The sequence below is a fragment of the Anaerospora sp. genome (assembly GCF_032013335.1).
Classification (GTDB): Bacteria; Bacillota; Negativicutes; order Sporomusales; family DSM-15969; genus Anaerospora.
Genome location: NZ_DALZUO010000004.1, coordinates 66,774 through 124,444 on the forward strand (window position 1 = coordinate 66,774; position 57,671 = coordinate 124,444).

Genomic DNA, 57,671 nt, shown 5'->3' on the forward strand with positions numbered 1-57,671 from the left:
CCAGCTCTTCATTATTGGCTAAATCAATTTTATTAATGCAGATAATGATATCCAGCTGAGCATCCTCAGCCAGTATCAGTAATTTATCAACTAACGTCGTACTTATATCCGGATTGGCCGCCGCAAAAGTCAATACCACTTGGTCAACATTTGCTACAGCCGGGCGCTTCAGCATTCCACGACGCGGTAATATTTCCTCAATAATACCGCTGTCATGACCTACTAACGCATAATTGACCTCATCACCAACCAAGAGGCTAAATCGTCCTTTCTTAAAACGGCCCCGTAATTTACAGCTTATTACCTTATCTTTATCCTGCACATAGTAATAACTGTTATATGTCTTAACCACGATTCCATTTAGCATGGAAGCCTCCTATCAAATTGTCTGTTCCTGAAGTAATACTCCATTAATATAAACTTGAACACGAACGGTTCCTGTACCTTCTACAGTTTTTTCAACCTTGTCACCAGGTTTATGATTATTATCATAAACCACTCTGCGCCCATTCGTATCAGTTACAACAATTTGTACCGGCTGGCGTTGCGGTCCATCTGGGACAGTCACTTGAACGACAGCGCGCTTCAATGCTCCAGACGTACCTTTTGCAACAGTAAAATCAATTGTAGCCCCTTCGGATACTTCTGTAAAAGGCTGAGGATTTTGATCGATGATCGTTCCTGCAGGATACTTATCGCTAGCCGCTTCTGTTACCTTCCCCTGTTTCAGCTTGAGGCTGTCTAACTGACTTCCGACCGTACTCAGCGGAGATCCCCGGAAGTCCGGCAAAGCTAATTTTTTAGGCTCTGGCCCTTTGCTGATCACAATATCAATCGTCGTCGCTTTTACCACCTGCGCCGGTGGACGGGGATTCTGATTGATTACCGTATCAGCTACCGTATTAGCCGCGAATTGTTCATCAATCCGCCCTATTGTTAAGCCGGCGTTTTTAATCTGCAGTTCCGCATCACGGCGGCTAAGGCCCCGTACATCCGGCACTACCGTTATTTCTCCGCCTTTACTAACAATAAGATTAATTGTTCGCTGTTCTTTTACAGTTGATCCTGCTTCCGGATTTTGTGAAATGACCTGTCCAACAGGTATTTTATCATGAAAGGTTTCTACTACCGATACGCGTAAATTTTTATCAGCTAACACATTGCGAGCCGATTCAACTTGTTTGCCGACTACACTGGGCACAATCACTTCATTCAGGCTCCAGAACTTCCCATACGCCAGAAAGGCCCCTGTAACAAATGCCACGATCAATAACCCCGTCAAGGCCCAGACCCAGGTTTTAGAGCGTGTTTTTACCGCTGCAGGCTGCGGGGATTTTTCTACTCCCTCACCGGCAGGCGGGGTGATCCTCGGTAATACCTGTGTTGGATAATCTTCACGGGATAAGCGGCGTGTATGATCATCGCGCAAGTAGTTTTGCGATAAGCGCAGATCGGTAATCATTTCACTGATATCCTCAAAACGCTGGTCCGGCTCTTTTGCCATTGCCTTCAATACAATAGCCTCGACAAGCGGTGGCACCTCAGGATTACTTTCCCTTAGGGGGCGAGGCTCTTCTTGCAAGTGCTTCAGCGCAATACTAATAGGAGTTTCTCCATTAAAAGGCACTGTACCAGTAAGCATTTCATACATTACCACACCAAGGGAATAAATGTCCGACTTAGCGCCTACGGCAGCACCTTTCGCTTGTTCCGGAGAGAAATAATGGACTGAACCAATAATAGTCCCTGTATGAGTCATAGTAGCCGATGTTACTGCCCTGGCAATACCAAAATCAGTTACTTTTATACGTCCTGACTTAGTAGTAAGGATATTATGAGGCTTGATGTCGCAATGCACCAACCCATTCTGATGTGCATGCTCAAGCGCTTCTGCTATCTCTAAGGCAATTCGAACAGATGACTCTATCGGCAGTTGTCCCGCTCTCTCTATTCTTTCTTTGAGCGTTTCGCCTGAGATATACTCCATTACTATGTAATAAATATCTTCATCACAACCAACGTCATAAATATTAACAATATTCGGATGTGATAAACGGGCGGCAGCTTGCGCTTCGCGGCGAAAACGGGTAACAAATTCGTCGTCACTGGTAAATTGCGATCGTAATACTTTAACAGCAACAGAACGATCAAGCAACTTATCATGTGCGCGATAGACATCAGCCATTCCGCCTCCACCAATTCTCTCTAAAATTGTGTACCGGTTATCCAATGTCCGATTGATGAGCATACTATCACCCCCTTAACGTAATGCTTGGGATATTACCTGACGAGCCACGGGAGCGGCTATGCCTCCCCCGGAACCACCATTTTCTACAACAACCGCAATAGCCACTTCAGGATTAGAGGCCGGAGCAAAACCGATAAACCATGCATGCGGAGCTCCATGCGGATTTTCTGCCGTTCCTGTCTTTCCGGCTACACTAACGCCGGAAATTGCTGCGGCACTGCCTGTTCCTTCTTCCACTACAGCAACCATCATTTTACTAACTTGCGCCGCTAGCGCCCCGGAAACGGGAGATAACCATGATGCAGGAGAAAACTCTTCCATCGTTGTGCCATCCTTAGCAAGAACTTTTTGAACAATATAAGGTTGCATGGTTGTTCCCCCATTGGCAAAGGTTGCTGCAAGCATTGCCATTTTGATAGGTGTCACCAATAAGCTTCCTTGTCCAATTCCTGTCTGTGCCAAATCACCATCACCTAGACGATTAAAATCAGGTAAAACAACAGGTTGTTCATTTAAGTCAGGCATTGCAATTTTATTAAAACCGTAACGAGTATATGTCTTGGCCATATTATTGCGTCCTAAATCTAATGCCAATTGGCCAAACGTAACATTACACGATACGACTAGGGCCTGTTCTAAGTCTATCTTGCCATGAGCCTGATTATTCGCTTCATGAAGTACATAATCACTACCGATTTTCAGGAGCCCTTCACAGCGATATGTTTTTGTATTCGTAGTAATTTTTTCTTGCAGTGAGGCTTCTGCCATCAGGACCTTGATAATGGACCCCGGCGGATACAAACCTTGCACCGCTCTATTCAGTAAAGGACTGCTGACCGCACTGGAGAGTGTTCCCCATTCCGTGTCGACTGTTCCTGGATCAAAGCTGGGTTTGCTAACCATCGCCAGGATTGCTCCGGTCTTGGGGTTTAGAACCACCACAGCACCACGCCGCGAGCCAAGTGCTTTATAGGCTGCTTTTTGTAATTCACTGTCGATTGTCAGAACAACATTTGCTCCTTTTTTTGAAGGCCATAGCTGTCCAATTGCTCCCAGACGGCGTTCGGGATTAGCTAAGCCCGACAAATAGCGATTATAGGTTCCCTCCAGCCCAGCTAAACCGTAGGTTGCGCTAGTATATCCGGTAATGTTAGCAGCTATTGCTCCAAGCGGATATTCGCGCCGGTAAATACCATTCTCATCCTGTTCACTGTAGGCTAGCTTCTCTCCATTGCGGTCAATAAGCTGCCCCCGCTCTATTTGGCGTAATAATTCTGCTGACCGGCGGTTTAACGGATGAGACGCTAATGTGTCACTGGCAATGATCTGGATATACGAAATATAAACAAGCAGAACAGCCATCATTACTAAGAAAAAAGCAGCTGTCTTGCGAAGTGCTGTCGAAATATCTTTATGCATCATAAGCTCCTGGTTCAGAGGCGGCAAATAAAATTCCTAATAAAATAAAATTAGAAATCAGCGAACTGCCTCCATAGCTGATAAACGGCAGAGTAACTCCTGTAAGCGGCAAAAATTTAGTAACACCGCCAATAATAAGCAAAGTTTGTAACCCCAAAAATATTGCTAATCCACCAACAGTAAGTTGTTGGAAGGCACTTTGTGCGCATATGGCAATCCGGAATGCCCGGTACAATAAGAGCATATAGGTTAATAATACTGCTGCCGCTCCTAAGAAGCCCAGTTCTTCACCGATAGCAGCAAAAACAAAGTCAGTATGCACCTCTGGTATAAACCCGGGGAATCCATAAGTTAACCCACTGCCAAGTACGCCTCCTGAGCCCATAGCGAATAAGGATTGTACAATTTGATAAGCCTTTCCACTGGGATCAGACCAGGGATTCAGCCAGATATCCACTCGTACTTTTACGTGGGGAAACAGAAAATAACAAACAGATGCTCCGGCAATAAACAGCAGCATCCCTTGTAATACATAGCGAATACGGCCGCTTGCCAGGTATATCATTGCTAAGGTTGTCCCAAAGTACAGGAGTGCCGAGCCCAAGTCTCGTTGTAAGACCAGCATTACCATAGTAATGCCCCATATAGCGAAAAGTGGTGCAGTAAACCGAAGGTGAGGAAACATAAATAATCCATATTTGCGCGTAGCATAGGTCAGCACTTCGCGACGCTCAGTTAAATAAGCAGCTAAAAATAGGATAATAAAGAGCTTAGCAAACTCTGCAGGCTGAAAGCGTACCGGACCTAAAATGATCCAGTTCTTATTGCCGCCAATTTCAACTCCGAATATTGCTGCTGCCAACAACAAACCAACGCCTAAAACTCCTGCTAGATACTTATAGTCTGCCAGCTTCTCCAGCTTCCGGCAAAAGTGTACGGTTGCCATAAATGCAATTAACCCCAGCAGGTTCCAGGTTAGTTGTGTAAAAAACAAATTCGGTTTAAGCCGCAATATCATGATTAGGCCGATAGCAGATAACAAAAGAGCCAACGGCACTAAAAGTACATCACCTTGCATCGTGCGGCGAATGTTGTAATGTACGGCAAACCACAAGACAATTAAGACACCTACGGCAGCTAGAAGCCAATAGTCAATTTGTGCTTTTGCCAAATTAACAACTAAAATTCCATTGATTAAAATGAGACTGCATAAAAGCAGCAAGAAACGCTCTTGTTGGACAATACTCTTTTTTGTGTTATCCATCATCATTTTTACTATAAGGCAATTAAAATTGCCGTTATATTATCACTTCCACCAGCATGATTCGCTTTTTCAATCAGTCCGTCCAGAATAAGCTGCCCGTCCTGTTCGCTGCTTAATAATGCCTGCGCCAATTCATCTTCACCTACCATATTGGTAAGTCCATCTGTACAAAGCAGCACTTTACCACCTGCCGCATATTGATATGCACCTGTTTCTACCCGTAAATGCTCACTTGTACCGACCGCCCTGGTAAGAAGATTCCGCTGCGGATGCGTAAGTGCTTCGTCTTTGGAGATCGTACCTGCTTTAATCAGCTCCCATACTAAGGAGTGATCACTGCTTAGCTGTTCTAACTTGTCATGATATCCATAATAAAGGCGGCTATCACCAACATGGCCCCAAAAAACAGTAGTTTCATCAAGAATCGCCGCTGTAACAGTTGTTCCCATGCCTGCATATTCTGCGTGAGTCTGTGATTTTTCAAAAATCTCCTGATTAGCCTGCAAAATAGCCTGTTCCAATAGTTGCCTTGGATGAACGTCACCTAAGTTACGCAGCACATACTCCTTTATTGTAGATGCAGCGATACTGCTGGCTACCTCTCCTGCAACATGACCTCCCATTCCATCAGCAACAACGAATAAATGAGGCGGTTCAAAAGCAAAACTATCTTCATTTGCTTTACGAACCATACCAATATCTGATTTCACATAGGCGAGCATCATGATCACCTCTCAAATTTGAAACTTGCCGGCCCGACCCTAATAATATCGCCCGGCTGTAACACTACATCTTCTGCAATTTTACCATTGTTTAAGTAAGTACCGTTGGTACTATGCAAATCAGTCAAGACAAAATCCTGCTTAACAGCGGTAATACATGCATGCTCAGCTGAAACAAAGGAATCATCAACAATAATATCGTTATGATCACTGCGTCCGATTGCAATTGACTCATCAATACTATACTGTGTTGCACTCAGTGGGCTTTTGCCTGTCGCTACAACAGTCAGCCTTGCTATCGCAGGAGTATCATCACTGGCCTTGCTATGACAAGGTGCATTAAATTCCGCATAAGCCAATTTTAGAACTCTAAACAAAAAAAAGTACACGAATAGCAACAAGCTATACTGTAGTAAGATGCTAGTAATTGTAAGGAGTGTTGCAGTTCCAGTCAATTTATTTCACCTCGTACAGAAGAACCGTACTACCTAATTTAATCCTGTCTTTATTTTTAAGACGCTTACGTGTGACCCGGTGGTCATTGACATATGTTCCGTTTAAGCTCTTAGCATCATAGAGCACATGAGCGCCCTCTTCGTATATTACGTATGCATGAAGCCGCGAAGTATTCATATCGCTTAATGGCATTTCATTGCTCTCTCTGCGGCCAATGTTAATCCGGTTTACGGCAGCCTCTACTCTTTGCCCCGTATCCAGACCTTCCACTACTGTCAACCTGCCATTCAATCGAACAGCTGGCTTAAATATGGGCACATCCAGCTTATCAAAAACACGGGTATGAGAAATCTCGTCCTGCTCGACATCCTTAGAATCAGGTAATGGCTGCTCGATAAAACTACTGGCAATGCGCAGCTTTCCCAGTTTTAGTGATTCATCAGAATCGAGTTTCACTTCTAATAAGCCCATGATCGTATATTGATAATGATCGGCCTGCTGCTGCAAATAGCCTGTCAGTTCTTTTTCGATATTCTGCTGATAGGTCTGCAGCCGGTTAAAATCTTCACTTCCGAGATAAACAACATAACGATTGGGCACATAAACATGGGACACACCCACGGAGCGTTCATTTTCCATATATTTGACCAGACTCTTGGCCAATTCAACCGGTTGTATGCCGCTGCCAAAGGTTTTGTCAAAAAAACCTTCAATATGCTTTTGGAAAAAGCTTTCTATATTGCGAAATAATTTCAAGTATAATCAACCCCGTATCGGTAGTTATCATCATTATAAGCTAAATTTCCAACAGAGTCAAAATAAGGCAACCGGCAAGGCATTAAGTACCTTTTCAGCTCTAATCCAGTGAATACAGGCGGTCTATTTTCCGCACCCCTTTGTTGTCGTCAGTCAGCATACAATCGGTATGCCTCTTTCCTCCGCCTCGGTTTACAAAAAATAGCCTCACCACAATCCTACTGTTTTAGAGCTGACAAGATACTATAGCCTTGCCGGTTCATTTTTCTCTAGCACTTGCTGGCGTAATTGCCCACAGGCAGCCTGTATATCAGCTCCCATTTCGCGCCTGACAGTTACATTAATGCCCATACTTAATAATGCTTTTTCAAAGCTGTTTACCCTCTCTTTTGCAGGGCGCAGCAAGCCCCGCTCAGGCACAGCATTGACAGGAATAAGATTTACGTTAGCCAACTTCCCTTTTAACAGCATCCCTAATTGTCTAGCCTGCTCTACGCTGTCATTGACTCTGTCAATCAACGTATATTCGTAAGTAACTCTGCGTCCGCTGTGTGAAGCATAACGATCAGCAGCACGCATAACCTCATCCAAAGAATATTTGTTATTGATCGGCATTAGCTTAGAACGCAAAGTGTTATCAGGGGCATGCAGGGAAATGGCCAGCGTAAGCGGCAAGTCTTCCTTGCACAAACGATCAATTCCAGGGACGATTCCTGACGTAGACAGCGTAAAATTACGATAGCTTAAATTTAAGATATATTTTTCATGACACAGTCTGATAAAGCGAAGTACGTTATCATAGTTCAAAAGCGGCTCACCCGCTCCCATCAGGACAATCGAATTCACTTTCTGCCCCTGTTGTGCTAATTGATGTTGAATATAGAGCACCTGTGCCAGGATTTCACCACCCGTCAAATCACGAACAATCCCGCCAAGCGTAGAAGCACAAAACAAGCACCCCATCGCACAACCAACCTGAGTAGAAACACAAATGCTATTGCCATAGGCTTGTCGCATGAGTACCGTTTCAACTGCTGCACCATCGGCAAAAGCTAATAAATACTTCGTAGTTTTCCCATCAGCCGACTCTTGCTGACCTTGCACGGTAACTCCGGTACTGTTAAAATGTGCAGCTAACTGCTGCCTGTGTTGGAGCGGCAAATTAGTCATTGTGGAAAAGTCTGCAACACCACGCTGATACATCCATTCGGCAATTTGACGCGCTCTATACGATTCTATTCCATACTCAGCAATCGCTACAGCAATTTCCGGAATAAACAAGCCATATAAATCCCTTTTCATCATCATTTAAGCCTTCGCATCCGGGCAATAAAGAATCCGTCAACTCCATCAACATGCGGCCAAAGCTGAAGTGTAACAGCATCACGTTGAACTGGCAAATGAGAGCCCACCGGCTCAAGAGTGTACTCAGAATGGCTGCGCAAAAAAGCCTCAACTACCTGTTCATTCTCTTGCGGCTCGGTAGTACAAGTGCTATATACGAGTACACCGCCAGTTTTTACACACTCTGCTGCGCTTTCCAGAATAGCCAGCTGCAGTACCGGCAGGTCACGCAGCATCGCCTGATTTTTACGCCATCTTGAATCAGGCTTACGCCGCAGCACTCCAAGGCCCGAGCAGGGAGCATCCACCAGGACACGGTCAGCCTGACCGGCATAACGCAGGTGCAATGTAGTAGCATCAAGTGCCTGTGTCTCTAATATCGTAATCCCCAGCCGTTTCGCATTTTCTTCGGTCAGCTTAAGTTTATGGTCATGCAAATCAGTTGATAGCAGCCGGCCTTTATTATTCATCAGAGCGGCAATGTGTGTGCTTTTCCCTCCGGGAGCGCCGCAGGCATCAATAATAAATTCACCCGGCTGAGGAGCAAGAACGTGGCTTACCAGCATGGAGCTTTCATCCTGAACCTGAATCAAGCCTTCCTGAAGCGAAGGAAGATTATTAAGTGCAGGGTGTTCAAGACAGACAATGCCTTCCGGTGTCCAGACAGATGCCTCACAGCTAGCGCCTTCAATCTGTAATCGCTTGAGCAGATTTTCGCGATTAATCTTTAGCGTGTTGGTGCGCAAGCAGAGCGGAGGCGTTTCATTATTGATTTTAAGTAACTTTTCACATTCATCAAAGCCCCAGCAGCTTAGCCATAACGTCACAAGCCACTCGGGATGAAAATACTTTAAAGACAAATAACGTACAGGCTCGGACTTAGGATCGGGATATGCCGCTTTTTCCGGACTCCGGGCCGCATTTCTCAGCACCGCATTTACAAATTTAACCGTACCGGCATGTCCATATTTTTTAGCTAAATTAACAGCCTCATTGCAAGCTGCCGAGGGGGGGACTTTTGTCAGAAAAAACAACTGATAAATACCCATACGAAGGATATTGCGGATTACAGGAACAACTTTACTCATTGGGCGGTTACTATAATGGGAAAGCAGCCAGTCCAGCGTCTCCCCTGCCTTAGTAGTGCCATAAACCAATTCGGTAGTAAAGCGGCGATCCTGATCCGTTAATCGATGTCGATTAATCTCGCGCGATAGGGCAATATTGGCATATGCACCATTACCCTCGATATCATTAATAATTTTAAGAGCTAACTCTCTTGCCTCCACGTTATTCCTCACAATCCAAAAAGTTATGTAGTGCTGCTTCTACTTGAGCTAAATCTACTCGTGTATTGCAGCAAGGGCCAAAAGGACGTTCATTTAGTATTCCAATGACCGGTAAGGGAAAAGCATCTTGTATGCCGCTGGTCAAGTCTCTTTCGCAAGCGATCGCCAAAACGGCTTTGGGACGAATTGTTTTAATAATCTTACGAGCCAGCGTACCACCGGTTGCCACGGCAAAGTGAACTCCGTAGCGGCGGGATATTTCTAATAATTCACCAACCTGGCAAGCTCCGCAGGAACGGCAATTATTCACATCGCGGGTAATTTTATAAGGACAGGCCTCTTGTTGAATACAATGGGGAGTGAGAATCAACAGCCGGTCAGGTGATACTTTAATACATTTTTGTCTCACTAAATGATTACTAACCTCAATGAACGAATGCTCTACCCGTTCTTTATCAATATCCAGCAGCTTGCCAAGCCTCATCGCTATTGGATAGAGCATATTAATAGTAGACCATGCAGTGCGATGGAAAAAACTTGGAGTAGAAAATCCCAGGATCGCCAGCACTATGCCACCTAAGCCAAAAGCGATTGATAAAATGACACCTACTAAAAATATTCCTAGTAGATAAGGCAAATACAAACTAATAGTAGCCAGGCCCGGTGAACTTACCTTCCACAAGCCATAGGTTGATAAAGCGGTTAAACAAAGACTTACTAAGATGAGCGCTAAAAAAACGCGTTTTTTAGGACGAGATACTGCTCCAATCATGCTTCACCTCAAATAATGACATCACCCGGTTTGAGTCCATACCCGCGAGCATATTCCCCCCCGGTCATGCGGCGTTTATTAGCTGGCTGCACTTCCAGCAACAGCACATTCTGATTGCTGGTTTGAACGACTATTGCATCATTCGTCACTGCCTCAATTCTGCCAGGCAGCACATCTTCGCCCATAGTGTTCCCTATTTCTGTCTTCCATACTTTAAGAATATTATTGTTGTGAAGACAGTACGCTCCCGGCCAGGGATTCAGGCCTCTGACCAAATTGTGAATCGCTGTTGCTGATTGACACCAGCTTATTTTTTCATGTTCCCGCTTTAACAACGATGCATAGGTAGCAATCGTGTTATCCTGCGGTGTGCGAGGTGCTCGCTTCTGCGCGATAAGCTCAAGTGTTTCCGATAATACTTGAGCGCCTAACAGCATTAACCGGTCATGCACTTCACCAGTTGTATCATTAACACCGATTGGTATTTGGGCCTTAAGAATACTGTCGCCTGTGTCCATCCCAACATCCATATACATGGTGGTTATGCCAGTGGTTACCTCGCCATTAATAATTGCCCAGTGAATAGGCGCCGCACCCCGATAGTACGGCAAGAGCGAAGCATGCACATTAATACAGCCTAATGAGGGTAACTCAAGCAGTTGTTTCGGTAGAAACTGACCAAAAGCAACGACGACAATAACGTCAGGCGCCAGCGCAGCCATTTTCTCCATAAAATCAGCTTCTTTAATCTTTACAGGCTGCAACACCGGAAGGTTATACGCCAGAGCAGCAACCTTAACAGGAGAGACCGCCAGCTTTTGCCCACGACCTTTAGGCCGGTCAGGCTGCGTAACAACCGCCAGGATCTCATGCCCGTCTTCAACTAGTCTGTCTAAGCAGGGAACAGCAAAATCAGGCGTGCCCATGTATACGATGCGAAGCTTTGTCATTCTCCCTGCCCCTTATAAATCGTAGTAGCCTTTTCAATAAACAATACGCCTTCCAAATGGTCAATTTCGTGCTGCAAGGCACGAGCCAGCAGCCCTGATCCGGAAACGCGGATTTTTCTTCCCGACCGGTCAAGACCTTCTACAGTCACCTTTGCAAAGCGTTCTACTTCGCCATAGACCCCAGGAACACTCAGGCATCCTTCACGTCCGTTTTCACAGCCCTCTGACTCGGTAATAGCCGGGTTAATCAGTTCAATTAGACCATCGCCAACATCAATTACGATTACACGTAATGAAACACCAACCTGCGGTGCAGCTAAGCCAACGCCATCTGCTGCGTGCATTGTCTGAACCATATCATCTAATAATTGTCTGATACGCTTATCTATTCTGGTAACCGGAGTAGCAGTTGCTTTTAATACTTTATCTCCAGCCTTTACAATTTCACGGACTGCCATTATGGCCCCCCTTTATTTTTCTCATTTAGTCATCATTCTAGCATATATTAGGTAAAATATAAATCCTCTTGTCTTTTATATTAGTACTAACTAATCATATTTTATCATGCCCATGTTATAAGAGACTAACCGGGTCAACATCGATTAGCAAATCGGGACGGTAATGCAATCGTGCCTGACTTATTTTTTCTTTGACATGTTCCAGACTTTTTCCCTTTACCAATATATTCATGCGATACACATCTTTGACTCTAGCTACAGCTGCAGGAGCCGGCCCCAGTATTTTTACATCACTGCACGGCTCTGTCAACTCTTTGAGGCTAGCAACAATCTCATTACTTTGCATTAGTGCCTGCTGCTCGTTAGCTGCTAAAACAGTTAACTTCATGAGCTCCGCAAAAGGCGGATATTGCAATTGTGAGCGATAAATAATCTCTTGCTCGTAAAAAGAACAGTAGTCCTGAGCAGCTGCCGTAGTTACAGCGTAATGGTCCGGGTTATACGTCTGGACCACAACATGACCGGGTAAATTTCCCCGCCCTGCCCGGCCAGCCGCCTGCGTGAGTAATGCAAAGGTCCGCTCTGCGGAGCGAAAATCCGGTAAGTTTAAGGCGCTATCTGCTGCCAGAATCCCCACTGCAGTAACATTTTTTACATCATGGCCTTTCGCTACCATTTGTGTTCCCAGTAATATATCATATTTGCCAGCGGCAAATTCGTGCATAATACGGTCACTATCAAGCTTTCCACCGGTTGTATCCTGATCCATACGGACAATCCTCGCCTGAGGAAAATTCTTGTTTAATTCTTCCTCCACTTTTTGCGTGCCTGTTCCAAAATACCGTATATAGCGGCTCTGGCAAACCGGGCATACATCGGGTATTGCCTCTAACGCCTGGCAGTAGTGGCACCGCAGCGTTTTTTCCGAAGCATGATAAACAAGTGACACCGAACAATGGCGGCATTTGAGTACCAACCCACATTCCCGGCATAATACGAAAGTGGCATATCCACGGCGATTGAGTACAATGACTGCCTGTTCCCCTCGCTTGAGCGTGTCGGTCAGCAGATCGACCAGCGACTCGGATAATACGCTCCTTCTGCCCAGAGCCAATTCTTCCCGCATATCAACCGTAGTTACCTTTGGTAATAGAGCGTCATCTACACGCGAAGGCATAGACAGCAATTGGTGATTCCCTGATAAAGCCAGATAATAGCTTTCCAGCGACGGAGTTGCGCTTCCCAATATGACGGGTGCACCTGACAGCTTTCCACGATAGAGCGCTACCTGGCGGGTGTGATAACGCGGCGTTTCTTCTTGCTTATAAGTAAATTCATGCTCTTCATCCATGACAATCAACCCTAAGTTTTGTACCGGCGCAAAAATAGCCGACCTGGCGCCGATAACAATTCCGGCCTGATTACTCTTTAATCGCTGAAAGGCATCAAAACGCTCCCCGACTGACAATTTACTGTGTATGACCACCACATCATCACCAAAGCGTGCCTTAAAACGGGTTACAATCTGATTAGTAAGCGCAATCTCCGGAACAAGTACAATTGCCTGCCGCCCCAAACAGCGGACCGCTGCAACCGCTTCCAGATACACCTGCGTCTTGCCGCTGCCGGTAATTCCGTGGACAAGAAACGATTTGTGCTGCTTCGCTTCCACTGCAGGCAAAATAGCCTCAAGTGCTGACTGCTGCTCGCCGGTAAGTTGTACATCAGAGGCAACACAGCGTATATCTGCATAGCTATCCCGCAAAAGCTGCCGCTCTTTCATGACAGCTGCTCCGGTATCGACAAGTCTCTTTACCGTATCGGCATTAACACCATCAGCTTTCAGCACAGCTAACGGCAAGCTTTGTTTGGCTAGAAGCAGGTCCAGCAAACGCTTTTGGGCAGGGCGGTTCGCCAGGGAATTCCGTACCTGCTGCGCCTCGTCAGCACTTATCGCTAGTTCCACATAGCGCATAAACTTTGCATGATTGGTATTTCTTGTTACCGACTCTATCGTAATCAGGCCAGAACGAACAAGCGAGCGAATCACACGTTTGATACCGTCACCGAATTTTTTTTCCAGCTGAGTCAAACTATGCTGCCCCTCATTAAGCAGAAAATGATACAGCTGCCCGTAAATCACCGGTTTGGCCGTAAGCAGCTTGATAACGTCCTGTTCACCGCACTCCTCGTTTGCGCGAAAAGCTGAGTTACTCTTTATCCCCGCCTTTCCTGGAATAAACAAGCGTAAAGCCTCAGCTAACGTGCATAAGTAATAGTCACATATCCATTGTGCAGTTTTAAGCATATGTTCATCAAACCATGGTCCATCATCCAGTGTATCTAATAATGGTTTTAACCCAGATGTATCCCCGGAATTCATCCCGGTAATAAATCCCTCTACCTTGCGTCCTCCAAAAGGAACAACCACCCGCCAGCCAATATTGACATAGTCCAGCTCGCTGGGTATAGAATAAGAAAAAGCCTTATTTACTGTGCGCACAGGAATATTTACAATGACTTGCGCAATTTCGTTCATATAATGTCTCCTGACAATAAGAGAGAGGGACTTTACAGTCCCTCTTCCGGTTCATGTACCTAAATTATTTCGAGATAGAATAGAAAACACCTGCTAGGGCACAACGCCCTATCCTTGAATTGAGTAACCCAGTGTTTGCAGCGTTTCTTCGATGTAACCGTCCGCAACTACCTCTGAATTGTACTCAATTGTAACCTTTTTCGATGTAAGATCCACATCGACACCGGAAACTCCATCAAGATGCGATAGCGTATGCTCGATTCGATCCCGACAATGTTCACCCTTGAGCCCACCTACACGATAGGTCGATTTTTTTTGCACAGTAATACTAACCCCCTTGGTTAATTTCATGGGCAATATTAGTATTACCAGGGACTGAAATTCTCACTCGCAAATTATAAACCTGCTTCTTGACGCAGAATTTGGGCTTTATCAGTTGCTTCCCACGGTAAATCAACATCCGTGCGGCCAAAATGACCGTAGGCAGCGGTTTGACGGTATATAGGACGACGTAAGTCAAGTGACTTAATAATACCGGCAGGACGCAGATCGAAATGTTTATCTACTAATTGGGCAATTTTACTTTCCTCAACCTTGGCTGTGCCAAATGTTTCAACAAAAATAGATACCGGACGGGCAACACCAATTGCATAAGCTAATTGAATTTCACATTTATCAGCTAACCCGGCAGCTACCACATTCTTTGCGACGTAACGGGCAGCATAGGCAGCCGAACGATCCACTTTTGTAGGATCTTTGCCCGAGAAAGCGCCACCACCATGACGGGCCATCCCGCCATACGTATCTACTATGATCTTGCGCCCGGTTAATCCTGAGTCACCCTGCGGACCGCCAACTACGAAACGGCCGGTAGGATTAATATAATATTTTGTTTTATCGTCAAGCAGCTCTGCCGGCACTACAGGAGTAATGACTGCAGATAGAAGATCTTGTTCAATTGTTTTCAAATCGACGTCCGGGCTGTGCTGGGTTGAAATAACAATAGTATCAACGCGTGAAGGTTTGCCATCAATATACTCGACAGTAACCTGTGTCTTGCCGTCAGGACGCAGATAATCCAATTGTCCGTTTTTCCGAACTTCTGATAACCGTCTTGCCAATTTATGTGCTAATGAAATTGGTAAAGGCATATATTCAGGAGTTTCATTGGTAGCATAGCCGAACATCATGCCCTGATCGCCGGCGCCAATAGCTTCAACTTCATCCGACTGACCTTGTTTGGCTTCTAACGCTTGATTAACCCCCATGGCAATATCTGGAGATTGTTCGTCAATCGATATTAACACGCCGCAGGTTTCACTATCAAAACCAAACTTAGCACGTGTGTAGCCAATATTTTTAATCGTTTCCCTGACAATTTTGGGAATATCTACATAGCATTTTGTTGTAATCTCACCAACTACATGAACGATACCAGTTGTCACTAATGTTTCACAAGCTATCCGTGCAGCAGGATCCTGAGCAATAATTGCATCAAGAACACTGTCCGAAATTTGATCAGCTATTTTATCAGGATGCCCTTCCGTTACGGATTCAGATGTAAACAGCACTCGTTTTTTATCCACCTTACAACCTCCTAAAGAGTATTATTTTAAGACCTCGACATATTTCGAGTTAGGTGAAGTCTATATTATCATATTCAAAAGCTGTAAATGTTGAATAAGATAAAAAAAAACTCCCACAGGGGAGGGTGACGCGCACTCCCCATCTTGCAGAATAAATCTGCCGGAATTGGCACCGTTTTCGCATAAATGTCGAATGGTTGCCGCGGTTTCATTGGGCCTGTCCCTCCACCAACTCTCGATGAGCATTTATATAGTTTTCACCAAAGCAATTGTAAAATAAAAGAGGTGAAAAAGCAAGAAATTTCTACATTAATCCACAAATTTTGTCTAATATAATACCGGCAAGTTTGGTTTTTTCCATTTTGGGCAGATCTTCTATTCGCCCATCACGATAAAGCAGCTTAACAATATTCGTATCCGTATTGAAGCCAGCATCAGGCAGCATCACATTATTGGCAACAATCATATCCGCATTCTTACGGTTGAGTTTCTCGGTAGCATAGGTAACCAACTGCTCCGTCTCTGCTGCAAAGCCAATTAATATTTGCTTCGTTTTTAGTCTGCCCAATTCAGCGAGTATATCCGGATTTTTTTCTAAGAGAATCGTCAACGTTTCATCATTCTTTTTGATTTTATGCTCCGCCTGTGCGACGCTGCGATAATCGGCAACAGCTGCCGCCTTAATGACAATATCGGCATCAGGATATTCAGCCAAAACAGCATTGCGCATCTCCTGCGCCGATTCAACGTTTACAACAGCAACGCCCTGAGGTGCAGGTAAGTTTGTAGGTCCTGACACCAGTAAAACTGCAGCACCTCTCTCAGCAGCAGCTGCTGCAAGAGCATAGCCCATTTTACCGCTTGACCGATTGCCAATATACCGAACCGGATCAAGCGGCTCACGAGTGCCACCAGCAGTAATCAGAACTTTTTTTCCTGCCAAAGAACAGCTCTGCTTTGTAAGATTCTCTACATACTCAACGATTCTACTCGGTTCAGCCAAGCGGCCAGGTCCCTCGACACCACATGCCAACATACCAGTGCCCGGTTCAATAAAATGATATCCCAGCGATGCCAGCTTTGCGATATTTTGCTGTGTAATGGGGTTAAGATACATATTGGTATTCATAGCCGGCGCCAATATGACTGGCGCTTTAGTAGCCATAACAGTAGTACTTAACATATCATCGGCAATGCCATTTGCAATTTTACCAATTATATTAGCTGTGGCAGGTGCAATTAAAAACAAATCAGCTAAAGTTGCTAATGCAATGTGCTCAACATTCCAGGTTTTTGGCTCTTCCCACATTTTCACAGCTACCGGATTCGCACTCAGTTCACGAAAGGTTAGCGGTGTAACAAATTTCGTTGCACCTTCTGTCATGATAACATGAACAGAAGCTCCGGCTTTCTTAAGGCGGCTGACGATCTCAACCGCCTTATATGCTGCAATACCACCGGTTACACCAAGAACGATATTTTTGCCTAGCAGCATTCTTCCACCTACTTAATACCTGTCTTGGTACGCTCAAAAGTAACTTTATTTTGCGAAATTTCTTCCAAGGCAAGAGTAACAGGTTTATTCGATTTGCTTTCAGCCGCTGCCGGTTCTCCGCTCATAATTTCTCTGGCTCTCTTGGCAGCAAGTGTAACCAGCGTATATTTACTGTCTACTTTACTTACTAAACTATCTAAGGATGGATGTATCATCGTAGTCCCACCTCTATTCTTCTAATCTGCATTTGTCATGGCATATATGTTCAATTAATGCATTGTTTCGCTTTACCTTACACCGTTCAGCTGAAATGATAGCCGCAATTTGCTTTACTGCGTCCTCCACCTTATCATTCACTACGATATAATCGTAGTTATGAGCCAGCAATAATTCCTTGCTGACACAGTTGAGACGCTTGCGGATGACTTCAGGGCTATCCGTCCCACGCTTATAAATTCGTTGTGAGAGTTCATTGAGAGACGGAGGTACTATGTAAATAAAAACTCCTGCGGAAAACTTCGTTTTAACTTGCATAGCTCCCTGTATATCAATCTCTAATACAACATCTTTGCCTTGGGCCAGCAATTGCATAACATGCTGCTGAGGCGTACCGTAATAGTTGCCGTACACTTCAGCAAACTCCAGCAAATCATCCTTTTGTATCATCGTTTGAAATTCTGCATGAGACAAAAAGAAATAATTAGTGCCATGTTGTTCACCTGGGCGTGGTGCCCTTGTAGTTGCAGAGATGGAATAATGCAAATCAGGATAACTACGCAGCAATTCACGGCAAATTGTCCCTTTGCCGGTGCCGGACGGCCCTGACAGGACAATGAGAATTCCTTGCGGCGTCATAAAGTGGCTCCTTTCCGTATGCTATTCGGCCGTATCATCACTGCTAGTCTCTTTACTAGCCAGGCGATGAGCTACCGTCTCAGGCTGGACAGCAGAAAGTATAACATGATCACTATCTGCAATTATAACCGCACGGGTACGGCGGCCGTAAGTGGCATCAATTAACATACCCCTGTCACGGGCTTCTTGAATAATTCGTTTAATAGGTGCCGATTCAGGGCTGACAATGGAAATAATCCGGTTTGCTGACACAATATTACCAAAACCGATATTGATTAGTTTAATATCCATTCACAATTCCTCCTACAATTTACTTCGCATGAAACCATTCTATATTACTCTATGTTTTGGATTTGCTCTCTGACCTTCTCAATTTCACTTTTAATTTCAACAACAATTCCGGCAACAACCAAATCATTTGCTTTAGAGCCGATCGTATTCGTTTCCCGGTTAATTTCCTGAATAATAAAATCTAATTTGCGGCCAACTGCCTCACCGGACAGCAAGGCGGCACTCAATTGAGCCATGTGGCTTTTAAAACGAACAATTTCTTCTGTAAAATTCGTTCTATCTGCAAAAATTGCTGTTTCCTGCAGTAAGCGCCCCTCGTCCGGTTCTACTCCAACCGATACAACAAGTTCACGCATTCTTGCAGAAAGCTTATTCCGGTACTCTTCTAAAATTTCCGGCGCCCTGACTTCAATCTGCTCTATTAGGCCGGTCAGTTTTTCTACACGTGATAATAAATCCGTCTGGATCGCTTTTCCTTCGGCCATTCGCATGCCTAGCAGGTTGGTAATCGCCTGATCAATTGCCTCATTTAATTTTGACCAAATTAATTCTACATCCTCGGCAACTTCCTCTACCTTCAGCACATCCGGATATTTAGCAATGTGATAAACATTGTTATTCAGCGGCGTATTGAGTAAACTGCCTAATTCTTCTAATGCACTATGGTACGCCATTGCTAATTCTTTGTCAACCCTAACTATCCGCCTCTTTTGAGAATAGTCATCTAAAGTAATATATACATCAATCCGCCCTCTTGCCAACGAACCGGCAACAGCCCGGCGTATTCTGTCCTCAAGGCTGCCTAAATGTTTGGGCATCCGAATGACAATTTCATTATACCGATGATTAACAGCCTTGACCTCAACGATAACTCGTTGGTTGGCATCGAGGAATTCTCCCCTGCCAAATCCAGTCATGCTTTTCAGCATTAAGAGCACCATCCTTTGCGTAAGTATTATTGACTGCAAAAATTATATTTAATCCTGATTTTTCAAATTTACTTCTCCTTTCTTCTGATAATTCCTTTTTTCTCCTTAAAATAAAAGACTCGGCAATCGCCAAGTCTTTTTCTAGCGGCTATTTAATTTTAGCTAAATCAAAGTAAAAGGAGTGGTTCTGCTTTTCACCCGTTATCACCTTGAGCATAACCGGCTTATTCGGATCAATATCCCGTTCAAAAAAATAGAGATAGCATCTAGTCATATACAGGGGCTTATTGCTGTTTCCGGCTGCAGAAATACGCTCAGCCGCAGCACTGTTTAAATCCCGGGCAAAAATATCTTTATTCCCCTGCTTAATAACAGCAGAAATTTTGTCAGCGAATTGTGGGGTATCGCCATAAAGAGTTACACTAAAACTCAAATATCCGGCATAGTCAGACAGTATTTTCTCACTGTCCCCTACTTTTACCGGTTTCTTTGCCTGACTTTTCTCTCTTGCATCAACAGCAATGAGTAAATACGGTGTATACAAATACGCTTTTTCTGCTGAATCAGTAATTTTAGCAGCTTTCTCTTCATACGCCGTCCAAGGGGCGAGAAATTCAGCCACATCCATTTGATTGTGTGCCGTGCCATAAGTTTGTGCGTCTTTTATTACAGCTTCATTAATCGGTGTTACCGCATACACCGGAAAGGTGCAAACAATTAGCAGCAGGACTATGACCGTACTGATTTTCATCCCAAAACTCCTCTATAACTGCGAAATATTTTCTTTTAAGCTTACACTCGACCTAAGTAACTGCCACGAAAAACTTCAATAGCTGGACCGGACATATAGATATGGTTATCGTCCCGCCACTCTACAAACAAGTCCCCTCCGTCCAGGTTTACCGTTATAGCACGGTCTGTTTTTCCGTTGAGCACAGACGCTACAAGTGTCGCACTTGCACCGGTTCCGCAGGCCAATGTAACACCGGCACCACGCTCCCAGACACGCATACGCACCTTATTGGAGCTGAGCACCTGAACAAACTCTACGTTAGTTTTGCGGGGGAATAGGGAATGTGTTTCAATTACGGGGCCAATAGCTGATAAATCAACAGCAGTAATATCTTCTACAAAAATAACACAATGAGGATTACCCATAGAGACACAAGTAATACCGTAAGTACCCCCTGCAGCCTCTAACGGAATATTTACCGCCTGTAAATCATCTGAGCCTGCCATTGGTATTTCGCTTCGCTGTAAGCGAGGCACGCCCATGTCAACACAGATTGTTTTAATTTGTCCAGTTTCGAAAACAATTTCCGGTTTAATATAGCCAGCCAAAGTTTCGAGAGTCAGGCTGGTTTTTTCAGTTAACCCATTTTCATAAACATAGCGGGCAATACATCGTGTAGCATTGCCGCACATTTCTGCCTCACTGCCATCAGAATTAAAAATCCGTATTTTAAAATCTGCATCAGCAGTTGCAGCAGGCAGCAAAATAACCAATCCATCTGCGCCAATACCAAAATGCCGATCACAAACAGCAATAGCTGCCTGCCTGTAATCATTCAGCTTCTCCTGAAAGCCATTAACAATTACGAAGTCGTTGCCTTGCCCATGCCACTTAGAAAACTGCATTCAAATTCCTCCTGTACAATCACTTCTTACTTATTGTACCCTATTGCAGTGCGGCGTACAACGGAACGACGTCGAAATACGAAATGTTTTACTGCTCCAAGAATAAAAGTCCACCCTGAAACAGTCAGAACCAGGGCCCAGTCATGTAAAGACATTGGTACGGTTTCAAAAACACCACTCAAAAACGGAGTATATACAACCGCTATTTGCATTAAAGTAGAGCAAGTTACGGCAGCAACTAAAAATTTATTACTAAACAAACCAACCTCAAAAATGGTCATCATCTCCGAACGGCAGTCAAAGACATGGAACATCTGAGAAAATACCAGTGTGCAGAAGGCCATTGTCCTTGCCAGTGCAATATCATTCTGGACGTAATAACCAAAGGCAAAAACAGCAACTGTCGAAAGGCCAATTTGGGTCCCCCGGGCAATGATCTTACGGCTGAGACCGCGGGAAAAAACACTTTCACCTGGATGTCTCGGCGGACGATTCATAATATCACGTTCACGGGGATCGATACCTAAGGCCATTGCCGGCAGTCCGTCAGTAACGAGATTAACCCATAGTATTTGTACCGGAATCAGCGGTAGGGGCATTCCGGCTAATGCCGCAATAAACATCGTCAGGACTTCACCAATATTGCAGGCAAGTAAATACCGGATAAACTTGCGGATATTCTCGTATATACCCCTGCCTTCTTCAACAGCAGCAACAATGGTAGCAAAGTTATCATCCATTAAAATCATTGAGGAGGCTTCTTTTGTCACATCTGTGCCTGTAATTCCCATGGAAACGCCAATATCGGCCTCTTTAATTGCCGGAGCATCATTAACACCATCACCAGTCATGGCCACTATATGCCCATTGCGCTTAAGCGCCCGGACGATCCGTAATTTATGAGCTGGCGAAACCCGGGCATAGACGGTAACGTCATTAACAATCTTTGCCAGCTGACTGTCGTCTAGCGCATCCAGCTCTTTTCCTGTCAAGGCCTTTGTGCTGTCGTCCTTGTAAATGGTAAGCTCTTTGGCAATAGCAATAGCGGTATTCTTATGATCTCCGGTAATCATTACCGCTTTAATTCCAGCTTGTCGGCAGGTCATAATTGCTTCTTTTACCTCTTCACGCGGTGGATCGATCATACCAATCAGTCCTGCAAATACAAGCTCGCGTTCCGCCTCTTCACTAATATTGGCAGCTTCCGTTTTGGCGATGCGCCGATATGCAACAGCCAGTACGCGCAAGGCCTGAGAAGTCATTGTATCACTTGCAGCTGCAATTGCGGCTGCTCCATCGGGAGTAAGCGGAACTTCCCCTTTACTGGTATATTGATAACGGCATAATTCCAGAATAGTATCAGGTGCACCCTTCGTATACAGAATATTGCCATCAGTGCCATGATAGAGAATAGACATTCTCCGCCGTTCCGATTCAAACGGTATTTCGGTAACACGGGTTTCATTTTTTTCCAAATCGGCCTTCCAAATACCTGCCTTGGCAGCAACTACAACCAATGCTCCCTCTGTTGGATCTCCTTCAACAGACAGTCCGCTGGTATTGCCTGTATTACCTGTCAGGCGGCGCCATATCCCTGTAATACTCACATTATTTTGCTTTAGAACGCTGTTGTTGCATAGGGCAGCAATTGTTAACGATTTTTCTAAACATTTATCTTTTTTGCTGTCAAACTCTTTCTGATTCAAAAGAAACTGTCCCTTTATTTCGTATCCTGCTCCAGTAACTGCAAACATGGAATTCCCTGCATAAATATTGCGAACAGTCATAGCATTTTGCGTCAGTGTGCCTGTTTTATCCGAACAAATCACTGTAGTGCAGCCGAGTGTTTCGACGGCAGGTAATTTGCGGACAATCGCATTGCGTTTAATCATTCTCTGGACACCAAGAGCCAGCGCTACTGTAACAATTGCAGGCAAGCCTTCCGGAATAGCGGCTACCGCTAAGCTGATACCGGCCATAAGCATAAGTAATATAGGCTCACCTTTTAACAGTCCCGTTATGACTACAACTAAACAAATTCCTAAGCATCCCCAAACCAATAGCCGTCCTAACTGCTCCAAACGGCGCTGCAGGGGGGTTTCTTCCGGTTCACTGGACTGAATCATTTTAGCAATATGTCCTACTTCTGTAGCCATGCCTGTAGCACACACCACTGCCAGCCCGCGCCCACGCGTGACACTGGTACCTGAAAAAACCATATTCTTACGGTCGCCGAGCGGGCTGTCTTCCTGAAACTGCTTGTCTGACTCCTTACGAACCGGCAAAGATTCTCCGGTAAGCGCTGCTTCCTCAATTTCTAAGCTATGCGTATTCACCAGCCGTCCATCTGCAGCCAATTTGTCACCGGCTTCAAGTGATAATATATCTCCAGGTACTAATTCACGGGCCGGAATATGCTGCACGGTACCGTTACGAACTACCCGTGCGGTAGGAGCAGCCATCTTTTTCAGGGCTTCCATTGATTGCTCAGCCCGATGTTCCTGAATAAACCCTAATACCGCATTAATCATGACAATTGCCAGAATGGTAACGGCATCTACATATTCGCCTAAAAAAGCGGAAATGAGTGTTGCACCAAGCAATACCAATACCATAAAATCCTGGAACTGGGCCAGGAACCGCCTCCACCAAGCCAGTTTTTCCTGTTCTGCCAGCTCGTTGAAACCGAACTTGTCGAGCCTTACTGCTGCTTCTTTATTACTTAATCCTTCACTTGGATGAGTCTCCCAAAAGACTAATGCATCATCTGCCGATCGGGCATACCATTTTTCCATATTCACGCCAAGCACCTCACTAACTTGAGTTTCTCTATCCATGTTATTCCAAATCACGGATAATTAGACCAAGTACAGCACGACTCAAATCCGGAGTGACTGATGCTCTTGACGGCAAATTGGTACAGTTTGACCGTAAGCTGGCAAGAATGATATACTATTGGCAAATTATGTCGGAGGATTATTATGAGTCTTGATGGGTTATCACTCTCTATCCTGATACAGGAATTGCACCATCAGCTAATTGGTGGCCGTATAGATAAAATTTTTCAGCCTGATAAAAATACATTACTCTTATGGATACGCCAGCCACAGGAAACATGCAAGCTTTTTATATCAGTCGCAGCCGAAAACCCGCGCATCTATATGACAAAAGATGTACCGGATAATCCTGCAGTACCACCTGCTTTTTGTATGCTGCTCCGGAAACATCTGGAAAGCGGCCGCATCGGACAAATGACGCAGCAGGGACTTGACCGGATTATTATCATTGACATTGATGTCCGGGCCGAGCAAGGCACGATTACCACTAAGCAGCTCATCATAGAATTAATGGGCAAGCATAGTAATATCATCTTCGTTCACAACGATATTATTTTGGATTCAATCAAACGAGTGAACATCTATATGAGCCGCCAACGGCAAGTCCTACCGGGACGTCCTTATCTTTTACCGCCTGGTCAGGAACGGCTGAACTTATTTGACATATCTGCCGGCGAGGTGGTCTCACAGCTCGTAACGCAGCATCAGAATACAGTCCTTACCAAAGCATTAATTTACACCGTAAACGGCATGGGCCCCGTTTCTGCAAAAGAGATCGTCTGGCGCGCCGGGCTGCCGGAGAAACTCCTCGTCAATGCACTTGACGAGGCTGATAAGCAATCGTTAATTCAAACCATCGCAGAGTTCACTGCTGTCCTTAAGTCGGCTGCTGCCGAGCCTACCGTGGCGATTAGCGAGCAGAGTGAATTACTTGCCATTGCCGCGTTTCCCCTGGAACACGTAAAGAACGCCAAGCAAGTACCGTTTTCTTCTATGAGTTCAGCCGTAGAATATACGGAGGCACTAAAGGGGCCAAGAAAGCGTCCTGCTAAAGAAGCCTTACATAAACTGCTGTTAGCTGAGCTGAGCCGCTTACAGCGCAAAAAAGGTCTGTTAGAGGCTGAATTAACAGAAGCCCTTCAAGCCGATTCATACCGGCTTTTTGCAGATACCCTCATGATTTATTTGCATGATATTCCAAATCAAGCCACGCAGGTTACGTTGCCTGACCTTTTTAATGACAATAATGAAAAACAAATACTCATTCCTTTAGATCCCCTGCTCTCACCACTTGTTAATGCTCAAACCTATTATACAAAATACAATAAGTTGCAGCGGCGCCAACAAATGACGCAGCAGCAGCTCCAGCAATGCATGCAAGAGCTAACCTATTTGGAAAGTGTATTATTTACGCTGGAGGCTGCTGATAGTCCCAATGACCTTGAAGAGATTAAGCAAGAGCTAGTCACTTCCGGCTATCTGCAATTGAAAGTAAAGCCGCGCAAACAGGCAGCTCAACCATCTTTTAAACCCCGCCAGCTAGTAATTGACGGCATCACTATTCTCATTGGCCGAAACAATCGCCAAAATGACTGGGTTACCTTCAAGCAGGCACGCCCCGATGATGTCTGGCTTCACACTAAAGATATCCCTGGCTCTCATGTGATCATTCGCTTAAGTGAACCAGAGATTCCGGAAAAAGTGTTGCATATTGCAGCTCAATGTGCCGCTTGGTTTAGTAAGGCACGAACCTCATCATCTGTTCCAGTTGACTATACCAGAAGACGTAATGTTAAAAAGCCGTCTGGCGCACAGCCGGGATTCGTCACCTATGAGCATCAGCGTACACTGCATATAACACCTGACAAAAGCTTGTTTGAATCATTAATAGAAACGGAATAAAAATACATAGCCCGGTTAATCCTAATAAGAAAAACGAGCCCTCCTTACCTGGAGGGCTCGTTCCTTATTTCTCGGTTTTATTTTGATGCAGCTCAGCATGGCTCTGTCGAATGATTTCCAGTGTTTTCTCGAGATTGCATTCTAAATGCTTAAATACATCACTGGCGTAACTAACAGCATCTTGTTTTAATTCTTCAGATGTTTGACGCGAATAATTCATGATTTCCTGAGCCTGTTCCTGCGCTTGCTTAGTAATCACATTTTCATCTGTTAATTTGATAATATAGCCTTTTGCTTGTTCAACAATCTCTTGTGCACTTTTTTGTGCTTCATCCAAAATCCGCTGCCTTTCAGTAACAATTCGTCCAGCCTCCATAAGTTCTAAAGGCAGCGACTCATGGAGTGCATCAATTAAGCGTAACAGATCATCTTCTTCAATGACTCTCCTGTTTGTAAAAGGAACACGGGAAGCATTTAACAGCAATGTTTCCATTTCTTCTAAAATATCATTAGTTTTCATAAATTCCTCTCCCATCGTATTCTAAACCTCACGTAAGCGAGCAAAAAGTTTCTGTTCTACACAGGGAGGTACAAAACCGCTAACCGATCCACCAAACTTAGCCAGTTCTTTTATGCCACTTGAACTAACAAAAGAATACTCACTATTTGTCATCATAAATACGGTTTCAATAACCGGATCGATCTTTTTAATTAACAGCGCTCGCTGAAATTCATATTCAAAGTCGCTGAGTGCTCGCAGCCCTCTGACAATAATCGTACTTTTCTGCTGGTGAACATATTCATTAACAAGTCCTGAAAAAGAGTCTACCCGTATATTAGGGATATGGGCTGTAGCCATTTCCAGCATTTCAACCCGTTCTTTCATATCAAACAACGGTTTTTTATTCGGATTGTGAAAAACAGCTACGATTAGCTGATCAAACATTTTACTTGATCTTTCAAAAATATCTACATGCCCTTTTGTGACGGGATCAAAACTGCCTGGACACACTGCAACACGCACTTTCGACAACCTCCTGCTACTCCTGTTTTTTCGTAATAAAGCTGACCATCGTTTCACCGTAGCGCTCACTACGTTTGATGCTTATATTCTTCCAAGGATAATCAATTGATTCATGACGGGAATGCTCCAATACCATAATTCCCGTACTGTGTAATAATGCCGGTCTATCAATTATGCCGAGTACTTGTCCTACATATCCTTGATTATAAGGAGGATCACAAAAAATAAGATCAAAACTCTGGCCTTGCTGAGTTAATTTATCCATAGCCCTTATTACATCGGCCCGATAAATATCACACTTACCAAGCAAATTGGTGTGAGCAGCATTTTCTTTAATAATAACGGTACTGGTATTATCAATAAAGATAGCTTTACTCGCACCTCTGCTCAGCGCCTCCAGCCCCAAATTACCGGTGCCGGCGAACAGATCCAGCACTGCCGCATCAAGTACCCGCGTACCTAATATATTAAAAATAGATCCTTTGACTTTGTCTGCTGTCGGTCTTGTATTGAGACCCCGGGGAGCCTTTAACTGTAAGCCCTTAGCGCTGCCTGTAATAATTCGCATATGTATACCTCAATTATTATACATTATTTTGACGATTTTGGTTAGAAAAAAATAGAATTTGCCGCATCTATTCCTACAAAAAGCTCAACTTTCCTTTCGCATACTAACCTGAAGCACAGGATTTTATGCCGGAGGAGTCGAATGTATAAGTAGTTTAAAATGAGGTGCCAAATAATGAAACGTACTTTTGTTTACCTTATACTCATTACTGTTTTGACTAGTGTGGCAGTAAGCCTAAATCTTTACTTTGGCACTATTATATCCGGATACCCTGTATATCCTACACGATTACTGTCTAAGAGTAAAGTTTTACTAATCCCCCTCGACAGCCGCCCTCCCTGTATCCAATACGTGGAGCAGCTTGCCCGCATGGCACAAATCGAGATAATTTTACCACCGATTGAGCTGTTAGACAATTATAATCAGCCGGCTCAGCAAAAAGCACTCCGTGACTGGCTGTTACGTGCAATTCCACAAGCGGACGCTGCGATTATCTCGACAGACATGCTGATTCACGGCGGATTATTAGCATCTAGAAATGTACATGGAACGTCTCAAGATATTGAGGAAACACTGAATTTATTACAACGTATACACGCGGAGCAGCCCCATATTAAGCTGTATGGCTTTTCTATTATTCCCCGGCTGTTATTAGCCGATAGTCACAATAATGGTAATTTGCAAAAATTAGTAACAAAATACTCTGTGCTAAAAGATCAGGTCAGCTTATTTGAAAATCCCCTTGACTTTAAATTACTAACTGACTTGGAAAAAAAGATTCCTGCCGATATACGGGAGAATTATCTTGCTTTGTATCAGCAAAACACCCAAGTAAACATTAAGCTGCTTGAGCTTGCAGAGGCGGGTGTTTTTACCGGATTAGTCCTGGGGCAAGACGACGGCCTGCCTTTTGGACTGCCCAATGTGGAAAAACAACGGCTTGTTCACTATGTCGAGCAAAAGGAACATCTGGCTGAAAAAGTCTCTATTACCAGAGGAACCGATGAGGTTGCATTAACGATACTAGGCCGTCATGTTAATTCACTGTACCAATATAATCCACGCATTTATGTGCAGTACTCACAGCCTGCAGTGCCCGAAATGGTTATGCCCTACATGCCCCACACCATCCGTCGAACGGTTCAGGAAAAAATTGCCCTCATAGGGGGTGTGGAAGCAGCAAGTCCGCAAGATGCCGATTTCGTGCTTTATGTTCATGCAGGCAGCCGCCAAACGTCGTATAGTACATTAACCGCACAGGCACAAAACATCACAAATTTGATTGAACAAGGTTATAAAATTGCGCTTGTTGACTTATCCGAAAACTACTATGCAAACGAAACACTGCTGCCCCATTTAATCCAGGCAAATACGGATCTTACCAAGCTTGCTGCATATGCAGGCTGGAATACAACAAGCAATTCCATCGGTACCGCCGTTACGCAAGGGGCTTTGTTTACGGGAGCATTAGCGCGCATTGAAGAAACGAACTGGCTTAGTCTATATGCGACCCAGCTTACATTTTTAAGTGAACGTTTTGTCGATGACTGGTATTACCAAAAAGATGTTCAAAGTGTTGTCAACACTACTTTGCGCGATATGCATGCCGACCCATACAATCTTGGTAAATATCACGTCAAAACCAGTGACTTAATTGATCGTTTGTTAAATGACCGGGCACAGCATTTCTTTCGCCAAAATCTTGCGTACCGCCCTATTGTCTTTCTCTCAGCGCAAGGCAGGCAGGATTATCGGTTAACCGGACTGCATATTAAAACGCAGCTGCCCTGGGATCGCACCTTTGAAATTAAACTTGAGCCAGAATTATCTATCGTACAAATCAAAAATTAAAAGTGACAATCAAGTGGAAGCTTGATTGTCACTTTTTTAAAATCCTTTTATTACCCTGCGGGCCCCTAAATAGTTTGCCTGATAATAATCTGAATTTAATGGCGTAATAATCACTTTCCCGGCCGCTGAGCTGGCATGAATGAATGCATTCTCACCTATATAAAGCCCCACATGCGACGGCCCTGGCATGTAAGTACTGAAATAAACTAAGTCGCCTTCCTGCAATTCAGTACGCTTAACAGGGATCCCTACCTCATACTGCTCATCTGCCATGCGCGGCAGTTCAAGATGAAAGTAGTGAAAAAGGTAATATATATAACCGGAGCAATCAAAGCCACCGGGCGAGCTCCCACCCCAGGCATAAGGAGTGTTACGCAGCTGTCTCGCAAGAGCCGTAATCTGTTTAGCAATACGATTAGGTGCCTGATCACGGCTAGGCTGTATCGCCATTTCCCGTAATATTGTCATTGTCTGCAGACCTGCAACCCCATCAGGAACAAGTTGATGATCGATTTGAAAGCTGATGAGCGCCTGTCGCGTCCCCTCGCCGAAATCACCATCGATATTTCCCGTATAATAACCGTGTTCACCGAGCATAGTTTGCAGCTGCATAACCAAAGCATTGCTCATACCATATTTTAGAACAGTCATATCGGCAGGAAAAGCATTTGCAACTTTAGGCAGTGGTGACAACGGCAAAAAAACTGTTACTGAAAGCAGACAAAGCACCACTATGACACGTTTAAAAAGTGTACCCATACCATCCCCCCAATATTTGGAATTTATTAGTTCTGAAAGCCTACGTTCGCCATCTATTTTCTTTTTCCTTGTTCTTTTCTCTAAAAAATACGAGTTTTTTTGATGGTTGACAATAATTACTTCTATGTGTATACTTTTTAATGTAGCAACGGGGCGTAGCTCAGTTTGGTAGAGCGCACGGTTCGGGACCGTGAGGCCGCAGGTTCGAATCCTGTCGCCCCGACCAAAAAAACAAGCACACTATTCAGCGAATAGTGTGCTTGTTTTTTTGTTATTCTTCTTCTGCTTTATCTTTTTTAGCACCTGCAATAATTTGCTCTGCCATACGCTGGGGAACTTCTTCATAATGAGAAAAACTCATATCAAATGATCCTCTTCCCTGTGTGATTGAGCGTAAATTCATTGCATAAGTGAACAATTCCGACATTGGCGCCTGCGCCCGAACAACACCAAGCCCTTTGCCGATAGGCTCCATCCCCTGAATTTTTCCTCTTTTACCATTCAAATCGCCAATAACATCACCCATATGCCCTTCTGGAACCAACACCTCTACGTTGCAAATGGGTTCGAGCAATGCCGGTTTTGCCTGCATGACTCCTTTTTTCAGCGCCATAGCACTTGCTACTTTGAAGGCCATTTCCGATGAATCTACGGCATGATAAGAGCCGTCACAAAGTGTTACTTTCACATCTACCATTGGATATCCTGCCAGAATTCCTCCGATAAGCGCATCACGTACCCCTTTTTCTACTGCAGGAATATATTGGCGCGGTACGGAACCGCCAAAAATGGAATCTACAAATTCAAAATTCCCTCCTGGCGCCAAGGGATCAAGCTGCAGCCAAACATGGCCATACTGACCATGACCACCGCTTTGCTTTTTGTGCTTGCCTTCCACTTTTACGCTGCCGCGAATCGTTTCGCGGTACGGCACCTTGGGATGGCTAAGCTTAACGTCCACCCCAAACTTGCGTTTCATGCGCTCTGCCATAATATCAAGATGCAGTTCCCCCATACCGTAAACCAGCAATTGATGCGTTTCGGTATTTTTCAGCATCCGGAAGGTATGATCTTCATCCATCAAACGATGGAGTGCATTACCGATTTTATCCTCATCGCCTTTATTTTTGGCTTCCAATGCCATTGTAAACATTGGCTTGGGAAAAGAGATGGGATCGAATAAAATGGGTTTATCTTTATCACTTAAGGTATCACCGGTACCGGTCTCCTGCATTTTGGCAACAACAACAATATCGCCTGCATAAGCGATACTCATCGGTTCCTGCTGTTTACCGCGCAGTGTATAGATATTGCCGATTCTTTCTGCCTTTTCTTTTGTAGCATTAAAAATCACACTATCTGGTTTTAATTGTCCCGAGAATACCCTCAGATAACTTAAGCGGCCAACAAAAGGATCGGCTGTTGTTTTAAATACCAAAGCTGAAAAAGGATCTGTTCCTTTTCTTTCACTTGCTGCCTTTGTTTGCGGATGAATACCAGGAAGTACTCGGTTTTCCGGTGACGGAAGAAAATCAACAACAGCATCTAATGCCGCGCTAATTCCAATATTTTTATAAGCCGAACCGCATAATACAGGGAACAAGGATGCCTGGCCGATACCTTTAACTAAGCCAAGCCGGACCTCCTCTTCGCTTAGTTCTTCTCCGTCCAGATATTTGGCTAGCAGATCATCATCCGACTCTGCGGCAGCTTCTACCAATGCCTGGCGGGCAGCCTGCGCCTTTTGCAGCAAATCCTGAGGAATCTCCATCGGCGTTGGAGCATAAGCCTTCATACTAATAAGATCAATAATTCCTTTGAATGTTTGTTCACTGCCGATCGGCAGCTGCAGCGGCACTATACCTGTGCCAAATCTGCTTCTTAAACTTTCAACAACACCATCAAAATCAGCATTTTCTCTATCCATTTTATTAATGAAGGCAATACGCGGCAAATTAAGTTCCTCCGCATATTGCCATACTTTTTCAGTTTCAACTTCAATCCCCGCGGCGGCACAAAGTGTGATAAGCACATTATCTGCAGCACGAAGAGCGCCTTTGACTTCAGCAACAAAATCGGAATAACCAGGAGTATCCAGCAAATTAATCTTATGCCCTTTCCATTCACAAAGAGCAAGAGCAGTACTGATTGTTACTTTGCGTTTGATCTCTTCAGGTTCAAAGTCGGTTGTTGAAGTTCCATCATCCACCTTTCCCAATCGATTGACGGCACCGGAATTAAACAGTAATGCTTCTGTGAGTGAGGTCTTACCAGCTCCACCATGGGATACAATAGATACATTTCTGATCTTCTCGCATTTAAATTCTTTCATAGCGAATCCCTCCTGGTTTGTCTATTCTCTACTACACTATTACTGCTAACAAGAAACTTATTTTTCCATTTTCTCTGCCAATAGCAAATTTTCCTTCTTTTCAGTTAATTTTAAAAAAGAAATAACCGCCCTCTTAGGCGGTTATTATACCCACTTTAACAATTTTTACAAAATAGTCGCATCAGTTTTCGTAACGGTGTGGGAACAGAAAGTACATACCATTTCAATTTCACCCACTTCGCCTCCTTACATACTGCGTAGCAGTTCTCGCTACAGTGTATGCGCAAAAGTGATTTTGGTGTATATAATCTTTGTTAAGGCATTACTTACTGTTTATTTCGGTACGAGCCAATACGAAGCATAAATCTGATAAGCGATTCAAAAAAACTAATCCTTCACCAGAAAGCTCCTCCTGACGAGCCAGCCGCCAAAGCTGACGCTCCGCTCTCCTGGTAACCGTACGGGCAAAATCCAGCGCAGCCGATGAAGCTGTATCCCCTGGAACCAAAAAACTGGTTACCGGGGGCAGCTGACCATCAAATTGATCAATGAGCGCTTCCAGCTGTTGCACTTCTTTACTTGTAATCCGAGGCTCAGCTCCAATACTTGCGATATCGGCCATTAAACTCCACAGAAGCTTCTGTAAATCATAAATGGTTGACTTCACTTCTGAATTAACAGCAATGGCCCGGGCCATTCCAAGTGCAGAATCAGCTTCATCTACTAAGCCATATGCTTCCACTCTTACACTGTCTTTGTCTACCCGTTCACCAGTGTATAAGCCTGTTTGACCTTTGTCACCCGTTTTTGTATATACTTTCATAACAATTCTCCTTACAAAGAATGCTTAGCGATTATATATTTCACTGGCAGCAAAGAATATGGCGATTTCCCGTTCTGCACTCGCAGCACTGTCAGACCCATGAATAATATTGCTGTCAATTGTCAAAGCGAAATCCCCCCGTATGGTTCCGGGTGCAGAATCAACAGGATTTGTAGCTCCCATCATTGCACGAACAACCGGCACTGCGTTTTCTCCCTGTACGGCAATTGCAACCAATGGACCGGAGGTAATAAAATCTACTAATCCATTAAAAAATGGTTTGCCTTCATGTTCACCATAATGCTTCTGAGCTGTTTCGCGAGATAATTGCAACATTTTTAAACCTGCAATTTTTAATCCTCTGCGTTCAAAGCGTCCAATAATTTCGCCGCATAGTCCTTTGTTTACTCCATCAGGTTTAACTAATACAAGTGTTTTTTCCATTGTAAATCGCCCTTCCCATTCTCTCCATTATTTTAAACAATATTGTAATGACAGCTTCTGATAACCAAGCGCCGAATACTGAATTGCAGTAATCTCAGCTTCAGTTACCTTGCGGATCACTCTGCCTGCAGCGCCAGCCACCAAAGAGTTTGCAGGAATAACTCTCCCCTCGGCAATTGCTGTCCCTGCGCCAATCATGCAGTTTTCTCCGATTTTGACACCCTTGCCAATTATCGATCCCATACCGATCAAAGAATAATCCCCTATGATACACTCCCGAAGGATTGCACCATGGCCTACTGTAACATAATTACCAATAAGGCAGGGATCAGTCTCGCCGCCTTCTACCGAACAGCTCTCCTGAATGTTAGAAAAAGCGCCGACAACAATAGGACCTCTTTCTCCTCTGAGCACAGACTTGTACCAGACACTGGCAGAATGACGCACCTCAACGTTACCAATCACATAGGCATCTGCTGCAATAAAAACGTCTTGAGCCAGCTTAGGAAAATAGTGCTCATATGAAATAAGCGGCACTACCTAATCAACCCTTGATAAACAGTATCATCCAAATTTTTCGCTACTGTTACAAGTAATCTTACTGCTGCTTCATAATCATCACGGTGAATAATGCTGTTGTGACTATGAATATAACGGGTAGGAATACTGAGAACCAGGCTCGGTACACCCTGCGCATGCAAATGTATCCGGCCTGCATCCGTACCGCCGCCTTCGGTGAATTCCAGCTGATGTGGTATGTGATGCTGCTCGGCAAGGCTTATCACATAGTCTCGCAGTGCCGTGTGTGGAATAAGACTGGAGTCATAAATAGATATGGCTACACCTTTACCTAATTTGCTGGAAGCTTGATCATTCGATACTCCTGGAGTATCACCGGCCACGCAAGTATCAATTGCAAACGCAATATGCGGATCAATTACAGCTGCACTGGTCTTGGCACCTCTTAAGCCTACTTCTTCCTGTACTGTACCTACGCCGTATATCGTATTGGCATGGAGTTCATTTCCCATCGCCTGCATAACATCAGCCATAACAGCACAGCCAATCCTGTTATCCCAGGCTTTTCCCATCAGAAACTTATCATTAGCCATAACAGTAAACGTACTAAAAGGCACAACAGCATCCCCAGGTCTTATGCCAAAAGACTCTCTTGCTTCCTTTTCGTCACTTGCCCCAACGTCAATGTACATTTCCCGTTTGGGAACAATTTTTTTCCGTTCTTCCGGTGTCAGAATATGAGGTGGTTTACTGCCTATTACACCGGGAATATTGCCTTTGGCGGTCATGACCGTAACTCGCTGACCAAGCATAACCTGCTCCCACCAGCCGCCAAGCGTTGTAAATTTTAAAAATCCCTCTTTGGTAATAAACTTAACCATAAATCCAATCTCATCCATATGGCTGGCAATCATAATCCGAGGCTCCTGCTGACTGCCTTGCTTTTTAAAAATAACACTTCCCAGCTTATCACTGGTTATTTCGCTGCAGTTGCTCAGCTTATCGATCAATAGTTGCCTTACCGGTCTTTCGAAACCGGAAACTCCTGAAACCTCACTGATCTGCTTTAACCATTCCATTGCCTTATCCAATTATATCCCTCCCTGTTCTACACGTATTAGTGTACGGCAAAGGTGATACAACTATTCCACTATACCATTATATGGTATAGTGGAATAGTTGTCAAAATTGCATCAAATCTGATAAATTCAAAATAAAACACTCGTACCCAGGCCGTTCAGAAAGTCCCAGATGCACGATCTCCATCTCAAGTGTTTACTTTTGTACAACAAAGAGATGTGGGCGCGGGGAATTCCGAGGAAGCGAGCGAAGACAGTACAGCGCGGGTACGACGAGCGAGCTCCCGCAAGCCTGAATGCGAAGTTCTTGGCACTTCAGTGCCTTAGTACTTCGGCTTACCCCTTGCGGGTACAACGCAGATGGGGCTTTATCAACGGCCTGAAAAATAAGCACTTTGCTTTTTACAGCAAAGTGCTTATTTCTTAACGTACGCGTTTAGCCTGTTCCTTTAAGCGGGCAACCCGCTGCTCAGTCTGCGGATGGGTGCTGAAAAGACTCATCATCCAGCTGCCGGCACCAGTAAGCGGATTGACAATAAACATATGAGAAGTAGCCGGAGTGGCCTCAGGCATGACCTGATGCTTTGCGTAGTATTCAATTTTTTGCAGCGCGCTTGCCAATGCCAGCGGATTGCCGGAAATACTACCACCAGTCTCATCAGCAAGGTATTCACGGGAGCGTGAAATGCCAAGTTGAATCAACGTAGCTGCCAAGGGAGCCAGCACTACCAAAAAGACAAATTCAATGATTCCGGAAATACCATTTCCCTCATCATCGCTGCTTCGTCCCATCCCAAAAATCGCTGACCATTGCGCAATATTTGCAATCATTGTGATAACACCTGCAATAGATGCTACAACTGTGCTAATCAGGGTATCGCGATTCTTTACGTGCGACAATTCATGGGCCATTACGCCTTCCAGTTCTTCGTAAGTGAGCGCGCGCATGATTCCGGTAGTGGCCGCAACTGCAGCATGCTCAGGATTACGCCCGGTCGCAAAAGCGTTAGGAACATCGGTATCAATGATATACACCTTCGGCATTGGGATTTTAGCTCTTTGTGCTAAATTGGAAACCATTCGAATAAGGTCAGGCGCTTGCTGAGGCGTAACCTCACGGGCACCATACATGTTAAGAACAATTTTATCACTGTACCAGTAGCTGACAAAATTCATTAGAATAGAAACAACAAACATAATCGTCATTCCCTTGGCGCCGCCAAAGAAACTACCTACAGCCATCAGCAGACCAGTTAACGCCGCCAGAAGAACTGTTGTTTTCAAAGTACTCATTATATTCCCTCCGTGATAGCATAATTAGGTCTATTCTATTTTACGTATTTACAAAAAAGTTGAGTTTTCTTGTCACTCTCCTCCTTTTCTTCCTGTCTTTAATTATAAGTGATTTACTTATAATTAACAATAGCCGGAAATGGGGAGAAAAGCGCAAAAAATAACGCTCCTTATTCATTCAGACCAAACAGCATCACCAGGATTATACGGGCTTTTCCACACGTTCTTTGATGGCCTTTAACATATTCTCACTGTTCAAACGGACCTTCTTTTTTAAGATCGGATTTAAAAGCCCAGCTATCATTGGAATGCCAAACTCAAAATCAACAGTCAGTTTTATTTCCGTACCTTCGGGAATCGGCGTCAAAATCCATTCACCTTGCATCTTTTTTAAATCGCCCTCAATTTGTGAATAGGCTATATGTAAATTCTCATCATCAAATGTATCTAATTCAGTCCATTTAATGATGCGGCCATCAACATTAGACACCCATTTGGTAACCGTAGTATTTCCATTCCGCTCGATTACAGTCACACTTACCAGATCTTCCATAAAATCAGGATACTGTTCCATCTTTTTCAGTATTGGATAAATTTCCTCACGGGGACACTGGACAGGTAATGTTACTTCTACGTATGGCATCAGGCAGTTCCTCCCTTATAGATCTTCAAGCATTTCATAGGCCTGCTCAACAGCATAAGCAAAAGCCGAAATTACCTGGTCAATTGTTGCTTCTTCAATAATAAGCGGCGGTTCAATGCGAATCACCTTGGGGTTATTTAAAGTATAAGCCACCAATACGCCCTTATTAATTAGTTCAGACATGAGCAGCCCGCCGATTCCTTCTTTTGTTAATTCTACCCCGATCATTAACCCCTTGCCGCGTACCTCCTGAATAACACCTGGGAAGCTATCGGCAATCTTCTGCAGACGTTCCATAAAATATCGCCCTTTAGTTTCGGCTTTTTCAATAAGATTTTCTTCGTAAATGACTTTGATTGTTTCAATAGCAGCCGAACAAGCCAATGGATTGCCGCCAAATGTAGATGTGTGCAGGAACGGACTAGTAACATATTCTTCAAAAATTTGCGGACGTGCCGTAAAGGCACCAATTGGCATGACCCCTCCGCCTAGCGCTTTGGCAGTTGTGATGATGTCCGGTACTACACCATAATGGTCACAAGCGAACATCCTGCCTGTTCTGCCAAGGCCGGTCTGCACTTCATCACAAATTAACAACGCCCCGTGACGATCACACAATTCACGCAGGGCAGGCAAATACTCGTCAGACGGTACAATAATACCGCCTTCCCCCTGAATAGGCTCTACAATAACTGCAGCTGTATCAGCATCAATACATTCAGCTATGGCAGCCTCATTACCAAAGGGAACGTGCGCAAATCCACTTAATAGTGGCTGGAACGGATCACGGAACAGATCTCGTCCGGTAGCGCTCAATGCGCCTAGCGTTTTACCATGAAAGGAATTGACAGTAGAAACAATTTTGCTGCGGCCAGTGTGAACTTTAGCCAGCTTTAATGCCCCTTCTACCGCTTCCGTACCACTGTTGCCGAAGAAAGAATACTGCAAATCACCAGGCGTAATTTTAGCCATAAGCTCTGCCAAATCTGCCATGGGCTTATTAAACAGTACTTTGCTGGACATGGGCATGCGATCTACCTGTGCTTTTACTGCTTCCACAACTCGGGGATGGCGATGGCCGAGGCTAAAAACGCCATATCCGCCCAGGCAGTCTATATAGTCCTTACCATTGCTATCCGTAATAATAACGCCTGAGGCGTGCTGCTCTATTGTTGATAATCCCATAAATCGAAATAACCGGGCAACCGCAGGGTTAATATATTTCTCGTATTTTTCAATCGTCTCTTCAATCACTCGCTCTTTTTCCATACCTATTCCCTCCTGACTATTATGATTAATTGGTATTATTTTCTAGTCTTGACAATAAAACTCCTCTCTAATACAGAAAAACTTACATTTGGATTACTTTGGATTTTTTTTATTACAGGCAGGAATCTTGTGCCTATTAGTTGTATTTTGTCTAAAATAATCAAATCAATTAAGAAGGTGATAGAATGTGGAAACGGATTCGAACGGATTTAATCATTCTCTTTTTATTAGCCTTTTGCCTCATCTATTATTACCTTCCCGGAGCTCCCTCTTTTGCTGGTCTTCCTGAGAAAGATGTGAAGCTGCAAGTTGAAAACCTTAACGGGGTTGCCGAAGAAACAAATGACTTGATCACACGGGCAACGATTGACACAATGAACTTTTTTTGTGAAAGATCCAATTTTACATTAACGAGATCTGTGACTTTTGTCTTAACAGCAAACAAGCCTAACTTTCAGCAAGAAGTCAGCTCCCGTTTTAAAATTTCCGATAAAGAAGCGGCTCAGGCTACTAAGAATGTAGATGTGTTAGCGGGTACTGGGCTGATCATTTTGAATACACAAAGCATCACAACAGGTCAACAGCAAATCTTCCTTACCGCTCACGAAATTACCCATCAATATCAGCGGCAGAATGTATCTCCCAGCAGAGCACAGCCTTTCTGGTTAGTAGAGGGTATGGCTGAAGTTGTTGGTGCAAATATTGTGGAGAGACAGGGCTATGGTACTTTAAAGTTTTACCGGAGTAGCTCCATTGCCGATCTGAGAGCAGCGATAAATAAACCTGACTTACAGGAACTCAATGATGCAAGAGACTGGGCACAGGCGATTACCGAATATGGTTCACCTCTTACCCATAAAGTAGCCGGTCTCGCCGTACTTTATCTAACTGAAAAGCATGGTTTCCGTTCAGTCACTCAATACATGCAGCATATCAGCAACGGCTTAAGCAGCAATGACGCTTTTAAGAAAACATTCGGTTATCCCCTGCCCGAGTTTATTAAGGAATATCAAACACTTATCACTCTACCGAAGGGCTCTACCGCTAATTAAGTTATTATTTTTCCAGATACACAACAAAGGGCCGGCATTTCTGCCGGCCCTTTATTACTATATTATTTAGTTATAGTCCCATGGCTACTAAATCAGTAATTCCTCTGGCGATCGCTTTGGCGAACTCATCCCGTTTCGTACTGTCTGCCAACAGCTTCTCATCTTCTTTGTTAGAAATAAAAGCTGTTTCCACAAGCACTGCCGGACAATCAGTATCCCGAATAACGGCAAAATTAGCCGTCTTAACCCCACGATCAACAGTACCCAGACTTTTTATAATCTGCGATTGAATACAGCCAGCCAGTCTCTCACCTACTCCGCCAAGCTGGTAACAATATGTTTCCGTTCCCCGGGCAGAGGTGCTGGCAGCGCTATTACAGTGAATAGAAATAAAAAGCTCAGCGCCAAAATTATTGGATGCATCCGTTATTTGATAAAGTTCATTTTCTTGTATTTCAGTTACATCATACCACACAGTCCGTAAATACCGGGCTACACGCTTCATCAGATCCTGGGTAACAATCGCTTCCTGCAGTCCGGTAGCACCAACGGCACCAGAATCCAACCCGGGATAATGTCCGCCGTTAATTGCAATTTTCATTAGGGATCACGCTCCTTATTTCATTTTATGCGTATAGGAGTTCTGCTGTTCCCTTTACAAAAGGAAATAGACCGCAATCGTGCGGTCTATTTCCTGTAATCTTATATTTGATTCATTCTATATAAGACACTTATGCTACCATCTGCCAGGGAAGTACTGACGGTTAAATTATTGCGGGTAAGATACTCTTGTACATGAACCACAGCTTTTGATACAGTATCGGTAGGCACTACTCTCGCTGGCTTAGCAGCAGCTTCATGCCAATTAGGGGGACCATACTGACTATGGGCAATATGTAATACAAGAAATGCGATTAATAAACGTGACACTATGAACAAGCCCCTTTATGGTACATTTACATAATTCCATGATACTTATTGTTTTGTATCAAAACAAGTTGTAATTGTTACCAAATAAGGGCTCATACCGTCATGCTGCCAAGTACATTTCCTATATGAATTTTACATCTAATAACCAACCAAGAATTCAGCCTCAGTCTTAGCTCTCACTTCTTCCACTGTGACACCTGGTGCGGTCTCCTTGAGAATCAGACCTACCATCGTCACTTTAAACACACACAAGTTGGTGATAATGTAATCCACGACGCCTTTTCCAGTCAGCGGCAAGGTACATTTTTTCAATATCTTCGGCACTCCGTCCTTAGCGGTATGTTCCATGGCCACGATGACCTTTTTGGCACCGGATACAAGATCCATTGCGCCCCCCATCCCCGGCACCATTTTACCTGGCACCATCCAGTTAGCGAGATTTCCTTCCTGGTCAACCTCCAGTGCACCAAGAACGGTCACATCTACATGTCCTCCCCGGATGATAGCGAACGACATTGCACTGTCAAACACCGCGCCACCGGAAATAATCGAAACAGGTTTGCCACCTGCGTTCACGAGGTCCGGGTCTTCTTGTCCTTCCAGAGGAGCAAGGCCTACGAAGCCATTCTCCGACTGAAGAGTAACGCCCACACCGGCAGGCAGAAAATCAGCAGCTAAGGTCGGTATCCCGATCCCCAGATTTACCACATCACCATCTTTAAATTCCTGAGCAACCCGCTTCGCAATGATTGTTTTTACATCCATCCTGCATCCTCCTATTCCTGAACAATCCAGTTTACTACTATTCCCGGGGTTATGACTTGATCGGGATCAATTTGTCCCGCCTCAACGATATTTTCTACCTGAACGATAACGATGTCGGCAGACATCGCCATCAGCGGGTTAAAGTTGCGAGCTGAGCGGTGAAACAGCAAGTTTCCTGCCGCATCTGCAGTATGGGCCTTCAGCAAGGCTACATCGGCCTTCAGGTGCTTTTCCAGCAGATATTCCCTGCCATCAATGTTAATAATAGCTTTCCCTTCGGCAACAATGGTTCCCAGACCAGTTGGTGTAAGTATACCGCCCAGCCCTGCTCCACCGGCACGAATGCGTTCGGCGAGCGTTCCTTGTGGAACAAGCTCAACCTGAAGCTCACCGGCATTCATTTGCCGCCCCGTTTCGGGGTTCGTCCCAATATGGGAAACAATTACTTTCTGCAGGCGACGGTTGGCGACTAATTTTCCTATGCCTTTATCAGCAAAAGCCGTATCGTTGGCGATGACAGTCAGGTCCGTTATCCCTTTCGTTATCAGTGCATCTACCAACAGCTCAGGTGTTCCTACACCAAGAAATCCGCCAATCATAACAGTCATGCCATCCTTTACGGATTCCAGCGCTTGTGCAATGGTAGTAACTTTATTCATATGTCCCTCCAAACGTTTTGATAAGAAAAGCCGGATTGCTCCGGCTTCGCTTCTTTATAGACACATTCGTTTATAATATGCCTGTAGCCAAATGAATTGCAATAACGAGAAATGCAACTACCGTTTTTAAAATGACAAGAGCAAAAAGGTCGGGATAAGACTGTTTATGAGTCAAGCCACAAATCGCAAAGAGGGTAATAACCACGCCGTTATGAGGCATAGTATCCAGTCCGCCCGAGGCCATAGCCGCCACTCTATGAAGAACTTCCGGCGACATACCGATCTGATTAGCCCATATCAGCCAATCTTTAGCCATCAAATCCAGTGCAATTGACATCCCGCCGGAGGCAGATCCGGTAATAGCGGCAAGCGTCGTAACGGTCACGCCCTCCGATACCAGTGGTGTACCGCCGATATGAATACCAAGCAGAGCATTAGCAATCGACTTAAAGCCTGGTAACATGGCAATAACGTTGCCATAGCCAACCTCTGAGGCTGTATTCATAATGGCCAGCAGCGAGCCAATAGCGCCTGCGTTGAGTGCCTTGGCCAAGCCGCCTTTGGCCATATTGCGATAGCCAATAGCTACTGCTAGAACTGTACCAAGGACAACAGAAATAATCAAAGCCCAGATTGCAGCAACGTTCTTAACAGCAGTCGCCGTTAAGGGCAGTTTCATCTCAATGAAAGGAGCTAAAATATCTGGATTCCAGGTGAACACATTACTCATAATATAATTGACAACAAGTACAGTAACCAGTGGTACCAGAGCCAGTTTCCAGTCCGGCATATCGTTTACATCAATATCGGCAGGTTCATTGATATGGTTTTCGCCATATCCTTCACCGCGAGCCTTGGCCGTTTTGTACCGCCACTCCAGATAATACATACCCCCGAGGAAAATCAGTATGCCGCCGATTATGCCAAGCGTAGGCGCAGCATAAACATTCGTACCAAAAAAGCTAGTGGGAATAATATTCTGAATTTGAGGAGTACCAGGCAGAGCATCCATGGTATAAGTGCATGCGCCTAGGACAATACACCCCGGGATCAGGCGCTTAGGAACACCGGCTTTCTTGAACATAGCTGCGGCAAAGGGATAAATGGCGAATACAACCACGAACAGGCTTACCCCGCCATATGTTAATACACCACCGGCAATAACGATTGACAATATGCTGCGTTCAATACCAACAGCTTGCAGTATCCTGTAGGCAATCGCTTTTGCCAGACCTGTTTCTTCCATGACTTTGCCAAAAACGGCACCTAGCAGGAATATGGGGAAAAATGATTTGACGTAAACTACTGCTTTGGCCATAAAAAGCTCAGTATAGGCAGGCATAGGGGACAGCCCCTGGCTTACAGCCGCTAACAGAGCAAAAACAGGGGCAAACAAGATAACCGAAAAACCCCGGTACGCAAAAAACATCAGCAGGAATAAGCTAAGCAATATTCCTAACACTTCCATATTATATCCCCCTCCCATATTTGCTGTTTACATTTGACATCCTATTTGGCAGCTTTAATACTATCATTGAATCTTTCGAGATAGCTGAAATCATTTACCCCGCCTCTTGCTTCCGCTTCTTTAACCAACTCTACAACCATATCATTGAATGGCGTTGGTATCCCGCACTTGCGTCCGCCCCGGCACACAACACCATTGATATAATCGATTTCAGTCTTTCTGCCTTTTTCAAGATCCTGAAGCATGCTGGCTTTATTATTATGCCGTCCCCATACCTTTTTGTAAAAATCCATTTTTGATGGAATCTCCGTTTTACTGTTGAGCTCCAGAAACTCAAAATCAGCCCCCTGCATCTCCACCATCCGGTATCCCAGACCATGGCAAACCTTAATCACTTCATCGGCAATATGGGCAACGCAAATCATAGCTTTAGGATTTGCTAATACGTCGCTGAAAAGCCCGTTGAGAGCAGCCGACATGCCGCTGAAGGTTGAATTCATCAATAATTTCGTGTAACGAATACCCATAAGGTTCGTCAGTATTGTTGTCCCGCCGGCAGTGCTAAGGACTTGTTTTACTTTTTCCAGCCGTGGGCGCACTACTCCATCGATCTCGCCGATTTCGAAGGCAAACTTTTCTACTGCTTCCATAGAGGACGTGAGTTCTGACACACCTGGTCTCAGCCAGGTTGCACCGAAGCCAACTGCACCGCCAATTGTTCTTTCTTTCCCCACATAGGATGCCACCGAATCTTCGGGAACACCATTTTGCAGTGTGCAGACAATGCTATCCTTATGCAGATGGGGCAAAAGCTTGGGCAAAGCTGTTTCATTGGCTGTTTGCTTTGTTAATAACAAAACTAAATCATACGTGCCGGTCATTTGTTCAGGCGTTAATGCGGTAACCGCTTGATGCAGCTCCAGGAAACCGGTAACAGTGGCACCATTGGCATTCAGTGCATCAACATTTTCTTTGAATGAGTCAATAAGATCTACTTGTTGACCATTTTGCGTCATCCTAGCTCCAATAATAATCCCTAGCGCTCCTGCTCCTAAAATAGCTGTTCTCATAGTAAATCTCCTCCAGTCTACCTTAATAATTAACTTTGTCTATGCCTTTGAGCTCCAAAATTTGACGGGCTTCATCAGAATTGGCAATTTCCAGACCGAGCCGCTCGGCAATCTCTTTAATTTGCCGGACTTGCTCCCCACTTGATTTTGCCAGCACTCCCGGCTTTAGATAAAGGTTATCCTCTAGTCCAACACGGGCATTCCCCCCCATAGTCAAGGCAGCCGTAACAAGCGGAAACTGCGCTTTTCCCGCCGCCGCACAAGACCAGACAAAATCACCGATCTGCTCGCGGGCTGTCTTAACCAGGTAGACAAGATTATCAACAGTTGCAGGGATTCCACCCAATATTCCCATTACAAATTGTAAATAGACTGGTTTTTGTACTAACCCTTTTTTCATAAAATAGGCAATATTATTGATCATGCCTACGTCATACACCTCAAACTCAGGGCGTATACCATGCTCGTTCATCGTTTTCAGATAATATTCCAGCCCGGTAAATGTGTTGGTAAAAACCAGCTCATTCGTACGTTTGAGATAAGGAACTTCCCAATCGTATTTGGGGTTCTCCAGCTTTGCTGCCAGATCAGAAAACACAAAATTCACTGACCCGGCATTGCAGGACGCCAGCTCCGGCTTTAATTCTGTCGCGGGAGCTAGTCGCTGCTCAGAAGACATCCAAACCGCTCCCCCTGTGGTAATGCAAACAACAGCGTTGCACTGCTGTTTAATAGAAGCGACAATGTCTTTCATAATTGCCAAGTCAGGCGTTGGACTGCCATCCTTTGGATCTCTGGCATGAATATGAACGACTGCGGCACCTTCCTTATGAGCCTCTACCGCATCCTTAATAATCTGCTCCGGTGTAGAAGGAAAATAAGGACTCAAACTGGGTGTATGTGTTGCTCCCGTAATTGCTGCCGTAATAATAATTTTGTTTTGCTTTGCCATGTAAACTCCTCCATCCGTTAATTTCACTGATCACTTTGGAGTATAGATTTGGCTCCTGCCTTACTCCATATTGCTCCTTTCTTCTGATCAATCAGAATATATTGCAAAATTCGTGCCAATTTTTAAATTCGTCGAATATATCTGCCTCGAAGGCAAAACAAGCCTGGTTTCATAACGAACAGCGAATCGAATTAACACACCTTGACCATCCTTGAATTGAGTAACTACGCAGAATTGTGAGCAGCGCCATCTCTGAAAAAACAGAAACTCGCTAAAAATAAAATACTCTCTACTTTAGCCAGCTATCGCGGAAGCACCCAAGCTATGAACAAAATCTTAGTGTAAGTATATACTGACATATTTATCAGAAAATTCATTATACGAATGTCCTTTACCTACTAACAAAGCAATAGAGAGACAGTGTAAGTAACTACTTACACTGTCTCTCTATGCTTACACGGCAGCTATTTAATTCATTATATCGAGACGACGCATTTTCTGGTACAGCAGCGGCCGTGCAATTCCCAGCAATTCGGCAGCCTTCTTTTTATTCCCTTGCGTTACTTGAAGAGCATTCAAGATGATTTCTTTTTCACTTGCCGCCCTTGCCTCCTGAATACTTCTTCCTGCAGCCGCCTTTCCTTTATCTTGAATCTTCGGCAGCAGCCAGGCAAAGTGAACAGGCTCAAGTACGGTACAACTGCAAAGGTTCACAGCTCTTTCTACCGCATGCTCCAGTTCCCGGATATTGCCTGGCCATTCGTACTTCATAAGCAGCGCCATAGCCTCGGCATCTACCGTTACTGCGCCTAACCCCGCCTGATCTCCATATTTCTCGACAAACTTTTTTACGAGCAGGGGTATATCGGACCTTCGCTCCCTTAACGGTGCAACCTTAATAGGAATTACATTCAGACGGTAGAATAAATCAGCCCTAAACGTTCCCTGTTTGATCATATCCTCCAGATTGTCATTCGTAGCTGCAATAATTCTTACATTCACAGGAATTGGTCCCGCTCCCCCAATACGCTCGATCTCTTTTTCCTGCAAGACCCGAAGCAGCTTCGCCTGTGCCGCCATCGATAATTGACTTATCTCATCCAAAAAAAGTGTTCCCTTATCAGCCAGCTCGAATTTCCCTTTTTTTCCTGACCTCCGCGCTCCCGTAAAGGCCCCTTCGTCATAACCGAATAGCTCCGATTCAATGAGCTCCTGGGGAATGGCTGCGCAATTGAGCTTTACAAAAGGATAAATAGCCCGGCGGCTTTCCTGATGCAGCGCATGCGCAACCAACTCCTTGCCCGTACCGGTTTCTCCCTGAATCAAAACGGTAGCATTTGAACATGCAGCCTTTAATATTGCCGTTCGTATTTCAACAGCGGTTACACTTGAGCCGATTGTGTCGGCCAAAGAGTAGCGAACTCCCGCATATTTCTTTACTTTCTCTTTATAGTAGTCAACCTGGCTTTGCAGCTCTTGTATTGATTCAAAGAGCTTATCAACCCCTTCGAATACCTGATAAGACATGGCACCAATGAGGATTCCGTCCTTTATTAAGGGATATCGGTTGCATATCACAGTTTTTCCCTCATAATAAAAAACATCGCCTAATATTGGCTTACCTGATTCAACAACGACAGGGAGCTTACTAGTCGGGATCACATCCTTAACATAGCTGCCTACGACTTGCTGCGGATCAAACCCCCTCGACTTCGCGTAGGTTCCCTCAACAAAAACAATGCGCGATTGATGATCAACGACTACCATCCCTGCCATATGCGCAAAAACCTGTTGCATAATTTCGCTGTGTTTTGCCATTAGAAGCCCTCCCTGCAAAGTAAAAGTATGGGTTCGCAACATTCACTCGCCTGACTTTGTTATAGAATAACACATCCTTTTCATTATCGCAGCAGAAAATTCAGACAAACCTGAAACTAAAATAAGTTTGTAAAAAAAATCGCTCTGCTGCATTTTTACTACACGATCGTAAAAATGCAGCAAAAACACAAAACAAAAAGAGTTTGCAAATTCTGCAAACCCTCATCTTATCTAATTCATGACCAATATTTAATTGGTCGGGATATTCCTAAATGCTCTCTAATGTTTGCTTAGTCTTTTCAGTTATCACATTGCCCGTATTTAAGGTTCCTTTGGGTTCAATAAAAATTACATGCACTTCATCTGTTGCTATAGGAAGATGGTCAACGCCTTTGGGAATAACTATTAATTCGCCCTCGTCCAGCGAAATCTCGGTATCTCTAAATCTAATTAACAACTGACCTTTTACTACAAAAAACAATTCATCTTCATTTTCGTGATGATGCCAATCAAATTCCCCTTTTAGTTTTGCTAATTTAATATGGGAATCGTTTAACTCCCCAACTATTTTAGGACTCCAATACTCGTTAAACAGACTAAATTTTTGAGATAAATTAATTTTATTCAAAAGTATCACTCCTCGTTACTAATTAAATATTTTCAGTTCGGTAAAGCGGGTTTATTTCCTCTTTCGATCCTTAACCTGTCCAGTTCATACACACATTCTCTTAATTTGTCTACTCTATAATACCTTAGGGGACAACCCATGGGACAACTTAACATAAATAAAAAATACGCAAGTTCGCAAACCCGCGTATTTACTGTATTTAATTGGTCGGAGCGACATGAGTTGAACATGCGGCCTCTACCACCCCAAGGTAGCGCTCTACCAAACTGAGCTACGCCCCGACATTTTGCGGCTTTTGAGAGGCTGCTTTTCGCTGGCCCCCTCACCGACAAACATTATTTTACACTGTTTTATGTAGTCTGTCAAGGAATAAATTCAATAATTTCCGCACCAATTGTATCAATTTCCAGGACATGATAGACGGCCTTAGTGCCATGCTTTTCAAATGCATCAACCATTGCCTGACCGATTTCCTGATGGTTTTCAGTCGTATAGGCAATTAAGGACGGCCCAGCTCCACTGATTGTGACACCAAGCGCACCTTCCCTCGCAGCAGCTTCAAACACTGCTTCCATTCCGGGCACTAATTTTTCCCGGTATGGCTGATGCAGTTTGTCTTCAAGTGCATATTTCAGATACGAAAGTTCGCCTTTCGCTAACGCACCTACTAACAACGCCGCACGGCTGACGTTAAAGACTGCGTCCTTGAGAGGTACTGTTTTCGGTAAGACCTGGCGGGAAACTTTCGTTGACAAAGTAAACTCTGGTACAGCAACAACAAGGCCCAGCTTATCGGGGGGTAAGAACGACAGACATTTTGTACCGGCTGCATGCATAACACTCAAACAAATCCCGCCATAAATAGCAGGTGCTACATTATCAGGATGCCCTTCAATGGTAGTTGCCATCTCTAATAAAGTCTGCTTTGACAATCGATTACCAGTAACTGCATTAGCGGCCACAAGACCGGCTACAATGGCAGCAGCACTGCTGCCAAGGCCCCGGGCTAGAGGAATGTTATTCGTAAGCCGTATTTGAATACCTGTATCCAGTATCTGATGATAATCCAATACCAGCTTAACAGCCTGAAGAGCAATATTGCGATCATCATTAGGAATTTGGCTGCTGCCTTCACCATAAATCGCAATCGAGGTTTGCCCTTCAGCTGACAAAACCAATTCCATGGTATTATATATCGTACAAGACATACCAATAGCGTCGAATCCGGGACCACAATTAGCAGTCGTCCCAGGTACACGCACCGTCACCTTGGACATGCTATTTCCTCCGTATTATACAATTTCCTCTGCTTCCACTCTGATGACGCTGCGTACTTTTGTTACTACGGACATTCCATCGAGAGTGTTCATTGCAAGCTTAATGTTATCATTACTTACAGGGTAGGTAATGAGCACAATCTCTGCACAATTGTTTATTTTACGTTTTTGAATAACTGAGTGAAGGCTGACCTGCTGTGCTCCAAAAGCACCGGCAATCGCCGCAAATACACCCGGTTTATCTTCTACTAATAAGCGAATATAATAAGGTGATTCGGTTTTTCCTACCGGACACAATGGTTTACTTTCAAAACATGTACACAGTATACGACTGCTGACATGATGCTTAATGTCACGGGCAACATCGATAATGTCGGCAGTAACAGCGCTGGCAGTCGGCAGACCACCGGCCCCGCGGCCATAGAACATAGCTTCGCCAACAGCGTGGCCTTTTACATAAATTGCATTAAATACATCGCTTACGCCCGCCAGAGGATGACTGTTCGGTATAAAAGCGGGATGAACGCGAACTTCAATACCGTGTTCATTATCCTTAGCAACAGCAACAAGTTTGATTACATAACCCAATTCACGAGCATATTCAATGTCTTCTACTGAAATATTGGTAATGCCTTCGACGTACACGTCATCCAACGTAACACGGCTGCTAAAGGCTATTGACGATAAAATAGCAATTTTGCGGGCTGCATCCCATCCACCGACATCAGCCGTAGGGTCAGATTCAGCGTATCCCTTTGCCTGAGCTTGTGCCAAAACATCAGCATAACTCATTTTTTCATTTGTCATTTTTGTCAGCATGTAGTTGGTAGTACCATTAACGATTCCCATTACTTCCGTTATCTTATTTGCAGCAAGACACTGCTTTAACGGCCTAATAATCGGAATGCCGCCGCCAACGCTGGCTTCAAACAGCAAATCGACATGATTGTCTTCGGCTGCAGTAAACAACTCGCGGCCATATTTGGCAACCACATCTTTGTTAGCAGTTACGACATGCTTACCTGCATTGAGCGCCTGCAGAATATATTCTTTTGCAGGTTGCTCACCACCCATTACTTCTACTATAATATCTATGTCAGGATTCGCTAAAATTTCGTTAATATCGGTGGTAATTTTTGCATCGCCTGTATCAACAGCTCTTTGCTTATCTTTGTTACGCACCAAAATACTGCTGATTTTCAGCGGCAGCCCTACTTTTTGTGAAATATTAGCAGCATTTTCCTGCAGAATTTTTACTACTCCGCCACCGACAGTTCCCAAGCCTAGCAAGCCTATCTGAATAGCATTTTTCATGATATTCTCTCCCTTACGTTACGCCTGGCCTAAAACTTCAAGCCGCTTTACACCGTCTACCAGTCTCAGCTTGTCAAGCAATGCTTCCAGGTCAATGGCTAAGTCAGCCGTTTCCAGAGAAACAGTAGCATTTGCAACCCCCTGTAGTGGTATGCCCTGATTAATAGTAAGAACGCTGCCTTTTTCATTTGCAATTGTATTGAGTACACGCGATAAAACACCGGGCTTGTGTTCCAATAGCAGAGCAAGTGTGACAATTTTTTCTTTACTTGCTTCATAGAACGGGAATACATAATCTTTATATTTATAATAGGCACTACGACTTAATTCCATTTTTTCAACGGCATCATTAATAGTCCGGGCTTCGCCCCTCTTGAGTAATTCTTTTACTTTAATTGTTTTTTTGATCGCTTCCGGCAGAATTTCTTCACGCACAAGGTAAAAAACTGATTTTTGATTATTTATCATTTTAACCCCTCCCTCCAGTATTGTACTGGTGGATTATTATCTTTAGATAGAAGACATTATATCATTACTTTGCAACAGAAAACAAGCAAAAAAGCAAAAAAATAAGTCAGTCTGTTACAGACTGACTACTTTTGTCTAGAATATGATGCAAATTAAACCGCCACTGCCATCATTGACGACTTTTTGCAATGTTTCTCTCAGTTTATTTTGAGCGCTTTCAGGCATGCTGGTAATTTTGTTTTGGATACCTTCTCTTACCAATGAGTTTAATGATTTGCCAAACAGATTTGTGCGCCAAATTTTTTCCGGTTCTCCTTCAAATTCACGCATCAAATATTGAATTAATTCTTCACTTTGTTTTTCCGTGCCAATGATTGGCGAGATCTCCGCTTGAACATCTGTTCTTATGATGTGAAGCGATGGTGCCGATGCCCGGAGTTTCACACCAAAACGGTTGCCAGAGCGGATAATCTCCGGTTCTTCCAATACCATTTCATCGACTTGCGGTGTAACAACACCATATCCCGTAAGTTTTACCTGCTCTAAAGCCGGTGCAAGCTTATCGTACTCACGTTTGGCAACTGACAAATCCTGCATCAATCGCAGCAAATGGTGTTCGCCACTAATGGTAAAGCCGGTCAGTTCTTCCAGGACGGAGTAGAACAGATCGTTTCTTGTTGTCATTTCGATTACAGCAATGCCATTGCCTAAATCCATATCGTGAAGAATAACGTCAGCAACAAAATCGTAGCTCGACAAATCATCAATAGCGCGGTCAATATCCCGTAAGCGGCGTATATATTGTACTACTTCCTGCACTGCTCCATCAAATTTTTGCCGCAGCCAATGCTCGGTTTCGAGTTCCTCAACCCATTTCGGCAGAGAAATATTTACTTCTTTCACAGGGAATTCATACAGCACTTCCTGCAGGATCGCATATACATCATCATGGTTGAGTTGAGCGCAGTCAACGGGAATAACAGGTACATCGTAGTTATTTTCCATCTTTGCTACGAGCTCGCGAGTTTCCTTAGCCGTAGGCTGATTGGTGTTTAGAATGATCAGAAATGGCTTCTCTAGCTCTTTCAGCTCTTCAATCACTCTTTCTTCAGCTGGCAGATATTTTTCACGTGGCAGGTCAGTTACGGTGCCATCTGTGGTCACAACCAAACCAATCGTGGAGTGCTCAGCTATGACTTTGCGGGTTCCTACTTCAGCAGCTTCCTGGAACGGTATTTCATGGTCAAACCACGGCGTAAGCACCATACGGGGACCATCATCTTCCGCATACCCCAGAGCACCTTCCACACTGTAGCCAACGCAGTCTACAACACGTACCCTCACGGCAACATTTTCTTTTACACTGATTTCAACAGCTTCATTGGGAATAAACTTAGGCTCGGTGGTCATAATTGTCTTGCCTGCACCACTTTGCGGCAGTTCGTCTTTTGCTCTTTCTTTTTCATAAGGATCTGTAATGTTGGGTAACACCATTGTTTCCATGAACCGTTTAATAAAGGTTGACTTTCCTGTACGTACCGGCCCTACGACTCCAATATAGACATCGCCGCCTGTCCGTTCGGCAATATCACGAAACAGATCAAATTTTTCCATACATTTTCCCTCCTATATATGCTGAATGCCTAAATTATAAGAGCGTGGCGCTCAAAATTTGATCCATCCCTCCCTTGTATTAAACTGAACAAGTTAGTTAGCTGTAATTTAAAATTGCAAGAATATCCAAATTAAGCATTATAAATATATTGACATGCCGCTGATAATAGTACTAAAAAAGAGTACAGAAAATCCAAAATGGATTTTCTGTACTCTTTTTATTATTTTCCCTTATTTAAAAGCAATCACGCCATTCAGCGCGACCTCTTCCACCTCGTGGGTTTTCCCTCTGGTCATTAACTCTAATACGGCAGTTTTCGGGGATTTACCCTCATATAACACTTGATAAATTTGTTCAGTAATGGGCATTTCAATTTTATAGGTACGTGAAAGTTCATAAGCGGCTCCTGTTGCCCGAATTCCTTCCACAACCATATTCGTCTGCTGCTGTATTTGTTCTGCCGTTTTTCCTTCGGCTAATAGTATGCCTGCCCGCCGGTTTCTGCTATGCCGGCTTGTACAAGTCACCATTAGATCACCAACTCCTGCTAACCCGGCAAACGTCAGCGGATTAGCCCCTAACGCCAGCCCCAGGCGAGCAATCTCTGCCAGCCCCCGGGTCATCAGCGCAGCTTTGGTATTATCTCCAAAACCTAAGCCTTCAGCAGCTCCGGCACCTAAAGCAATAATATTTTTTAACGCACCGCCTAATTCAACACCAACAATATCAGGATTCGTGTAGACACGGAAAAAGGGCAGCATAAAGGCATCCTGCACTGCTTCGGCTACATGTAAGGCTGTCGCAGCTACAACAGAAGCTGTGGGCTGCTGACGGCCAACCTCTTCCGCATGATTAGGACCGGACAATGCTGCCACCTGATCGGCTGCCTGCGGTATCTCTTCGGCAATGACCTGTGACATCCGCTTATAGGTACCAGTCTCTAATCCCTTGGCAGCGGTTACAAGAATGGCATCACTTTTGACATACGGGCAAATTTTTTGCGCCGTTTCCCGAATGGCATGTGAAGGAGTCGTAAGTAAAATAAGTTCAGCTCCGGACACAGCTTGTTCTATATCAGAAGTACATATTAACTTCTCCGGCAGATAAACATCTGGCAGATAAGCACTGTTTTGCCTTGTTTGCTGAATTGTTTCCGTTAGCTCGCTGCTGCGGGCCCATAAAAAAACATCGCTATGCTTGAGCGCGAGCTGACTGGCCAAAGCAGTTCCCCAACTGCCTGCGCCTATAACAGAAATCTTCATATTGCAATCACTTCTCCTTGGTGCTATCGGCGCTTGATCCTCCTGCTTTAATTTTTAACTCTTCCCCTTTTAACAAGCGTTCAATATTAGGCTTATGACGAAGAATAACAAATAAAGCGGCAACAATACCGAATAGTAGTATTTCTATACTCTCGTTAAAAAACCACATGGACAGCGGAACTAAGACAGCTGCCACAATAGACCCCAATGAAACATAGCGTGTAGTATAAACAATCAGTGCCCATACAATAAATACAATAGCAGTAACCTTTGGCACCAAAACAGCAATCACGCCCAAACCGGTAGCCACACCCCGGCCACCTTTGAACTTTAAAAATACCGACCAGTTATGGCCTGCCATAGCAGCAATACCACCGGCTAATAAAGCGATTGTATTGCCATCAAGCCACTGTCCCATCATAACGCCGGCTACGCCTTTAAGCGCATCGGTAATAAACACCCAGAACGCAGGCCAGGGCCCAAGAACGCGATAAGCGTTAGTGGCCCCGATATTCTTACTGCCAAATTGCCGGATGTCTACACCGCACATAAATTTACCGACGATTAGTCCGTTAGGGATCGAGCCTATTAAATAGGCAATTAATATTGTAAGCCCCAAGGACATGCTAATCCTCCTTTTCCTTACGCCCGCGAACAATAAGCTTTAAAGGAGTTCCTTCAAAGCCGAAGGCTTCCCGCAGCTTGTTCTCAAGAAAGCGTAAATAAGAAAAATGCATAATTTCAGGATCATTCACAAAAAAGATAAACGTTGGCGGTTTTACGTCAGCTTGCGTTGTATAGTAAATTTTGAGTCTCTTGCCAGCACTGGAAGGCGGCGGATTAATCGACTGAGCATCTTCCAATACCTGATTTAAAACGCTCGTCGATACTCGCATAGCATGCTGATCAGCAACGAACTTCACTAGTTCAGAAACACGCTGCACTCTTTGTTTCGTTAATGCAGAAGCAAACAGTACTGGCGCATATTGTAAAAAGCCCAGCTCTTCGCGAATAATATCGGTGTATCGAATGGATGTCTTACTATCTTTTTCTACAAGATCCCATTTGTTAACAACAATAATTGTGCCTTTTCCAGCTTCATGGGCATAGCCGACAATCTTTTTGTCCTGTTCAGTTACGCCATCAACCGCGTCAATGACCATCAAAACAACATCGGCACGGTCAATAGCCCGCAGCGACCGGATAACGCTGTACCGTTCCACCGGAAGTTCTATTTTGGCTTTACGCCGCATGCCGGCGGTATCAATTAAGACAAAAGAAGTATCATCACGAACGAATCTTGTATCAATAGCATCACGGGTTGTCCCGGCAATATCACTGACAATGACCCGCTCTTCACCTAAAAGTGCATTAACCAGAGAAGATTTCCCTACGTTCGGCCGTCCAATAACGGCTACCCGAATTTCATCATTATTGTTATCAGCCGTGTTTTCTTTGGGCATGTTCTGAATAACAAGATCCAGTAAATCGCCCATATTAAGAAGGTTAACAGCCGATATACCAATCGGATCACCTAGCCCCAAGTTATAGAACTCATAAATATCATGTTCATTTTTTAAACTGTCAATTTTATTGACAACTAAAATAACCGGCTTCCCTGCCCCCCGCAAAATTGCAGCTACTTCTTCATCACCAGTTGTTATCCCCGTTTTTCCGTCAACGACGAAGAGAATAACGTCTGCTTCCTGAATTGCCAGTCTAGCCTGGTGGCGCATAGAGGTCATAATGTGGTCATCGCCAGTCTCAAATTCAATACCGCCTGTATCGACAAGCGTGAATTCCTGGTCAAGCCACTCGGCATCAATATAAATACGATCTCGTGTAACACCGGGGATATCTTCTACAATAGAAACTTTTTTCTTAGCTATGCTGTTAAATAGGGTAGATTTGCCGACATTGGGACGTCCAACAACGGCTACAAGCGGTTTACTCATTTTTTATCACCTTTGCACATACATAATCACTGATCCTTCCCTTACGGGATTGTTTGAGTCTTAGCCAGTACCTCGTCAGCTCTAATCCAGTGAATACTGATGGTATATCCTACTGTTTTAAAGCTGACGAGATACTAATATAGTTTTTCCGTGGTACTAACCTGTATATACTACTCATCATTTGGGCTTTCCGAATCGCATTGCCGCCATTCTATATCAAGCTGCAATAACTCCTGTGCAAAACAAGCTTTTTGCACAGGCACACGACCATTTGTTCCTATCGGCAGGTGCTTTCTAATCCAATTCCTTCCCTTTCTACATATTCCCGTTACTCTCTAATTTTTCCTGCAAATAAAGAAAAAGAGTGATAAAACATCACTCTAAACGATTTTTAACGCTGTTAACTAGTTTGACAAATTCCGGATACTGACGCTGCATACCCCAAATCGTCAGTGAACGCCCCACTTTAGTAAAGCTGTATCTTTTAGATAATAAACCGCCACATTTTGTAGAAAAGTTAATTAAAGGAAACGCATCTTGCAAAATGAACGAAGAATCCTGTAGACCTGCTATCTTGAGTAAGCTTTGGATTGTACAGGTAATTTTTTCGCGCTGATTCCACATTCCCATAAAATAAACGGAATTATTTTTTTCATCACAACCCATTAAATAGGGACGGCCAATCAACGCAGGAGATGTCCTATCATAATAAGGCATGCTTATAAACTCGGCTGAAGTTGGCACCCGGTCAGAGGGCAATATACCACAATGGATAGCAGACGCCACTACGGAAGCATGCGCACCTGCGAAGCAATAATAGACAATATTCATGCCTCATCTCCCATCACCTGTGATATTGAGTTTGACAACTGAGCGCAGTTCTTCCTTTACCCATTCGTCTTTGCACAACTGCGGGCAAAAACGTACCGCCATATGTTTAAGGTAGTTGCTGCCTGCAGAGTAATTACGCTCTAGGGATTGATCGACATTAATTAACTCCACATCTAAATCAAATATTTCCGCCATACCTTCAATAGCCCGACTATAAATATCGCTATGCTTACCACACGCGAGTGAACATACTGTATTTCCGTCAGGATCAATTCCGACGACAGATAACGGCACTGGCACACCTTCTGCATACAAATCGTGCCTTGATCCAATCTGCTGATTCAGATGCATCTGGCAGGCTGCAAACGGTAGATGGCCTCGTCTGCCTTGATATACAATAATCACGTTATTCTTGATCTTCGCGTTTTTTCGTATCTTTTGACTTTTCTTCATCAGACTGTCGTTTTTTCGGAGCAAGGAAGTTTGCAAATTCGGTAGACGTAAATTGTTTAATTTTAGCTCCCGCTTCCTTTAGACTTCCTGTGCTTAAGAACATAAAGGCCGCAACACCTACTACCAGCAAGCCCACAATCCAGCCAATAGATTTTGTGGCGCCTGATGGACCAGTAGCTGCAGTACCTACATCAGCTGCACCATTTTGTGCGGTCGGTGCCGCAGAACTTGTTCCCAATACAGTCGGAATTACATCTGCAAATAATGCCACCCCCCGCTCTGCTGAAGCCCGGTCATTCGTATGAGCCCCTACCTCCAGCAGCATAGACCGCGGATGTAAGTCCTGATTATAATCACCGCCCTTGGCAAAAAAGATTCCTTTTACCAGGCCAGGATGCTGCTTATCTGAGGCAGCTTTGATCTGCAAGGCATAATCTTCAATTTGCTTGCCTGTTGGGCCGTATTTTCCTACGACCAGTTGGACCTTTGATACATCTTGACCGTTAACAGTCCCTTTATATACCTGCGGCGGCACGGCATCACGATGGACATCAAAAATCGCTGCAGGCTGCTGTTTTAATAAGTCAACAACGGTTCTCCGGGACCGCTCATAAGCCATATCGTCATGGGGATCATGCTTGGCCTGTGAGTGGATAACTTCCAATCCTTTTGACTGAAGCGCCGTAGTAAAGGCATTGCCTACTTTATAGATGCCCCCGGCACCGAGGATACTTTCTTTGCCATCAGTAGGAACATACGATTCATCAGAGTGTGTATGATAGACCGCGACTTTTCCTCCT

General features: G+C 44.3%; 57 protein-coding genes, 2 tRNA genes and 1 riboswitch (2 of these 60 cut by a window edge). Of the genes, 4 read left to right on the forward strand and 55 right to left on the reverse strand.

Annotated elements, in window-relative coordinates:
- The 23 genes from rsgA to RTR76_RS05270 all read right to left on the reverse strand — a co-directional run.
- Window positions 1-367, reverse strand: the 5' end (the start) of a protein-coding gene (gene rsgA / locus RTR76_RS05160; protein WP_312517440.1) for a ribosome small subunit-dependent GTPase A. The gene continues 509 nt to the left of window position 1, outside the view; 367 of the gene's 876 nt are visible here — the first part of the coding sequence; it begins with the start codon at window positions 365-367; its stop codon lies off the left edge, out of view.
- 12 nt (window positions 368-379) lie between these two features.
- Window positions 380-2,248, reverse strand: a complete 1,869-nt coding sequence (pknB, locus tag RTR76_RS05165) for a Stk1 family PASTA domain-containing Ser/Thr kinase (protein WP_312517442.1) — start codon at window positions 2,246-2,248, stop codon at window positions 380-382.
- A 12-nt stretch (window positions 2,249-2,260) separates the two neighbouring features.
- Window positions 2,261-3,670 carry a penicillin-binding transpeptidase domain-containing protein gene (locus RTR76_RS05170; RefSeq protein ID WP_312517444.1) on the reverse strand — a complete coding sequence of 470 codons (1,410 nt, stop codon included), beginning with the start codon at window positions 3,668-3,670 and terminating at the stop codon, window positions 2,261-2,263.
- Window positions 3,660-4,889 carry an FtsW/RodA/SpoVE family cell cycle protein gene (locus RTR76_RS05175; protein WP_312517446.1) on the reverse strand — a complete coding sequence of 410 codons (1,230 nt, stop codon included), beginning with the start codon at window positions 4,887-4,889 and terminating at the stop codon, window positions 3,660-3,662. Before RTR76_RS05175 ends, RTR76_RS05170 begins: the two co-directional genes overlap by 11 nt.
- A gap of 53 nt (window positions 4,890-4,942) precedes the next feature.
- Window positions 4,943-5,656, reverse strand: coding sequence for a Stp1/IreP family PP2C-type Ser/Thr phosphatase (locus tag RTR76_RS05180; RefSeq protein ID WP_312517448.1), 714 nt, complete (start codon window positions 5,654-5,656; stop codon window positions 4,943-4,945).
- Window positions 5,657-5,658: 2 nt separating this feature from the next.
- Window positions 5,659-6,012: an FHA domain-containing protein gene (locus RTR76_RS05185; protein WP_312517451.1), complete on the reverse strand. Its 354-nt coding sequence runs from the start codon at window positions 6,010-6,012 to the stop codon at window positions 5,659-5,661.
- A gap of 97 nt (window positions 6,013-6,109) precedes the next feature.
- Window positions 6,110-6,865, reverse strand: a complete 756-nt coding sequence (locus tag RTR76_RS05190) for a DUF3662 and FHA domain-containing protein (RefSeq protein ID WP_312517453.1) — start codon at window positions 6,863-6,865, stop codon at window positions 6,110-6,112.
- 243 nt (window positions 6,866-7,108) lie between these two features.
- Complete coding sequence (gene rlmN, locus RTR76_RS05195; protein ID WP_312517818.1) at window positions 7,109-8,167, reverse strand: 23S rRNA (adenine(2503)-C(2))-methyltransferase RlmN; 1,059 nt, start codon at window positions 8,165-8,167, stop codon at window positions 7,109-7,111.
- Between the two features lie 2 nt (window positions 8,168-8,169).
- Entirely contained in the window at window positions 8,170-9,498 is a 1,329-nt protein-coding gene (rsmB, locus tag RTR76_RS05200; protein ID WP_312517455.1) for a 16S rRNA (cytosine(967)-C(5))-methyltransferase RsmB, read from the reverse strand.
- 1 nt (window position 9,499) lies between these two features.
- Window positions 9,500-10,270: a DUF116 domain-containing protein gene (locus RTR76_RS05205; RefSeq protein ID WP_312517457.1), complete on the reverse strand. Its 771-nt coding sequence runs from the start codon at window positions 10,268-10,270 to the stop codon at window positions 9,500-9,502.
- An 8-nt stretch (window positions 10,271-10,278) separates the two neighbouring features.
- Window positions 10,279-11,220, reverse strand: coding sequence for a methionyl-tRNA formyltransferase (fmt, locus tag RTR76_RS05210; protein WP_312517459.1), 942 nt, complete (start codon window positions 11,218-11,220; stop codon window positions 10,279-10,281).
- Window positions 11,217-11,678: a peptide deformylase gene (gene def / locus RTR76_RS05215; protein WP_312517461.1), complete on the reverse strand. Its 462-nt coding sequence runs from the start codon at window positions 11,676-11,678 to the stop codon at window positions 11,217-11,219. Before def ends, fmt begins: the two co-directional genes overlap by 4 nt.
- Window positions 11,679-11,793: 115 nt before the next feature.
- A complete protein-coding gene (gene priA / locus RTR76_RS05220) occupies window positions 11,794-14,217 on the reverse strand; it encodes a primosomal protein N' (RefSeq protein ID WP_312517463.1) in 2,424 nt (807 codons plus the stop codon).
- A gap of 108 nt (window positions 14,218-14,325) precedes the next feature.
- Window positions 14,326-14,538 carry a heavy metal-associated domain-containing protein gene (locus RTR76_RS05225; protein ID WP_312517466.1) on the reverse strand — a complete coding sequence of 71 codons (213 nt, stop codon included), beginning with the start codon at window positions 14,536-14,538 and terminating at the stop codon, window positions 14,326-14,328.
- Window positions 14,539-14,612: 74 nt separating this feature from the next.
- On the reverse strand, window positions 14,613-15,803 hold the full coding sequence (gene metK, locus RTR76_RS05230; protein WP_312517469.1) for a methionine adenosyltransferase: 1,191 nt from the start codon (window positions 15,801-15,803) through the stop codon (window positions 14,613-14,615).
- A 136-nt stretch (window positions 15,804-15,939) separates the two neighbouring features.
- A riboswitch (SAM riboswitch) is annotated at window positions 15,940-16,048 on the reverse strand.
- Between the two features lie 59 nt (window positions 16,049-16,107).
- A complete protein-coding gene (gene coaBC, locus RTR76_RS05235; protein WP_312517472.1) occupies window positions 16,108-17,298 on the reverse strand; it encodes a bifunctional phosphopantothenoylcysteine decarboxylase/phosphopantothenate--cysteine ligase CoaBC in 1,191 nt (396 codons plus the stop codon).
- 8 nt (window positions 17,299-17,306) lie between these two features.
- Window positions 17,307-17,513: a DNA-directed RNA polymerase subunit omega gene (rpoZ, locus tag RTR76_RS05240; protein WP_312517475.1), complete on the reverse strand. Its 207-nt coding sequence runs from the start codon at window positions 17,511-17,513 to the stop codon at window positions 17,307-17,309.
- A 13-nt stretch (window positions 17,514-17,526) separates the two neighbouring features.
- Window positions 17,527-18,153, reverse strand: coding sequence for a guanylate kinase (gmk, locus tag RTR76_RS05245; protein WP_312517478.1), 627 nt, complete (start codon window positions 18,151-18,153; stop codon window positions 17,527-17,529).
- A 21-nt stretch (window positions 18,154-18,174) separates the two neighbouring features.
- Complete coding sequence (gene remA, locus RTR76_RS05250) at window positions 18,175-18,444, reverse strand: extracellular matrix/biofilm regulator RemA (RefSeq protein ID WP_132073928.1); 270 nt, start codon at window positions 18,442-18,444, stop codon at window positions 18,175-18,177.
- A gap of 44 nt (window positions 18,445-18,488) precedes the next feature.
- Window positions 18,489-19,373, reverse strand: a complete 885-nt coding sequence (locus RTR76_RS05255; protein WP_312517480.1) for a YicC/YloC family endoribonuclease — start codon at window positions 19,371-19,373, stop codon at window positions 18,489-18,491.
- Between the two features lie 148 nt (window positions 19,374-19,521).
- Window positions 19,522-20,124 carry a hypothetical protein gene (locus tag RTR76_RS05260; RefSeq protein ID WP_312517482.1) on the reverse strand — a complete coding sequence of 201 codons (603 nt, stop codon included), beginning with the start codon at window positions 20,122-20,124 and terminating at the stop codon, window positions 19,522-19,524.
- Window positions 20,125-20,165: 41 nt separating this feature from the next.
- Entirely contained in the window at window positions 20,166-21,011 is an 846-nt protein-coding gene (gene dapF, locus RTR76_RS05265) for a diaminopimelate epimerase (protein WP_312517484.1), read from the reverse strand.
- Window positions 21,012-21,037: 26 nt separating this feature from the next.
- Window positions 21,038-23,848 carry a calcium-transporting P-type ATPase, PMR1-type gene (locus RTR76_RS05270; RefSeq protein ID WP_312517487.1) on the reverse strand — a complete coding sequence of 937 codons (2,811 nt, stop codon included), beginning with the start codon at window positions 23,846-23,848 and terminating at the stop codon, window positions 21,038-21,040.
- 144 nt (window positions 23,849-23,992) lie between these two features.
- Between RTR76_RS05270 and RTR76_RS05275 the strand changes: the two genes are divergently transcribed.
- The gene (locus RTR76_RS05275; RefSeq protein ID WP_312517490.1) at window positions 23,993-25,750 is read left to right on the forward strand and encodes an NFACT RNA binding domain-containing protein; all 1,758 of its coding nucleotides are present in this window, start codon (window positions 23,993-23,995) and stop codon (window positions 25,748-25,750) included.
- A gap of 64 nt (window positions 25,751-25,814) precedes the next feature.
- Here the strand turns inward: RTR76_RS05275 and RTR76_RS05280 are convergent, their stop codons facing one another.
- The 3 genes from RTR76_RS05280 to rsmD are packed head-to-tail and all read right to left on the reverse strand — an operon-like array spanning window position 25,815 to window position 27,342.
- Complete coding sequence (locus RTR76_RS05280; protein ID WP_312517493.1) at window positions 25,815-26,270, reverse strand: ATPase; 456 nt, start codon at window positions 26,268-26,270, stop codon at window positions 25,815-25,817.
- A gap of 21 nt (window positions 26,271-26,291) precedes the next feature.
- Complete coding sequence (gene coaD, locus RTR76_RS05285) at window positions 26,292-26,774, reverse strand: pantetheine-phosphate adenylyltransferase (RefSeq protein WP_312517495.1); 483 nt, start codon at window positions 26,772-26,774, stop codon at window positions 26,292-26,294.
- 16 nt (window positions 26,775-26,790) lie between these two features.
- Window positions 26,791-27,342 (reverse strand): 16S rRNA (guanine(966)-N(2))-methyltransferase RsmD, encoded by a 552-nt coding sequence (gene rsmD, locus RTR76_RS05290; protein ID WP_312517497.1) that lies wholly within the window; start codon window positions 27,340-27,342, stop codon window positions 26,791-26,793.
- Between the two features lie 174 nt (window positions 27,343-27,516).
- On the opposite strand from rsmD, the gene RTR76_RS05295 reads away from it, so the two are divergent.
- On the forward strand, window positions 27,517-29,193 hold the full coding sequence (locus tag RTR76_RS05295) for a DUF4127 family protein (protein WP_312517500.1): 1,677 nt from the start codon (window positions 27,517-27,519) through the stop codon (window positions 29,191-29,193).
- A gap of 36 nt (window positions 29,194-29,229) precedes the next feature.
- Here the strand turns inward: RTR76_RS05295 and RTR76_RS05300 are convergent, their stop codons facing one another.
- A complete protein-coding gene (locus RTR76_RS05300) occupies window positions 29,230-29,952 on the reverse strand; it encodes an NlpC/P60 family protein (protein WP_312517503.1) in 723 nt (240 codons plus the stop codon).
- A 149-nt stretch (window positions 29,953-30,101) separates the two neighbouring features.
- On the opposite strand from RTR76_RS05300, the gene RTR76_RS05305 reads away from it, so the two are divergent.
- Window positions 30,102-30,178: transfer RNA gene (locus tag RTR76_RS05305), tRNA-Pro, on the forward strand.
- A 45-nt stretch (window positions 30,179-30,223) separates the two neighbouring features.
- Here RTR76_RS05305 and fusA read toward each other — a convergent pair.
- From fusA to RTR76_RS05345, 8 genes are all read right to left on the reverse strand, one after another.
- Entirely contained in the window at window positions 30,224-32,284 is a 2,061-nt protein-coding gene (gene fusA, locus RTR76_RS05310) for an elongation factor G (RefSeq protein ID WP_312517505.1), read from the reverse strand.
- A gap of 322 nt (window positions 32,285-32,606) precedes the next feature.
- Complete coding sequence (locus RTR76_RS05315) at window positions 32,607-33,107, reverse strand: cob(I)yrinic acid a,c-diamide adenosyltransferase (RefSeq protein WP_312517508.1); 501 nt, start codon at window positions 33,105-33,107, stop codon at window positions 32,607-32,609.
- 24 nt (window positions 33,108-33,131) lie between these two features.
- The gene (gene ndk, locus RTR76_RS05320) at window positions 33,132-33,551 is read right to left on the reverse strand and encodes a nucleoside-diphosphate kinase (protein WP_312517511.1); all 420 of its coding nucleotides are present in this window, start codon (window positions 33,549-33,551) and stop codon (window positions 33,132-33,134) included.
- A 27-nt stretch (window positions 33,552-33,578) separates the two neighbouring features.
- On the reverse strand, window positions 33,579-34,088 hold the full coding sequence (locus RTR76_RS05325; protein ID WP_312517513.1) for a gamma carbonic anhydrase family protein: 510 nt from the start codon (window positions 34,086-34,088) through the stop codon (window positions 33,579-33,581).
- Window positions 34,088-35,161, reverse strand: coding sequence for a M42 family metallopeptidase (locus RTR76_RS05330; protein ID WP_312517516.1), 1,074 nt, complete (start codon window positions 35,159-35,161; stop codon window positions 34,088-34,090). Before RTR76_RS05330 ends, RTR76_RS05325 begins: the two co-directional genes overlap by 1 nt.
- 411 nt (window positions 35,162-35,572) lie before the next feature.
- Complete coding sequence (htpX, locus tag RTR76_RS05335) at window positions 35,573-36,442, reverse strand: zinc metalloprotease HtpX (RefSeq protein WP_312517519.1); 870 nt, start codon at window positions 36,440-36,442, stop codon at window positions 35,573-35,575.
- 202 nt (window positions 36,443-36,644) lie between these two features.
- Window positions 36,645-37,085: an aromatase/cyclase gene (locus RTR76_RS05340; RefSeq protein ID WP_312517523.1), complete on the reverse strand. Its 441-nt coding sequence runs from the start codon at window positions 37,083-37,085 to the stop codon at window positions 36,645-36,647.
- Window positions 37,086-37,100: 15 nt separating this feature from the next.
- Window positions 37,101-38,354 (reverse strand): aspartate aminotransferase family protein, encoded by a 1,254-nt coding sequence (locus RTR76_RS05345; RefSeq protein WP_312517525.1) that lies wholly within the window; start codon window positions 38,352-38,354, stop codon window positions 37,101-37,103.
- A gap of 185 nt (window positions 38,355-38,539) precedes the next feature.
- Between RTR76_RS05345 and RTR76_RS05350 the strand changes: the two genes are divergently transcribed.
- A complete protein-coding gene (locus RTR76_RS05350) occupies window positions 38,540-39,406 on the forward strand; it encodes a hypothetical protein (RefSeq protein ID WP_312517528.1) in 867 nt (288 codons plus the stop codon).
- 70 nt (window positions 39,407-39,476) lie between these two features.
- On the opposite strand, the gene RTR76_RS05355 is transcribed toward RTR76_RS05350, so the two are convergent.
- From RTR76_RS05355 to spoIIP, 20 genes are all read right to left on the reverse strand, one after another.
- The gene (locus RTR76_RS05355; RefSeq protein ID WP_312517531.1) at window positions 39,477-40,007 is read right to left on the reverse strand and encodes an N-acetylmuramoyl-L-alanine amidase; all 531 of its coding nucleotides are present in this window, start codon (window positions 40,005-40,007) and stop codon (window positions 39,477-39,479) included.
- A gap of 101 nt (window positions 40,008-40,108) precedes the next feature.
- Window positions 40,109-40,336, reverse strand: coding sequence for a hypothetical protein (locus tag RTR76_RS05360; protein ID WP_312517533.1), 228 nt, complete (start codon window positions 40,334-40,336; stop codon window positions 40,109-40,111).
- 138 nt (window positions 40,337-40,474) lie between these two features.
- The gene (locus RTR76_RS05365) at window positions 40,475-41,101 is read right to left on the reverse strand and encodes a 3-oxoacid CoA-transferase subunit B (protein ID WP_312517535.1); all 627 of its coding nucleotides are present in this window, start codon (window positions 41,099-41,101) and stop codon (window positions 40,475-40,477) included.
- An 11-nt stretch (window positions 41,102-41,112) separates the two neighbouring features.
- A complete protein-coding gene (atoD, locus tag RTR76_RS05370) occupies window positions 41,113-41,760 on the reverse strand; it encodes an acetate CoA-transferase subunit alpha (RefSeq protein ID WP_312517537.1) in 648 nt (215 codons plus the stop codon).
- Window positions 41,761-41,830: 70 nt separating this feature from the next.
- Complete coding sequence (locus RTR76_RS05375) at window positions 41,831-43,228, reverse strand: GntP family permease (RefSeq protein WP_312517539.1); 1,398 nt, start codon at window positions 43,226-43,228, stop codon at window positions 41,831-41,833.
- Between the two features lie 41 nt (window positions 43,229-43,269).
- Entirely contained in the window at window positions 43,270-44,298 is a 1,029-nt protein-coding gene (locus RTR76_RS05380; protein ID WP_312517541.1) for a 2-dehydropantoate 2-reductase, read from the reverse strand.
- A 22-nt stretch (window positions 44,299-44,320) separates the two neighbouring features.
- Entirely contained in the window at window positions 44,321-45,250 is a 930-nt protein-coding gene (locus RTR76_RS05385) for a 3-keto-5-aminohexanoate cleavage protein (protein WP_312517544.1), read from the reverse strand.
- Between the two features lie 468 nt (window positions 45,251-45,718).
- Window positions 45,719-47,068 carry a sigma 54-interacting transcriptional regulator gene (locus tag RTR76_RS05390; RefSeq protein WP_312517546.1) on the reverse strand — a complete coding sequence of 450 codons (1,350 nt, stop codon included), beginning with the start codon at window positions 47,066-47,068 and terminating at the stop codon, window positions 45,719-45,721.
- A gap of 268 nt (window positions 47,069-47,336) precedes the next feature.
- Window positions 47,337-47,696, reverse strand: a complete 360-nt coding sequence (locus tag RTR76_RS05395; protein ID WP_312517549.1) for a cupin domain-containing protein — start codon at window positions 47,694-47,696, stop codon at window positions 47,337-47,339.
- Window positions 47,697-47,900: 204 nt separating this feature from the next.
- A tRNA-Pro gene (locus RTR76_RS05400) sits at window positions 47,901-47,977 on the reverse strand.
- 81 nt (window positions 47,978-48,058) lie between these two features.
- On the reverse strand, window positions 48,059-48,973 hold the full coding sequence (gene thrB, locus RTR76_RS05405; protein ID WP_312517551.1) for a homoserine kinase: 915 nt from the start codon (window positions 48,971-48,973) through the stop codon (window positions 48,059-48,061).
- Window positions 48,974-48,988: 15 nt separating this feature from the next.
- Window positions 48,989-50,287 (reverse strand): homoserine dehydrogenase, encoded by a 1,299-nt coding sequence (locus tag RTR76_RS05410; RefSeq protein WP_312517554.1) that lies wholly within the window; start codon window positions 50,285-50,287, stop codon window positions 48,989-48,991.
- Window positions 50,288-50,305: 18 nt separating this feature from the next.
- Window positions 50,306-50,752 carry an ACT domain-containing protein gene (locus RTR76_RS05415; RefSeq protein WP_312517821.1) on the reverse strand — a complete coding sequence of 149 codons (447 nt, stop codon included), beginning with the start codon at window positions 50,750-50,752 and terminating at the stop codon, window positions 50,306-50,308.
- A 138-nt stretch (window positions 50,753-50,890) separates the two neighbouring features.
- Complete coding sequence (gene spoIVA / locus RTR76_RS05420; protein ID WP_312517556.1) at window positions 50,891-52,369, reverse strand: stage IV sporulation protein A; 1,479 nt, start codon at window positions 52,367-52,369, stop codon at window positions 50,891-50,893.
- Between the two features lie 231 nt (window positions 52,370-52,600).
- The gene (locus tag RTR76_RS05425; protein ID WP_312517558.1) at window positions 52,601-53,632 is read right to left on the reverse strand and encodes an NAD(P)H-dependent glycerol-3-phosphate dehydrogenase; all 1,032 of its coding nucleotides are present in this window, start codon (window positions 53,630-53,632) and stop codon (window positions 52,601-52,603) included.
- 7 nt (window positions 53,633-53,639) lie between these two features.
- Window positions 53,640-54,257 (reverse strand): glycerol-3-phosphate 1-O-acyltransferase PlsY, encoded by a 618-nt coding sequence (plsY, locus tag RTR76_RS05430; RefSeq protein WP_312517560.1) that lies wholly within the window; start codon window positions 54,255-54,257, stop codon window positions 53,640-53,642.
- Between the two features lies 1 nt (window position 54,258).
- Complete coding sequence (gene der / locus RTR76_RS05435; protein WP_312517562.1) at window positions 54,259-55,587, reverse strand: ribosome biogenesis GTPase Der; 1,329 nt, start codon at window positions 55,585-55,587, stop codon at window positions 54,259-54,261.
- A 375-nt stretch (window positions 55,588-55,962) separates the two neighbouring features.
- Window positions 55,963-56,418, reverse strand: coding sequence for a DUF3189 family protein (locus RTR76_RS05440; protein WP_312517564.1), 456 nt, complete (start codon window positions 56,416-56,418; stop codon window positions 55,963-55,965).
- A gap of 3 nt (window positions 56,419-56,421) precedes the next feature.
- On the reverse strand, window positions 56,422-56,712 hold the full coding sequence (locus RTR76_RS05445; protein ID WP_312517566.1) for a DUF3189 family protein: 291 nt from the start codon (window positions 56,710-56,712) through the stop codon (window positions 56,422-56,424).
- Between the two features lie 112 nt (window positions 56,713-56,824).
- On the reverse strand, window positions 56,825-57,671 hold the 3' portion of the coding sequence (gene spoIIP, locus RTR76_RS05450) for a stage II sporulation protein P (RefSeq protein ID WP_312517569.1). The gene runs 329 nt beyond the window's last position; the window shows 847 of its 1,176 coding nt (coding positions 330-1,176); the start codon falls outside the window, past its right edge; the stop codon is at window positions 56,825-56,827.

Excerpts from the sequence above, each read along its gene's own strand:
- RTR76_RS05280 (WP_312517493.1), bottom strand. The coding sequence starts at position 26,270 with ATGAAAACTAATGATATTTTAGAAGAAATGGAAACATTGCTGTTAAAT.
- htpX (WP_312517519.1), bottom strand. The coding sequence starts at position 36,442 with ATGAGTACTTTGAAAACAACAGTTCTTCTGGCGGCGTTAACTGGTCTG.
- RTR76_RS05170 (WP_312517444.1), bottom strand. The coding sequence starts at position 3,670 with ATGATGCATAAAGATATTTCGACAGCACTTCGCAAGACAGCTGCTTTT.
- RTR76_RS05390 (WP_312517546.1), bottom strand. The coding sequence starts at position 47,068 with ATGGCAAAACACAGCGAAATTATGCAACAGGTTTTTGCGCATATGGCA.
- rlmN (WP_312517818.1), bottom strand. The coding sequence starts at position 8,167 with ATGAAAAGGGATTTATATGGCTTGTTTATTCCGGAAATTGCTGTAGCG.
- thrB (WP_312517551.1), bottom strand. The coding sequence starts at position 48,973 with ATGTCCAAGGTGACGGTGCGTGTACCTGGGACGACTGCTAATTGTGGT.
- RTR76_RS05345 (WP_312517525.1), bottom strand. The coding sequence starts at position 38,354 with ATGGAAAAAGAGCGAGTGATTGAAGAGACGATTGAAAAATACGAGAAA.
- plsY (WP_312517560.1), bottom strand. The coding sequence starts at position 54,257 with ATGTCCTTGGGGCTTACAATATTAATTGCCTATTTAATAGGCTCGATC.
- RTR76_RS05425 (WP_312517558.1), bottom strand. The coding sequence starts at position 53,632 with ATGAAGATTTCTGTTATAGGCGCAGGCAGTTGGGGAACTGCTTTGGCC.
- def (WP_312517461.1), bottom strand. The coding sequence starts at position 11,678 with ATGGCAGTCCGTGAAATTGTAAAGGCTGGAGATAAAGTATTAAAAGCA.
- RTR76_RS05340 (WP_312517523.1), bottom strand. The coding sequence starts at position 37,085 with ATGCCATACGTAGAAGTAACATTACCTGTCCAGTGTCCCCGTGAGGAA.
- RTR76_RS05365 (WP_312517535.1), bottom strand. The coding sequence starts at position 41,101 with ATGGATGTAAAAACAATCATTGCGAAGCGGGTTGCTCAGGAATTTAAA.
- der (WP_312517562.1), bottom strand. The coding sequence starts at position 55,587 with ATGAGTAAACCGCTTGTAGCCGTTGTTGGACGTCCCAATGTCGGCAAA.
- RTR76_RS05440 (WP_312517564.1), bottom strand. The coding sequence starts at position 56,418 with ATGAATATTGTCTATTATTGCTTCGCAGGTGCGCATGCTTCCGTAGTG.
- RTR76_RS05260 (WP_312517482.1), bottom strand. The coding sequence starts at position 20,124 with ATGAAAATCAGTACGGTCATAGTCCTGCTGCTAATTGTTTGCACCTTT.
- RTR76_RS05275 (WP_312517490.1), top strand. The coding sequence starts at position 23,993 with ATGAGTCTTGATGGGTTATCACTCTCTATCCTGATACAGGAATTGCAC.
- RTR76_RS05295 (WP_312517500.1), top strand. The coding sequence starts at position 27,517 with ATGAAACGTACTTTTGTTTACCTTATACTCATTACTGTTTTGACTAGT.
- pknB (WP_312517442.1), bottom strand. The coding sequence starts at position 2,248 with ATGCTCATCAATCGGACATTGGATAACCGGTACACAATTTTAGAGAGA.
- fmt (WP_312517459.1), bottom strand. The coding sequence starts at position 11,220 with ATGACAAAGCTTCGCATCGTATACATGGGCACGCCTGATTTTGCTGTT.
- RTR76_RS05355 (WP_312517531.1), bottom strand. The coding sequence starts at position 40,007 with ATGAAAATTGCAATTAACGGCGGACATTATCCCGGGTTGGATTCTGGT.
- RTR76_RS05385 (WP_312517544.1), bottom strand. The coding sequence starts at position 45,250 with ATGGCAAAGCAAAACAAAATTATTATTACGGCAGCAATTACGGGAGCA.
- RTR76_RS05300 (WP_312517503.1), bottom strand. The coding sequence starts at position 29,952 with ATGGGTACACTTTTTAAACGTGTCATAGTGGTGCTTTGTCTGCTTTCA.
- RTR76_RS05350 (WP_312517528.1), top strand. The coding sequence starts at position 38,540 with ATGTGGAAACGGATTCGAACGGATTTAATCATTCTCTTTTTATTAGCC.
- RTR76_RS05380 (WP_312517541.1), bottom strand. The coding sequence starts at position 44,298 with ATGAGAACAGCTATTTTAGGAGCAGGAGCGCTAGGGATTATTATTGGA.
- priA (WP_312517463.1), bottom strand. The coding sequence starts at position 14,217 with ATGAACGAAATTGCGCAAGTCATTGTAAATATTCCTGTGCGCACAGTA.
- coaBC (WP_312517472.1), bottom strand. The coding sequence starts at position 17,298 with ATGCTGCTAGGCAAAAATATCGTTCTTGGTGTAACCGGTGGTATTGCA.
- rsmD (WP_312517497.1), bottom strand. The coding sequence starts at position 27,342 with ATGCGAATTATTACAGGCAGCGCTAAGGGCTTACAGTTAAAGGCTCCC.
- gmk (WP_312517478.1), bottom strand. The coding sequence starts at position 18,153 with ATGACGCCGCAAGGAATTCTCATTGTCCTGTCAGGGCCGTCCGGCACC.
- fusA (WP_312517505.1), bottom strand. The coding sequence starts at position 32,284 with ATGAAAGAATTTAAATGCGAGAAGATCAGAAATGTATCTATTGTATCC.
- RTR76_RS05270 (WP_312517487.1), bottom strand. The coding sequence starts at position 23,848 with ATGGATAGAGAAACTCAAGTTAGTGAGGTGCTTGGCGTGAATATGGAA.
- remA (WP_132073928.1), bottom strand. The coding sequence starts at position 18,444 with ATGGATATTAAACTAATCAATATCGGTTTTGGTAATATTGTGTCAGCA.
- spoIVA (WP_312517556.1), bottom strand. The coding sequence starts at position 52,369 with ATGGAAAAATTTGATCTGTTTCGTGATATTGCCGAACGGACAGGCGGC.
- dapF (WP_312517484.1), bottom strand. The coding sequence starts at position 21,011 with ATGCAGTTTTCTAAGTGGCATGGGCAAGGCAACGACTTCGTAATTGTT.
- RTR76_RS05205 (WP_312517457.1), bottom strand. The coding sequence starts at position 10,270 with ATGATTGGAGCAGTATCTCGTCCTAAAAAACGCGTTTTTTTAGCGCTC.
- rpoZ (WP_312517475.1), bottom strand. The coding sequence starts at position 17,513 with ATGATACATCCATCCTTAGATAGTTTAGTAAGTAAAGTAGACAGTAAA.
- ndk (WP_312517511.1), bottom strand. The coding sequence starts at position 33,551 with ATGGAAAAAACACTTGTATTAGTTAAACCTGATGGAGTAAACAAAGGA.
- RTR76_RS05410 (WP_312517554.1), bottom strand. The coding sequence starts at position 50,287 with ATGAAAAATGCTATTCAGATAGGCTTGCTAGGCTTGGGAACTGTCGGT.
- RTR76_RS05255 (WP_312517480.1), bottom strand. The coding sequence starts at position 19,373 with ATGCTGAAAAGCATGACTGGATTTGGCAGGGGAGAATTCCTCGATGCC.
- atoD (WP_312517537.1), bottom strand. The coding sequence starts at position 41,760 with ATGAATAAAGTTACTACCATTGCACAAGCGCTGGAATCCGTAAAGGAT.
- RTR76_RS05180 (WP_312517448.1), bottom strand. The coding sequence starts at position 5,656 with ATGATGCTCGCCTATGTGAAATCAGATATTGGTATGGTTCGTAAAGCA.
- RTR76_RS05315 (WP_312517508.1), bottom strand. The coding sequence starts at position 33,107 with ATGAAAGTATATACAAAAACGGGTGACAAAGGTCAAACAGGCTTATAC.
- RTR76_RS05375 (WP_312517539.1), bottom strand. The coding sequence starts at position 43,228 with ATGGAAGTGTTAGGAATATTGCTTAGCTTATTCCTGCTGATGTTTTTT.